The sequence below is a fragment of the Planococcus kocurii genome, from assembly GCF_001465835.2.
GTDB lineage: Bacteria > Bacillota > Bacilli > Bacillales_A > Planococcaceae > Planococcus > Planococcus kocurii.
In genome coordinates this window covers 2,902,822-2,960,492 of record NZ_CP013661.2, presented here as the reverse complement: position 1 = coordinate 2,960,492, position 57,671 = coordinate 2,902,822, and the positions used below count along the sequence as shown (strand labels likewise).

At 40.5% G+C, this 57,671-nt stretch carries 63 protein-coding genes (2 of these 63 only partly in view); 14 read left to right on the top strand and 49 right to left on the bottom strand.

Features of this window, described 5'->3' with window-relative positions; genetic code table 11:
* From ftsA to AUO94_RS14280, 20 genes are all read right to left on the bottom strand, one after another.
* Window positions 1–1,113, bottom strand: the 5' portion of a protein-coding gene (gene ftsA, locus AUO94_RS14375) for a cell division protein FtsA (protein ID WP_058384875.1). 171 nt of this gene lie to the left of the window's left edge; only the first 1,113 of its 1,284 coding nucleotides appear in the window; the start codon lies at window positions 1,111–1,113; its stop codon lies beyond the left edge, outside the window.
* Window positions 1,114–1,215: 102 nt separating this feature from the next.
* Window positions 1,216–1,578, bottom strand: a complete 363-nt coding sequence (locus AUO94_RS14370) for a small basic family protein (RefSeq protein ID WP_058384874.1) — start codon at window positions 1,576–1,578, stop codon at window positions 1,216–1,218.
* 2 nt (window positions 1,579–1,580) lie between these two features.
* Complete coding sequence (locus tag AUO94_RS14365) at window positions 1,581–2,297, bottom strand: DUF881 domain-containing protein (protein ID WP_058384873.1); 717 nt, start codon at window positions 2,295–2,297, stop codon at window positions 1,581–1,583.
* A gap of 16 nt (window positions 2,298–2,313) precedes the next feature.
* On the bottom strand, window positions 2,314–3,039 hold the full coding sequence (locus AUO94_RS14360; protein ID WP_058384872.1) for a DUF881 domain-containing protein: 726 nt from the start codon (window positions 3,037–3,039) through the stop codon (window positions 2,314–2,316).
* Window positions 3,011–3,802 (bottom strand): cell division protein FtsQ/DivIB, encoded by a 792-nt coding sequence (locus AUO94_RS14355; protein ID WP_058384871.1) that lies wholly within the window; start codon window positions 3,800–3,802, stop codon window positions 3,011–3,013. The genes AUO94_RS14360 and AUO94_RS14355 overlap by 29 nt, the downstream gene beginning before the upstream one ends.
* A gap of 19 nt (window positions 3,803–3,821) precedes the next feature.
* Window positions 3,822–5,186: a UDP-N-acetylmuramoyl-L-alanine--D-glutamate ligase gene (gene murD, locus AUO94_RS14350; RefSeq protein WP_058384870.1), complete on the bottom strand. Its 1,365-nt coding sequence runs from the start codon at window positions 5,184–5,186 to the stop codon at window positions 3,822–3,824.
* Entirely contained in the window at window positions 5,187–6,155 is a 969-nt protein-coding gene (gene mraY, locus AUO94_RS14345) for a phospho-N-acetylmuramoyl-pentapeptide-transferase (protein WP_058384869.1), read from the bottom strand.
* 24 nt (window positions 6,156–6,179) lie between these two features.
* Complete coding sequence (locus tag AUO94_RS14340; RefSeq protein WP_058384868.1) at window positions 6,180–8,453, bottom strand: penicillin-binding transpeptidase domain-containing protein; 2,274 nt, start codon at window positions 8,451–8,453, stop codon at window positions 6,180–6,182.
* Window positions 8,450–8,809, bottom strand: a complete 360-nt coding sequence (gene ftsL / locus AUO94_RS14335) for a cell division protein FtsL (RefSeq protein WP_058384867.1) — start codon at window positions 8,807–8,809, stop codon at window positions 8,450–8,452. The genes AUO94_RS14340 and ftsL overlap by 4 nt, the downstream gene beginning before the upstream one ends.
* 12 nt (window positions 8,810–8,821) lie before the next feature.
* Entirely contained in the window at window positions 8,822–9,760 is a 939-nt protein-coding gene (gene rsmH / locus AUO94_RS14330) for a 16S rRNA (cytosine(1402)-N(4))-methyltransferase RsmH (protein ID WP_058384866.1), read from the bottom strand.
* A gap of 21 nt (window positions 9,761–9,781) precedes the next feature.
* Window positions 9,782–10,213, bottom strand: coding sequence for a division/cell wall cluster transcriptional repressor MraZ (gene mraZ / locus AUO94_RS14325; RefSeq protein WP_058384865.1), 432 nt, complete (start codon window positions 10,211–10,213; stop codon window positions 9,782–9,784).
* 146 nt (window positions 10,214–10,359) lie between these two features.
* Window positions 10,360–11,979, bottom strand: coding sequence for a bacillithiol biosynthesis cysteine-adding enzyme BshC (gene bshC, locus AUO94_RS14320; RefSeq protein WP_058384864.1), 1,620 nt, complete (start codon window positions 11,977–11,979; stop codon window positions 10,360–10,362).
* A gap of 77 nt (window positions 11,980–12,056) precedes the next feature.
* Window positions 12,057–12,434 carry a DUF3397 family protein gene (locus AUO94_RS14315; protein WP_058384863.1) on the bottom strand — a complete coding sequence of 126 codons (378 nt, stop codon included), beginning with the start codon at window positions 12,432–12,434 and terminating at the stop codon, window positions 12,057–12,059.
* Complete coding sequence (locus tag AUO94_RS14310) at window positions 12,431–13,294, bottom strand: ketopantoate reductase family protein (protein ID WP_058384862.1); 864 nt, start codon at window positions 13,292–13,294, stop codon at window positions 12,431–12,433. Before AUO94_RS14310 ends, AUO94_RS14315 begins: the two co-directional genes overlap by 4 nt.
* 81 nt (window positions 13,295–13,375) lie before the next feature.
* Entirely contained in the window at window positions 13,376–14,926 is a 1,551-nt protein-coding gene (locus AUO94_RS14305; RefSeq protein ID WP_058384861.1) for an acyl-CoA carboxylase subunit beta, read from the bottom strand.
* A gap of 25 nt (window positions 14,927–14,951) precedes the next feature.
* Window positions 14,952–15,167, bottom strand: coding sequence for a biotin/lipoyl-containing protein (locus tag AUO94_RS14300; RefSeq protein ID WP_058384860.1), 216 nt, complete (start codon window positions 15,165–15,167; stop codon window positions 14,952–14,954).
* Complete coding sequence (locus AUO94_RS14295) at window positions 15,164–16,513, bottom strand: acetyl-CoA carboxylase biotin carboxylase subunit (RefSeq protein ID WP_058384859.1); 1,350 nt, start codon at window positions 16,511–16,513, stop codon at window positions 15,164–15,166. Before AUO94_RS14295 ends, AUO94_RS14300 begins: the two co-directional genes overlap by 4 nt.
* Before the next feature lie 154 nt (window positions 16,514–16,667).
* A complete protein-coding gene (locus AUO94_RS14290) occupies window positions 16,668–17,420 on the bottom strand; it encodes an enoyl-CoA hydratase/isomerase family protein (protein WP_082707554.1) in 753 nt (250 codons plus the stop codon).
* 116 nt (window positions 17,421–17,536) lie between these two features.
* Entirely contained in the window at window positions 17,537–17,713 is a 177-nt protein-coding gene (gene rpmF / locus AUO94_RS14285; RefSeq protein WP_006828847.1) for a 50S ribosomal protein L32, read from the bottom strand.
* A 24-nt stretch (window positions 17,714–17,737) separates the two neighbouring features.
* Window positions 17,738–18,271, bottom strand: a complete 534-nt coding sequence (locus AUO94_RS14280; RefSeq protein WP_058384857.1) for a YceD family protein — start codon at window positions 18,269–18,271, stop codon at window positions 17,738–17,740.
* 126 nt (window positions 18,272–18,397) lie between these two features.
* On the opposite strand from AUO94_RS14280, the gene AUO94_RS14275 reads away from it, so the two are divergent.
* Window positions 18,398–19,597: a nucleotidyltransferase gene (locus AUO94_RS14275; RefSeq protein ID WP_058384856.1), complete on the top strand. Its 1,200-nt coding sequence runs from the start codon at window positions 18,398–18,400 to the stop codon at window positions 19,595–19,597.
* Here AUO94_RS14275 and AUO94_RS14270 read toward each other — a convergent pair.
* The 3 genes from AUO94_RS14270 to rsmD all read right to left on the bottom strand — a co-directional run bounded on the left by AUO94_RS14270 (window position 19,585) and on the right by rsmD (window position 21,731).
* The gene (locus AUO94_RS14270) at window positions 19,585–20,610 is read right to left on the bottom strand and encodes a SepM family pheromone-processing serine protease (protein WP_058384855.1); all 1,026 of its coding nucleotides are present in this window, start codon (window positions 20,608–20,610) and stop codon (window positions 19,585–19,587) included. The two genes, AUO94_RS14275 and AUO94_RS14270, sit on opposite strands and share 13 nt — an antisense overlap.
* Window positions 20,611–20,683: 73 nt before the next feature.
* Window positions 20,684–21,163 carry a pantetheine-phosphate adenylyltransferase gene (gene coaD / locus AUO94_RS14265; RefSeq protein WP_058384854.1) on the bottom strand — a complete coding sequence of 160 codons (480 nt, stop codon included), beginning with the start codon at window positions 21,161–21,163 and terminating at the stop codon, window positions 20,684–20,686.
* Window positions 21,156–21,731: a 16S rRNA (guanine(966)-N(2))-methyltransferase RsmD gene (rsmD, locus tag AUO94_RS14260; protein ID WP_058384853.1), complete on the bottom strand. Its 576-nt coding sequence runs from the start codon at window positions 21,729–21,731 to the stop codon at window positions 21,156–21,158. Before rsmD ends, coaD begins: the two co-directional genes overlap by 8 nt.
* A gap of 84 nt (window positions 21,732–21,815) precedes the next feature.
* Between rsmD and AUO94_RS14255 the strand changes: the two genes are divergently transcribed.
* Window positions 21,816–22,196, top strand: a complete 381-nt coding sequence (locus AUO94_RS14255; protein ID WP_058384852.1) for a DUF7147 family protein — start codon at window positions 21,816–21,818, stop codon at window positions 22,194–22,196.
* On the opposite strand, the gene AUO94_RS14250 is transcribed toward AUO94_RS14255, so the two are convergent.
* Complete coding sequence (locus AUO94_RS14250) at window positions 22,197–22,469, bottom strand: YlbG family protein (protein ID WP_058384851.1); 273 nt, start codon at window positions 22,467–22,469, stop codon at window positions 22,197–22,199.
* Window positions 22,470–22,600: 131 nt separating this feature from the next.
* Here AUO94_RS14250 and AUO94_RS14245 point away from each other — a divergent pair, with 131 nt between their 5' ends.
* Window positions 22,601–23,509 carry a glycerophosphodiester phosphodiesterase family protein gene (locus AUO94_RS14245; protein ID WP_058384850.1) on the top strand — a complete coding sequence of 303 codons (909 nt, stop codon included), beginning with the start codon at window positions 22,601–22,603 and terminating at the stop codon, window positions 23,507–23,509.
* Window positions 23,510–23,574: 65 nt separating this feature from the next.
* Here AUO94_RS14245 and AUO94_RS14240 read toward each other — a convergent pair whose 3' ends face one another.
* Window positions 23,575–24,021, bottom strand: a complete 447-nt coding sequence (locus AUO94_RS14240) for a YlbF/YmcA family competence regulator (RefSeq protein ID WP_058384849.1) — start codon at window positions 24,019–24,021, stop codon at window positions 23,575–23,577.
* 75 nt (window positions 24,022–24,096) lie between these two features.
* On the opposite strand from AUO94_RS14240, the gene AUO94_RS14235 reads away from it, so the two are divergent.
* Window positions 24,097–24,606, top strand: a complete 510-nt coding sequence (locus tag AUO94_RS14235) for a PaaI family thioesterase (protein ID WP_058384848.1) — start codon at window positions 24,097–24,099, stop codon at window positions 24,604–24,606.
* Here AUO94_RS14235 and AUO94_RS14230 read toward each other — a convergent pair.
* Window positions 24,587–25,651: a CAP domain-containing protein gene (locus AUO94_RS14230; RefSeq protein ID WP_058384847.1), complete on the bottom strand. Its 1,065-nt coding sequence runs from the start codon at window positions 25,649–25,651 to the stop codon at window positions 24,587–24,589. The genes AUO94_RS14235 and AUO94_RS14230 overlap by 20 nt on opposite strands.
* Window positions 25,652–25,795: 144 nt before the next feature.
* Between AUO94_RS14230 and AUO94_RS14225 the strand changes: the two genes are divergently transcribed.
* The gene (locus AUO94_RS14225) at window positions 25,796–26,161 is read left to right on the top strand and encodes a YugN family protein (RefSeq protein ID WP_058384846.1); all 366 of its coding nucleotides are present in this window, start codon (window positions 25,796–25,798) and stop codon (window positions 26,159–26,161) included.
* Window positions 26,162–26,242: 81 nt separating this feature from the next.
* On the top strand, window positions 26,243–27,298 hold the full coding sequence (gene ytvI / locus AUO94_RS14220; RefSeq protein ID WP_058384845.1) for a sporulation integral membrane protein YtvI: 1,056 nt from the start codon (window positions 26,243–26,245) through the stop codon (window positions 27,296–27,298).
* Between the two features lie 526 nt (window positions 27,299–27,824).
* On the opposite strand, the gene AUO94_RS14215 is transcribed toward ytvI, so the two are convergent.
* From AUO94_RS14215 to cyoE, 7 genes are all read right to left on the bottom strand, one after another.
* A complete protein-coding gene (locus tag AUO94_RS14215; RefSeq protein ID WP_058384844.1) occupies window positions 27,825–28,286 on the bottom strand; it encodes a DUF420 domain-containing protein in 462 nt (153 codons plus the stop codon).
* Window positions 28,287–28,308: 22 nt separating this feature from the next.
* Window positions 28,309–29,232: a cytochrome c oxidase assembly factor CtaG gene (ctaG, locus tag AUO94_RS14210; RefSeq protein WP_058384843.1), complete on the bottom strand. Its 924-nt coding sequence runs from the start codon at window positions 29,230–29,232 to the stop codon at window positions 28,309–28,311.
* 616 nt (window positions 29,233–29,848) lie between these two features.
* Entirely contained in the window at window positions 29,849–30,181 is a 333-nt protein-coding gene (ctaF, locus tag AUO94_RS14200) for a cytochrome c oxidase subunit IVB (protein ID WP_058384841.1), read from the bottom strand.
* Entirely contained in the window at window positions 30,181–30,807 is a 627-nt protein-coding gene (locus AUO94_RS14195; protein WP_058384840.1) for a cytochrome (ubi)quinol oxidase subunit III, read from the bottom strand. The genes ctaF and AUO94_RS14195 overlap by 1 nt, the downstream gene beginning before the upstream one ends.
* Window positions 30,797–32,680 carry a cytochrome c oxidase subunit I gene (ctaD, locus tag AUO94_RS14190; RefSeq protein ID WP_058384839.1) on the bottom strand — a complete coding sequence of 628 codons (1,884 nt, stop codon included), beginning with the start codon at window positions 32,678–32,680 and terminating at the stop codon, window positions 30,797–30,799. Before ctaD ends, AUO94_RS14195 begins: the two co-directional genes overlap by 11 nt.
* 30 nt (window positions 32,681–32,710) lie before the next feature.
* Complete coding sequence (gene coxB, locus AUO94_RS14185; RefSeq protein ID WP_058384838.1) at window positions 32,711–33,805, bottom strand: cytochrome c oxidase subunit II; 1,095 nt, start codon at window positions 33,803–33,805, stop codon at window positions 32,711–32,713.
* A 52-nt stretch (window positions 33,806–33,857) separates the two neighbouring features.
* Window positions 33,858–34,775, bottom strand: a complete 918-nt coding sequence (cyoE, locus tag AUO94_RS14180) for a heme o synthase (protein ID WP_058384837.1) — start codon at window positions 34,773–34,775, stop codon at window positions 33,858–33,860.
* A gap of 347 nt (window positions 34,776–35,122) precedes the next feature.
* Between cyoE and AUO94_RS14175 the strand changes: the two genes are divergently transcribed.
* On the top strand, window positions 35,123–36,040 hold the full coding sequence (locus AUO94_RS14175) for a COX15/CtaA family protein (protein ID WP_058384836.1): 918 nt from the start codon (window positions 35,123–35,125) through the stop codon (window positions 36,038–36,040).
* Between the two features lie 36 nt (window positions 36,041–36,076).
* Here AUO94_RS14175 and pyc read toward each other — a convergent pair whose 3' ends face one another.
* The 3 genes from pyc to AUO94_RS14160 all read right to left on the bottom strand — a co-directional run bounded on the left by pyc (window position 36,077) and on the right by AUO94_RS14160 (window position 41,222).
* Entirely contained in the window at window positions 36,077–39,517 is a 3,441-nt protein-coding gene (gene pyc, locus AUO94_RS14170; protein ID WP_058384835.1) for a pyruvate carboxylase, read from the bottom strand.
* 15 nt (window positions 39,518–39,532) lie between these two features.
* The gene (locus tag AUO94_RS14165; protein ID WP_058384834.1) at window positions 39,533–40,699 is read right to left on the bottom strand and encodes an FtsW/RodA/SpoVE family cell cycle protein; all 1,167 of its coding nucleotides are present in this window, start codon (window positions 40,697–40,699) and stop codon (window positions 39,533–39,535) included.
* 241 nt (window positions 40,700–40,940) lie between these two features.
* A complete protein-coding gene (locus tag AUO94_RS14160) occupies window positions 40,941–41,222 on the bottom strand; it encodes an Fpa/YlaN family protein (RefSeq protein ID WP_058384833.1) in 282 nt (93 codons plus the stop codon).
* Window positions 41,223–41,392: 170 nt separating this feature from the next.
* On the opposite strand from AUO94_RS14160, the gene AUO94_RS14155 reads away from it, so the two are divergent.
* From AUO94_RS14155 to AUO94_RS14145, 3 genes are read left to right on the top strand one after another with little or no spacing between them, the layout of a single operon-like run.
* Entirely contained in the window at window positions 41,393–41,899 is a 507-nt protein-coding gene (locus AUO94_RS14155) for a hypothetical protein (RefSeq protein ID WP_058384832.1), read from the top strand.
* A gap of 12 nt (window positions 41,900–41,911) precedes the next feature.
* Window positions 41,912–42,115, top strand: coding sequence for a YlaI family protein (locus AUO94_RS14150; protein ID WP_058384831.1), 204 nt, complete (start codon window positions 41,912–41,914; stop codon window positions 42,113–42,115).
* Window positions 42,115–42,564: a hypothetical protein gene (locus AUO94_RS14145; RefSeq protein ID WP_058384830.1), complete on the top strand. Its 450-nt coding sequence runs from the start codon at window positions 42,115–42,117 to the stop codon at window positions 42,562–42,564. The genes AUO94_RS14150 and AUO94_RS14145 overlap by 1 nt, the downstream gene beginning before the upstream one ends.
* Here AUO94_RS14145 and AUO94_RS14140 read toward each other — a convergent pair.
* Both AUO94_RS14140 and typA read right to left on the bottom strand, forming a co-directional pair.
* On the bottom strand, window positions 42,558–42,887 hold the full coding sequence (locus AUO94_RS14140) for a YlaH-like family protein (RefSeq protein ID WP_058384829.1): 330 nt from the start codon (window positions 42,885–42,887) through the stop codon (window positions 42,558–42,560). The two genes, AUO94_RS14145 and AUO94_RS14140, sit on opposite strands and share 7 nt — an antisense overlap.
* 23 nt (window positions 42,888–42,910) lie before the next feature.
* Window positions 42,911–44,758, bottom strand: coding sequence for a translational GTPase TypA (gene typA / locus AUO94_RS14135; protein ID WP_058384828.1), 1,848 nt, complete (start codon window positions 44,756–44,758; stop codon window positions 42,911–42,913).
* 123 nt (window positions 44,759–44,881) lie between these two features.
* Here typA and AUO94_RS14130 point away from each other — a divergent pair, with 123 nt between their 5' ends.
* Window positions 44,882–45,067, top strand: a complete 186-nt coding sequence (locus AUO94_RS14130; RefSeq protein ID WP_058386869.1) for a YlaF family protein — start codon at window positions 44,882–44,884, stop codon at window positions 45,065–45,067.
* Between the two features lie 34 nt (window positions 45,068–45,101).
* Here the strand turns inward: AUO94_RS14130 and AUO94_RS14125 are convergent, their stop codons facing one another.
* Together AUO94_RS14125 and AUO94_RS14120 are read right to left on the bottom strand one after the other, a co-directional pair.
* Window positions 45,102–45,893 carry an inositol monophosphatase family protein gene (locus AUO94_RS14125; protein WP_058384827.1) on the bottom strand — a complete coding sequence of 264 codons (792 nt, stop codon included), beginning with the start codon at window positions 45,891–45,893 and terminating at the stop codon, window positions 45,102–45,104.
* An 86-nt stretch (window positions 45,894–45,979) separates the two neighbouring features.
* Complete coding sequence (locus AUO94_RS14120) at window positions 45,980–46,174, bottom strand: hypothetical protein (RefSeq protein WP_038704363.1); 195 nt, start codon at window positions 46,172–46,174, stop codon at window positions 45,980–45,982.
* Between the two features lie 170 nt (window positions 46,175–46,344).
* On the opposite strand from AUO94_RS14120, the gene AUO94_RS14115 reads away from it, so the two are divergent.
* Window positions 46,345–46,986 (top strand): YktB family protein, encoded by a 642-nt coding sequence (locus tag AUO94_RS14115; protein WP_058384826.1) that lies wholly within the window; start codon window positions 46,345–46,347, stop codon window positions 46,984–46,986.
* A gap of 19 nt (window positions 46,987–47,005) precedes the next feature.
* Here AUO94_RS14115 and AUO94_RS14110 read toward each other — a convergent pair whose 3' ends face one another.
* Window positions 47,006–47,284, bottom strand: coding sequence for a UPF0223 family protein (locus AUO94_RS14110; protein WP_058384825.1), 279 nt, complete (start codon window positions 47,282–47,284; stop codon window positions 47,006–47,008).
* A 15-nt stretch (window positions 47,285–47,299) separates the two neighbouring features.
* The gene (locus tag AUO94_RS14105) at window positions 47,300–48,265 is read right to left on the bottom strand and encodes an NAD(P)H-dependent flavin oxidoreductase (protein WP_058384824.1); all 966 of its coding nucleotides are present in this window, start codon (window positions 48,263–48,265) and stop codon (window positions 47,300–47,302) included.
* Between the two features lie 136 nt (window positions 48,266–48,401).
* Here AUO94_RS14105 and AUO94_RS14100 point away from each other — a divergent pair, with 136 nt between their 5' ends.
* Entirely contained in the window at window positions 48,402–49,871 is a 1,470-nt protein-coding gene (locus AUO94_RS14100) for an aminotransferase class I/II-fold pyridoxal phosphate-dependent enzyme (protein ID WP_058384823.1), read from the top strand.
* A 223-nt stretch (window positions 49,872–50,094) separates the two neighbouring features.
* On the opposite strand, the gene AUO94_RS14095 is transcribed toward AUO94_RS14100, so the two are convergent.
* The 6 genes from AUO94_RS14095 to AUO94_RS14070 form a co-directional block, all read right to left on the bottom strand.
* Window positions 50,095–50,934, bottom strand: coding sequence for a polysaccharide deacetylase family protein (locus AUO94_RS14095; protein ID WP_058384822.1), 840 nt, complete (start codon window positions 50,932–50,934; stop codon window positions 50,095–50,097).
* A gap of 88 nt (window positions 50,935–51,022) precedes the next feature.
* Window positions 51,023–52,432, bottom strand: a complete 1,410-nt coding sequence (gene lpdA / locus AUO94_RS14090; protein WP_058384821.1) for a dihydrolipoyl dehydrogenase — start codon at window positions 52,430–52,432, stop codon at window positions 51,023–51,025.
* 5 nt (window positions 52,433–52,437) lie between these two features.
* Window positions 52,438–53,829, bottom strand: a complete 1,392-nt coding sequence (locus AUO94_RS14085; protein WP_058384820.1) for a dihydrolipoamide acetyltransferase family protein — start codon at window positions 53,827–53,829, stop codon at window positions 52,438–52,440.
* A 28-nt stretch (window positions 53,830–53,857) separates the two neighbouring features.
* Window positions 53,858–54,835: an alpha-ketoacid dehydrogenase subunit beta gene (locus tag AUO94_RS14080; RefSeq protein WP_058384819.1), complete on the bottom strand. Its 978-nt coding sequence runs from the start codon at window positions 54,833–54,835 to the stop codon at window positions 53,858–53,860.
* A gap of 3 nt (window positions 54,836–54,838) precedes the next feature.
* Window positions 54,839–55,951: a pyruvate dehydrogenase (acetyl-transferring) E1 component subunit alpha gene (gene pdhA / locus AUO94_RS14075; RefSeq protein ID WP_058384818.1), complete on the bottom strand. Its 1,113-nt coding sequence runs from the start codon at window positions 55,949–55,951 to the stop codon at window positions 54,839–54,841.
* Window positions 55,952–56,203: 252 nt separating this feature from the next.
* Window positions 56,204–56,848, bottom strand: a complete 645-nt coding sequence (locus AUO94_RS14070) for a YkyA family protein (RefSeq protein WP_058384817.1) — start codon at window positions 56,846–56,848, stop codon at window positions 56,204–56,206.
* Between the two features lie 146 nt (window positions 56,849–56,994).
* Between AUO94_RS14070 and def the strand changes: the two genes are divergently transcribed.
* Window positions 56,995–57,561: a peptide deformylase gene (gene def, locus AUO94_RS14065; protein ID WP_058384816.1), complete on the top strand. Its 567-nt coding sequence runs from the start codon at window positions 56,995–56,997 to the stop codon at window positions 57,559–57,561.
* Between the two features lie 67 nt (window positions 57,562–57,628).
* On the opposite strand, the gene AUO94_RS14060 is transcribed toward def, so the two are convergent.
* Window positions 57,629–57,671: the end of a Cof-type HAD-IIB family hydrolase gene (locus tag AUO94_RS14060; protein ID WP_058384815.1), read on the bottom strand. It continues 728 nt past the right edge of the window; only the last 43 of its 771 coding nucleotides appear in the window; its start codon lies off the right edge, out of view — the gene reads right to left on this strand; the stop codon is at window positions 57,629–57,631.

The following is a 57,671-nucleotide window of genomic DNA, read 5'->3' as shown; positions in this document are numbered from 1 at the left end:
TGCATATTGAATTAGACCAACTGCTGTCGTGTACTGTGGTTCACGTACGCCGATAAATTCTGGTGTGAATAGACGAACTCGAGTTTGCAAAATATTTCGAGCGAGTTCTGGAAGTCCATCCAATTTAGCCATACCACCAGTTAAAACAACTCCTCCTGGCAGGTCTTGAACGCCCAAACGATAAAATTCATCTAAAATCAGTTCGAAAAGCTCTTCCAGGCGAACTCCGATTATTTCAGATATGTATTTTTGGTTATATTGTTCTGTTGAATCCGATCCAATAACAGGAACCTCAAATACTTCGTCTTCTGAAGCATCTTCAAAAAATGCATGGCCATACTCAAGTTTAATTTTTTCAGCTTGATCTGTCGGTGTCTTCAAAATAATGGACAAATCTTTTGTTACGTGGTCGCCTCCAACTGGAATAACAGAAGAAGCGGTCAAGTGGCCGTCTTGGAAGATGGAAATAGAAGTAGATCCTCCACCGATGTCAATACATGCTGTGCCATGATTTTTCTCGTCTTCAGTCAATGCATAATTTCCTGCTGCAAGTGGTTGTACATAAATATCGCGGATTTCAAGTCCCGCTCTTTCTACACAACGAAGTACATTGTGTAAAATTGTTTTTGAAGTTGTCACCATTGTACCATCCATTTCAAGGCGGATACCAATCATGCCTCGAGGATCTTTGATTTCACCCAAATGATCAACGATGTATTGTTCAGGAATGATGTTTACTAGTTCCCGCTCTGGTGGAATCGACATAACTTGAGCCGCTTCCAATACACGATCTAGGTCGTCATCGGTAATTTCCCGATTCTCACTGTTTACTGCCACAATTCCTTTAACAGGCTGTAGCACCGCTTTGTTAGCCGGAATTCCTAATACCACTTCATGGATTGACTTGCCGATCATGCGTTCTGCTTGATCGACCGCTTTTTTAATGGATTGCACCGTTGCATCTATGTCAACAATCGCACCTTTTTTAATTCCATTAGATTTCACATTTCCAACGCCAATAACATTCAGTGAATTGTTGGCCATTTCTCCAATTAAAACTTTAATGGATGACGAACCGATATCTAGACTAACGTATAATTCTGATTGACTCAATTCGTGGCACCTCCTTATTAAACTGCTGTACTTATATTCTATTGCAAATCGTGCACCTTGTCTAAGAAAATCGCGAAACTTAAAAAAATTTCCTTCAATTGCTTAAATTGTTTCTCTAACTGCCTTTTTTTCAGCCCATTTTGCTAAAATAATGCGGCGGATGACCGCAATGTTTTGAAATAGTCGAACACCGAATGCAAAAATAGCAGCCAAGTACAAATCTACACCTAAATGAACACCAAGAAAAGCAAGACCTGCTGCAAGGGCGATATTGAAAAAGAATCCTGAAACAAATACTTTGTCATCGTACACTTGTTGCAAGTGGGCACGAATTCCACCAAATAATGTGTCGAGTGATGCCAGTACGGCAATCGACAAATAGTTAGCATATTCAGGTGGAATATGGATATCTGTCAAAAGCCCGAGCGATATACCAAGTATTAAACCTAAAATGGACAGCCACATCGCTATTCCTCCTCTGTTGACTGTAAATATTTGGTGTCTATCACTTCATCATACGCTTCGATGATTAGATCTTTTTTAGGAGCCGAAACGGTCAATGTTAGATTATCGATATAAAAATCATCTAAAATACGTGAAGACAATAAATGATTATACAGCTTTTCTGAGTCTTCCATAGACTCAGAAATTATTTTTATGGAAAACGGAGGCATTTCTACCGGTTTTGCGTTAACCGTCGTTTGACCATTTATATCTCGTATTGCTGTCGTATTAATAATTCGCTTATCGTCGATTGAAACATACAAACCGTTGTAACGATTAATTTCATTGACCAGCCGGATAAGCAAATCCGGAGAGATCCCTTCTATTTCGAAGCCCAACGCAACCGTTTCCATTGAAGGTTCAACGAGAATTTCTATTCCCGGTCCTGTAGTCTCCGTTAAACCAGCTGCATTTCTCAATTCCCCTGCAGTTTCCCGCAAAGCTTGTTCGGGGCTGGCGTTTGTGTCCACATCATATTTGTTCAACGTCTCATCTAACGTGCTGATTTCTGATAGCAGTTGTGAGTGAAGTTGCTTTTCTCTCGACAGTTCTTGTCTTACTTCCCATACATCTCGCGTATCTCGGGCATCAGGTTCATTGATCGTGTTGTATTGCATAGCAGTCATTAAGCCGATTACAAACATAATCACTGTAAATCGGGTAAGAATTCTTTTTTTCATCTAACTCTCCCCTTATTCACGATTCTGTCAGCAAGGCGGCCATTTTAATAACCTGCCCTTCATCCAATGTGACGATAATGTTGTCACTGAGCAGTTGGTCCATAATTCCGCCAGTCAACTCCATCGATGCTGTTAGTACTTCAGGTTCACCGATAGCTTCAATTACGAAAGGAGCAGGATATTGTGCACCATCTACAGTTATGACTGGTCCCGTACAAACAATGTATGAATTTCCATGAATACGCTGACCATTGATTGAAATAGCCTGTGCTCCTGAAATATACAATTCATTGATTACTTGGAAAACGTGGCTTTCGTGCACAATGTAATCGTTTGGATTAACTGAATTTGAATCATAATCCCCGTCTTGCAATGTCACTTTTAATCCACTTCCCTGTACGGGCACTAAACCGAGATATCTTCGAAGCTCTTTGGCTTCTTCTGCATACTCTGTATAGCGATTTTCGCCATCGGCAAAGGATTTTTCATATTCTTGAACTTCGCTTTGCTTTTCTTGCAATTCATTTTTCAACTCTTTATTGCGCTCTTGCTGATCAATCAACTCTTTTCGGTAGCGTTCTTCCTGTTCGAAAAATGCACCACCTGTAAACTCTGCCGTCTCTCTATTAGCATTTGATAAACTATAGGAATAAGCCATGATAAATCCGAGCACCAAGAAAACCAGGGAAAAAACAACCGATTTGCTAAAACTTTTACGGTTGCTCTTCTTCGGTTTCTTCATCTTCAGGACCCTCCTTTGCAAAACCATAAACATCCGCATAAGAACGGAAGAATATTCCCACTTCCATATCAATTATGCCTTGTTGATCATCTTCTAATTGCGCGATGACAGATGGATAGTAATTCATCTTTTCTGCTAATGTGCTTAAAATACCACGAACTTCATTTCCATCATTCATATATAAGGTCACATAATCCGCGTCTTTTTGCTCAGGATCTAGAATAATTTGGGAAATCAGCTGAAGTACTTCAGGATCAATATCTGTTAGCTGATCAATTAACTTTTCTCGTATTTTCTCATTTTCAAAGTTTGAGTAAATCGGACCATCAACATTTGTCACTGGCTGATCTAAAGCCAAGTTATTCGACAAGACAATCTGATAGCTGTTACCGCGATCTAGATATCCCATTTGAACATATTCCTTTAAATCAATTTCCACACCGGTCAACCAGTTTTTCTTAACCGTCGATTCTTCTACCCACTCCAACTTTTCCAGTTGTTGCGCAACAGTCCCTGCATCAAAAGACCACATCGAATCTCCGATAGCTAGTCCACTTGCAGCTTGGTAGCTTTTTTGGTCAAAGAGAACGGCACCTTTAATAGTGATGGTCTGGATTTCACTGTACTTCGACTGGCTGTATAATAGTACGGCAAGCAAAGTGAGAAAAATGAGCAGCAGCGCCACGAACTTGCGATTGGTTCTTTTTTTTCGCCGCTCGCGAAGCGACGGGATGCGTTCTTCGATATCAATCACTTTGTCCATAATTGCTGCCCCTTATCTATTATTCGTTTGCTTCTGTCATTTGTTGAACTGCTGTAATAAAAGCATCGCCCCGAATTTCAAAACTATCGTATTGGTCCCAGCTTGCACAAGCAGGTGATAGAAGAATTGTATCGCCACTAGCAGATTCTTTAATTGCTTTGTCAACTGCATCGTCCATTTTTCCTGCTTGAACTATCGTTGGCACACCACAATCTTTTGCAAACGCCGTGAACCGCGTTGCTGTTTCACCTAAGGTCACTAATACTTTGACACGATTCATAAATGGACGAATTTCTTCAAGTGAATGGTTTCGCTCTAATCCACCCGCTAATAAGATGATGTTTTTCGGGAAAGCTTCCAATGCGCTCTTAGTCGCTAAAGCATTGGTGGCTTTTGAATCGTTATAGAATTTGCGCCCCTGCCACTCAACAATAAATTGAGAACGGTGCTTTACACCCGTAAATGACGTTAAGACACGTGTAATGGTTTCTTTTGTTCCGCCTTGAATCAAAGTTGCTGCTGTAGCAGCCAAAATGTTTTCCAGATTGTGCTGGCCACCCAACATAATCTTCGAACGTTCAATCAATTTTTCGCCTTGCCAATAAACAAATTGATCGTCTGCACTGATACTTGTAGCGGTGCGTCCTTGCAACGTAAAAGGAATGAGCTGCGCTTTGCAGTTCTTTGCATGCTCGACTAGAATTGGTTGATCTGCATTATAGATAAAGTAATCTTCCGCTGTTTGGTTTTCAGTCAGCTTCATTTTAGAAGTTCGATAATCCTCTATTGATCCATGATAATCCAAATGCGCTTCATACAGATTTGTAATAATTGCGATATCTGGACGGAAATCTACAGTTCCCTTCAACTGAAAAGAAGACAATTCCGTAACAATTATATTTTTTGCTTTTGCTTTTTCTGCGACGCCACTTGCTACTGTTCCAATATTTCCTGCAATTAATGGATTTTTATTGTCTTGGTTGAGCATATGAAACAATAAAGTAGTTGTTGTTGTTTTACCATTAGAGCCCGTAATTCCGATAAAGGGAGCTTCGCTAATTAAATAAGCCAATTCAATTTCAGTCCACACTGGAATTTGCTTTTCTATTGCTGACTCAATCAATACATTGGAATAAGGAATTCCTGGATTTTTGACAACTAATTCAAAGCCCTCTTCTAACAAATCTTCAGGATGTCTGCCACAAATAACGGTAACGCCCATATTCAATAATTCCTGTGCTTCAGGATTTTCTTCAAAAGGCTTAGAATCGTTAACGGTAACAAATGCACCTAGCTTGTGAAGAATACGAGCAGCAGTAAATCCGCTTTTCGCTAACCCTAAAACCAGGACTTTCTTTTGATATAATTGTGGCACTTCTTTCATTTACATTACCTCCAAAAAGACGGCGATTGCCGCACTGATAAGACCGACTGACCAGAAAACAAGGACCACTTTCCATTCTGACCATCCGCTCAACTCGAAATGATGGTGAATAGGGCTCATTTTAAAAATTCGTTTTTGACGCAATTTAAAGCTACCTACTTGTAAAATAACTGAAGCTGTTTCGATAACGAAAACTAATCCGATTAACAACAATAATAATTCTTGTTTTAGTAAAATCGAGACCATTGCAAGTGCCCCACCTAATGCTAGCGAACCTGTATCGCCCATAAAGACTTTTGCAGGATATTTATTGAAGATCAAGAATCCAAGCAGTCCGCCTGTTACAGAAAAAGTGAAAACCGCGATGCCTACTTCGTCTTGATAAATAGCTAATACACCAAATGCAGCAAATGCAATAGACGCTGTTCCAGCTACCAATCCATCTAGACCATCTGTCAAATTAACTGCATTGGAAAATCCAACCAACCAAAAGACGATAAAGAACACGTATAGCCATGATAACTCAAGTGAGATGTCAGTAAAAGGAATAGTGACACCTGTCTCAAAGTCAGTCCCACTCAAAACAAAGAATGAAATGACCGCTATAACGATTTGAGCAATTAATTTTTGTAGCGATGTTAACCCTAGATTGCGCTTTAGTACTACTTTGATAAAGTCATCCAAAAAGCCAATTAAGCCATATCCAAAAAGTACCAACAATAAAATTAGTATTTTAGCAGTTACCAAGTCAGCTAACCAAGCAACTAGCAACACCGTGACAATGATTGAGATTAGGAATACCAGACCGCCCATAGTCGGCGTACCCGTTTTCTTCATATGTGATTCAGGTCCTTCTTCACGTATGCTTTGTCCGAATTTCATTCGTTTCAATAACGGTATAAATACTGGCATTAGTATAACCGTTAACAATAAAGCAATTCCTAAACCCATTACTACATAACTATTCATTTATAGAGCTCCTTTAACACGAGATTACTCGGTTGTTTCGTCTGTTTGTGTTTCTGAAGTTGAATCTACTTCTAGTTCTTCAACTTCAGGGTTAACCGTTTCTTGTAGTTCTTCTTTTGCTTCGGCTTCTGCGCGAGCAGGATAGTATATTTCAGGTGGATGAAGTTCGATGACTACTGGCTCATTTTCCTTCACCAGTTGGCCTTCTTCAACACTTTGCGTTAAACCATATCCTTGCCCAGCAATTTCTAGCGACAATCCGCTTAAGGATTGATATGCGAGTAGCTCGCGTTTAGACCATCCACTGAAATTAGGCAAAGCCGTTTCCCCAGAAGTTTTTAAAATCACCCGTCCACCTTTTAACACTGTACTCCCAACTTTTGGGTACTGAGAGATAACTTCTCCAGTATTTCCGGTAACAATAACTTCTAGTCCTAATTCTTTCAATTCTTCCGTGGCTTCGGTTACGGACTTGCCTGTATATTCTTCAACAGGCATCGTGGTCGCTTTCGCCATATTTTCTGGCTCAATATTTAAATACTTTAAGCTATTTTCCATGACAGATGTAAAAATCTTGGCGACCGGTACAGAACCATATTCATCGGCCGGTACGTTCGGTTGTTGAACACCAATATAGATCAGCAATTCAGGATCTTCAGCAGGTGCCATACCAAGGAAAGAAAACAAATAATTGTTTCGTCCTTTTAAATAGCCACCACCTTCTTTTGGAACTTGGGCAGTCCCTGTTTTGCCTGCTATTGTGTAATCTTGCAATGCAAATCCTCGTGCTGATCCTACTTCAGAAGTGACAGTTGAAGCTAAAACTTCTCTAACTTGATCAGCTGTTTCAGCTGAAATGGGTTGTCCGGCTTCTTGCGGTTCACTTTTAACAGTGACTTTTCCTGTGTCGGCATTTTTAATCTGATCAATAACATATGGTTTCATCATAACGCCGTCATTTGCAATTGCCGATGCTGCTTGAATCATCTGAATCGGAGTCACTGTAGACCCTTGTCCGTATGCGGTCGTCAATTTATTGATCGGATATTGATCCAATATTTTCCCAGTTGCCTCTTTCGGTAAGTCAATGCCTGTTTTTTCACCAAAACCAAAAGCATCCACGTAAGTCATAAAGGTGTCTGCTCCGAGTCGTTCCAGTAAATATGCCATTGATACGTTAGAGGAGCGTTGGAAACCTTCTAGAAACGAGATAGTTCCCCATCCTTCTCCACTGTTATGGTCACCAATCGTACTGTCCAGTAAGGTGTAAGTCCCTGATTTATAAGTTGCGTCAGGGTCCCATTTGCCTTCTTCGATTGCAGCAGCAAGTGTAAACATCTTCATTGGAGAGCCAGGTTCAATGGTCAATTCGATGCTTTCGTTCAGCCAGTTATCAGATAAACCTTCTCGCGTATTGGGATTAAATGTCGGACGCTGAGACATTGCTAAAATTTCACCTGTTTTTGGATCAGCGATTACAGCGATCATACGTGTCGGATCGTATTCCTCTTGCACACTGGTCATTGCGTCTTCTAAAAAATTCTGCAAGGTTTTATCTAATGTCAGTTGGACATCTGCGCCATTAACTGCTGGAGTAATAACAGATTCATTATTCGGCAAGAGGAATCCCCATTTATCGGTATCGAATTCCATTTTCCCGTTTTTACCGGTTAATACTTCGTTGTGTATCGATTCTAGTCCGATTCTACCGGTTGTTTTTGTTTCACCATCTTCTAACTCTTCTTTCATGGCATAGCCGATCAAATGCGAAGCAAAGACACCGTTAGGATATAGTCGTTTTAAATCTCGAACAAATAAAAGACCTGGAATGTCTGCTTCTTTCATTTCTAGCATCTGTGTATGACTGATTTCACGACCAGCAGAACCGAATTCCACTTGATAACGGTCTTTTTCAATCCCTGTTTTCAAAGTTTCTAAAATGCTTTCTTCCGAAGCATCCAAATACCCCGCCAATTTCTCAGCAGTTTCTTCGGCATCCACTACATGCTGCGGGTCGCTCGCTTTTTGAGTAACCGATTCGTCGAGTACTGCAACCAGTTTATATGTCAATGTGTCTTCAGCAATAATTTCTCCATTGCGGTCGATGATACGTCCACGTTCAGCAGTTAACACTTCTTCTTGGCTGTATTTCGCTGCAGCTTTAGCAGCGAGTTCTTGCCCTTCCACTTTACCCGTGGCTTGTATTGTGACAATTCTTGCCAGTAAAAGGAAAAAGAGCCCTGCGAATAACAAAAACAGCAGAAAGGCTCCTCCTTGAAATCGAAACTTTTTTTTCATTGTCCAGGCACTACCTTTACATTTTGCTCATTTAACTTAAGGCCAAGTTCTTTTGCTTTTGACCAAATGCGCTCATAGGAAGATAATTCGCTCACCTGTACCGACAAATCTGTGTTTTGCTTCGTTTTTTCATTGACTGATTGTTCAATTGTTTGAATTTCTTGAGTTGACGCTTGAATCGTTGACTGATTCTGCAAAACCAGCAATGCACACATAATACAAACTGTTATAAAAGTCGAATATAAAATTTTTTCACCTTTAGTAATTAAGCTTTTTTTTCTTGCCGGTTGCTGACTCGGATTTTGAGGAGTGGCCGGCTGTTGGATATAAATTTCAGTTCTTGCATTCAGTGCCATCTGAACACGCCCTTACTCGTTTATTTTTTCTGCAATCCGTAATTTAGCGGACCTTGATCGATTATTATGTGCTAGCTCTTCTTCTGAAGGCAGTATAGGTTTTCTAGTAATAAGTTTTAGGATTGGCTCCATTCCTTCTGGAATTACCGGTAAATTCGGCGGCAATTCAGGAAGTGAAGATGCTTCTTTAAATATGGCTTTACACAGTCGATCTTCAAGTGAATGAAAAGTGATAACACTAATTCTTCCACCGATTGAAAGAACATTGACTGCGTCCTGCAGAGAAGTTTCAGCAGCGCCAAGTTCATCGTTCACTGCGATACGAATGGCTTGAAATACACGTTTTGCAGGATGACCGCCCTTGCGACGAGCAAAAGCAGGAATGCCTTCTTTGATGCATTCGACCAATTGGCCAGTTGTTTCAATGGGTTGCTTTTCTCTTGCAGCTTCGATTTTGCGTACGATTTGTTTAGAAAATTTTTCTTCACCATAGCGATGGAAAATTCTTACTAAATCTTCGAAAGACCATTCATTTACTACATGATAAGCGCTAAGTTCAGCACTTTGATCCATTCGCATATCCAGAGGCGCATCATTATGGTAACTAAAGCCTCGCTCTGGTGTATCCAATTGTGGAGAAGAGACGCCTAAGTCATAAAGTATGCCATCGACTTTTTCCACTCCACGCATTTCCAATTCTTCTTTTAAAAACTTAAAGTTGGCATGGATAAAGGTGATTCTATGTAAATAATCTTGTAGTTTTTCTTTTGCATGAGCTATTGCCGTTGCGTCTTGATCGAAACAATATAAATGACCTTGGTCAGATAATTGCTGAACCAAATATTCGCTGTGTCCTGCTCCGCCCAGCGTACAATCCACATATATGCCATCAGGACGAACGTTCAGACCATCGACAGTTTCATGCAGTAAAACCGTGGTGTGATTGAACAATCCATTCCCCCCGTTCACTTTTTAAAAGTCAAAATCAGTTAAATTTTCCGCGATTTCATTAAAGGAATCTTCGGATTCTGCAAAATAGCTTTCCCATGAATCTTTTGCCCATATTTCAAAACGATTGGAGACACCTAAGATAATGCATTCTTTTTCAAGTTTAGCATGAGAAATTAAGGTTGTCGGTATATTGACGCGTCCTTGCTTATCAAGTTCCACTTCTGTAGCGCCTGAGAAAAAGAACCGTGTAAAAGCACGAGCGTCTTTTTTAGTGACTGGCAACTCTTTAAGCTTTTCTTCAATTTTCTGCCATTCGTCCATCGTGTAGCCAAATAAGCATTGATCCAGGCCGCGGGTGATGACAAAACTGTCACCTAACTGTTCACGAAACTTGGCTGGCACAATTAGCCGTCCCTTTGCATCAACGCTATGTTGATATTCGCCCATGAACATACCCTTCACCCCACTTATTGTAATAAATGTACCACAATCCCCCACTTGTCACCACTTGTTTTTGAAATATTTCAAGTTTGTTACAGGAAAATATCTCAACAAGTTATTTTGACATAAAAAAAGCCTACATATGCAGGCTTTTTCAGTCAAATATAAATAATCTTATGATTTTTGTCATAACAGAGCGGAAGTGCTAAAAGATCTTTCACAAGCCCAGTTCCATACTGATTCATGTAAACAAATGGACTGTACACGCGTTCTTGAAATCCATCGTTAGGTAATAGTTCGTTTTCAATAGCGGTGTAATGACCAAATTCAATACTGTTTTGAAGTATCACTTCATCTTGCAGTTTATGCTTCAAGAAATTTATTTGTTTACTGTGCAACTGTAAATTCTTTTCAACGATTGGGGTCAATCCTTTACTGATTGAAGAAAACTGTTGATTGATTTTATTGTACATTTCGTCAATCTGTTGTTGAAGTTCGTCAATTAACGCTTCTGCTTTTTGCTCACGAATCGATCCCATCAAATTATTTCTCATCACAGTAATTTGACGATCGCTGACGACAGCATCAAAGTCCAATTCGTATTTCTCCAGCAAACGCTGTGTTTGACGATTTATCAAGGTTAAACTCAAGCGCGGCATAATGACTGGTAGTTCCATACTAAACAATGCAAAAGCGTCTTTTAAGGCCGCCCAATAAGCGATTTCACCAGGTCCTCCGACAAAAGCCAAAACCGGAAAGACCATTTCCTGCATCAACGGGCGCGTTACGACGTTATTGCTTAAAAGTTCTGGATTGTGTTGAGCAATTTCCAAAAGCTGCTGTTGAGTATAGCGGATGGCGCCATTATTTGCGACAAACTCTTGATTTTGACGTTCTAGTAATAGACGCTCTCCTTTTACCGTAATAAACAGATTGGCTGCCGTTTTTTCTGTTCCAATTACTGCACTGTAACCGTCTTGTACCAATGATTGTTCTGCTGCTGTAACCGATTCCGTAATTTCAGCTGCCTGTTCAATCATTTTTATAAAGTAAGGAGATTCGTATTTGCGTAGTTCTTCATTTGCAGCATCAATATAAAGCAATCCTTCTTCTTGGAAGAAATAGCGAAGAAGCGACGCAAAAAAGTCGGTAAAGGAAATAGACTGCTCCAATAACCCAAAAGCCAAATCATGAATTTCTTTAGAATGCTCAGTTTCGGGCATGCTGCGAAAATATTCTTCTAAAAAAGAAGCAGTTTTAGATTTATTAAGCTTTGCAGCAGACGCTGAGCTTTTGCCATATTCAGCGTGTGGGATATTCAATTTGTCCACTCGCCCACTGACTTCCCGGTACAGATGACTAATTTCAGCCAAATCATGATCTTCACCAGCAATCCAAAATAACGGCACTACAGGTGTCTCTAATTGGTGTGAAGCTTGCTTTGCTAACATGATGACCGATATCGCTTTATGTATCGTATATAAAGGTCCTGTTAAAATACCTGCTTGTTGTCCTGTGACCACTACTGGTGCACCGGCTTCAAAATACTCTACGTTGTGTTCTGCTGCTTTAGACATTTCACTGCGTCCCATATAAGCTCGCATAATGCCTGCTAGTTTCTGGCGATCAACAGAATGGTTTTGCAGTTTTTTCAATCTTTCAGGAAATGATGCCATTTGCGGATCGTATGAAAAATAATGGCGGATTGACGATTGCCCATTTATATAATCACTCATTAGTTTACTCGTTGGCTCTACGTATTGTTCCTCTACCTTCATAAAAAAAAGTCCCCTTTTCCCTTTACATTCAAATCTACTATAGCAAACGCATCACTTAAAGAAAAAAAATACGCTTGCTAAATTGATTTAACAATAACTGTCACTAGGCCAATCAGCCATACGACCGCGTAAAGAGAAGCTAGCAGCAAAAAGTACGTTCTCCATAGCTTTCGAAAAAACGGAATGATTTCAATTTCCTTAGCAGTTCTCCATTCAATGATTAAAAGAATAATGGCCAATACTAGCGCCACAAAATAAATATACGCAGAGATAGAATATCCCCATAAAATTTCTACACAAGCCGGCACGGAAAAAAACAAGACAAATGTTGTTATATCCGATGCTAAGCCTAACGCTTTTCTTTTTCTTCTTTTCAGTGAAAGAAAATAAATAACAGCGAAAAGGAGAAAAGGAATATAAAGAAAAACAGTTCCAATTGTAGATATTATCGTCATTTTGCTACCTCAACTGTTTTCAAAAGATGATATAAAGATTTAAAGAGTGGCAATTCCAACTTCGTCCGATTTAACACATACAACATCAATCCCTCAACCTCCATTGGATCACCCGCTAGACGGTCTGCCAGCATTCGTGATATAGCATTAGGCTCTGCCGCACACGACGCTGCTACAAGTTCAATAGGTTGTAACGATTCAATTTCTGGAAATGCGAGATAAAGTTCGTTATATAGATTTCTAAACAACTCATAAGCATGGGGATTAGTAACCAGCTCACCGTTTTGAATTTTCATCATAGCTGTTAGTGGATCGATTAAACTGGCAAGCAACACATTTTCAAATAGCTGCGCTTCCACACTTTCTACCCAAATAGCTTTCCAACTCGCCGCCTTTAGAAGACTTTGGAATTCCTCCACGTGACCTTTGACTAATCCGAATGTCACTTGTGGAGTTTTGTCAAAGTGAATTTCAGTGTCACTCAATTTGACACAATCCGTTTCCAGAATTGCTGCTGCAATATGGCGATGTGATAAAGTTTTCGCTTTTTCTAAAAACAGCATTCCTTGTTGCAGAAAAATAATTTTATTGCTTGCACACCGAATTTTCAACAATCTTACTATCGGTGACAGCTCTTCGTAAGTGCTTGTCAACACAACAAAAGCATCCGAATCAATGTGCTCGAGATCCGTATAAGCGGTCAGTTGCTGACGATTTTCACCATGTATAATTCCGTTCTCATTAATCAACGCCACTTGTTCTTGCTGTTGCGAAATCACTTGCACTTCATGACCGGCTTTTTTTAATAGATAAGCCGTCAACAATCCGGTGACTCCAGCTCCAATAATTGCAAATTTCATAAAATCACTCCTTACAGTGCCAAAAATTTTCTTAAAAAAGAAGCCTGCCCATATTAGGCAGACTTCCAATAATAGTTTTTATTATACAGGATAAATCGGATGTTTTCGATATGGCAACGGCAAATCTTTTGTTTCGTAAAAAGATAGACGCTGTGAAAGGACTGAACGCAATTGATAAGGTGCCACAATTTCGTCGATAATCATTTCAGATGCCAAGCGATAAATATCGATTTCTTCTTTGTATTCTTGGTGTTTTTCTTGAACGTACTTAAGTCGTTCTTTTGGATCTTCAATGGCTTCAATTTTATTTGAATAAACAGCGTTTACAGCCGCTTCCGGACCCATTACTGCAATTTGCGCTGTTGGCAATGCGATACAAACGTCCGGCTCGAATGCAGGACCTGCCATCGCGTAAAGACCAGCTCCGTATGCTTTTCGCACAATAACTGAAATTTTCGGTACAGTTGCAGAACTCATCGCAGCGATAAACTTCGCGCCGTGGCGAATAATACCGGCACGTTCTACTTTCGTTCCAATCATAAAGCCAGGAACATCAGCGAGGAACAGTAATGGAATCGAGAACGCGTCGCAAAGATTGATAAATTTAGCGCCTTTATCAGCAGAATCACCGAATAATACGCCACCTTTTACTTTTGGCTGGTTGGCCAGAATACCGACAACTTGTCCGTCAATACGCGCGATACCAGTAATCAATTCACCGGCAAATAATTTTTTAATATCAAAAAAGCTACCTTCATCGACTACTTGATCAATCAGTTCATACATATCAAACGGCGCATTTTGGTTTTCTGGGATGATTGCTTCTAGCGATCGCCCTGCTTTCGCTGCTTTAGCCGCAATTTTTTCAGGCTTGATGGCAAAGTTTGATGGGAAGTTCGTCAAGTAGCGGCGTGCTTCTGAAATGGCTTCTTCTTCAGTTGTCACTAAAACATCGCCCACACCACTAACCGTACAGTGCATACGGGCGCCACCCATTTCTTCAAGCGACACTTTTTCACCGATAACTTTTTCCGCCATGCGCGGTGATCCTAAGTACATAGAGGCGTTGCCTTCAACCATAATGACGATGTCACAGAAAGCTGGAATATAGGCACCACCCGCAGCAGATGGACCAAATAGTAGACATATTTGTGGAACCATGCCGGACATTCTTACTTGGTTGTGGAATATTTTACCTGCACCGCGGCGATTTGGGAACATGTCCAGTTGATCTGTAATACGCGCACCCGCAGAATCCACTAAGTACAGCATCGGTACTTGCATTTTTTCTGCTGTTTCTTGAATGCGAATAATTTTTTCAACAGTACGTGAACCCCAAGAACCTGCCTTAACAGTAGAATCATTCGCCATCACACAAACTGTTTCGCCGTTTACTTTACCGATAGCTGTGACAACGCCATCAGCTGGCAAGTCAGCCGCCTCTACATTAGCAAAACGCCCATCTTCCGCGTAGTTTTCATCATCAAATAATAATTTCAACCGATCACGGACAAAGAGTTTATTGCTTTCTTTCATTTTGTCGTGATATTTTTGCTGCCCCCCAGCAAAAATCTTTGAAAGTTTTTGTTCTAGACGTTCGTTATATCCTGTTGTTTCAGTCGTTTTTGTCATTTCGTTGTCCCCTTTGCTTAACCGATTATTCTCCGACAGTCATCAGTACGTCGCCCTCATTAACAAAGCTGCCGACTTCCACATGAATTTTCTCCACTTTGCCGCCAACTTCAGCTTCTACTGGAATTTCCATTTTCATCGATTCGATTGTTAAAACCGCCTGCCCTGCTGTTACTGCCTGTCCTTCAGCTGCTAATATGTTTAATACCGTTCCTGCCATTGACGCTTTTAGTTCTTTCATAATGTGTGTTCCTCCTTTGTTTTTTCCATCCATTCCGGTAATACTGCCGTTGCATAATTGCCTGAGACAAATTGTTCTGATCCAATAAATTCCTTAAATAAAGGAATATTGGTTTTTACGCCATTAATTGTAACACGATTAAAAAAAGTTTGTGATTTTGATAATGCATCTGCACGATCACTACCGTGAATGATGATTTTCGAAATCATCGGGTCGTAAAAAGGAGTTACTTGATTGCCTTCTTCATAGCCAGTCTCAATTCGTGCGCCTTCCCCCCACTGGAGTTTTTCAAGCTTTCCAGGAGACGGGAAAAAAGTTTTAGGATCTTCTGCGTAAACCCGGTACTCAATAGCGTGTCCCTTCGTTTGGATCTTGTCTTGAGAAGGTAGTTTGCCCCCGTCAGCTACAGTCAGTTGCCACTCAACTAAATCTAGCCCCGTAACTTCTTCAGTAACCGGATGTTCTACTTGAAGACGCGTGTTCATTTCAAGAAAATAAAATTCATTATTAGAATCGACGATAAATTCGACGGTTCCAGCATTCGTATAATTCACGGCTTTTCCTGCTTGTAATGCAGCGGCGCAAAGCCGTTCACGAACATCCTGCGGCAAATTGGGCGAAGGCGATTCTTCAATCACTTTCTGGTTGCGGCGCTGAACTGAACAATTTCGTTCATATAAATGAACGAGATTGCCGTGATGATCCCCAAAAATTTGTACTTCGATGTGACGCGCATCCGCGATAAACTTCTCCAGATACACAACGTCATCTCCAAAATAAGCTTTGGCGCGATTTTTTACCGAGTCGAATTGTTGAGTGAGCGCTTGCTCATTTTCACAGCGAACCATACCAATACCACCACCACCTGCACTTGCTTTTAACATTAATGGATAACCAATCTCCACCGCTTGTTGCAAAGCTTCTTCAAGCGTCGTCACGCCTTCTTCAGTTCCTGGAACAACCGGTACTCCTGCTTGAATCATCGTTCTACGAGATTCGATCTTATCACCCATTTTTTCGATGATATCGCTTGAAGGGCCGATAAAAATCATTCCGGCTCGCGCCACTTTGCGTGCAAAATCGGCATTTTCCGACAGCAGACCATATCCCGGATGGATAGCATCAACTCCACGTTTTTTAGCTTCTTCAATAATTTTGTCGATTTGTAAATAAGACTGTACGACCGGATTTGGACCGATCAGTACAGCTTCAGTCGCTTCACTGACGTAAGGCAGATCCCCATCTGCTTCAGAGTGAATAGCGACTGTCTCGATTCCAAGGCGATTGCATGTCCGAATAATTCGACGTGCGATTTCTGCCCGGTTCGCGATTAGGATTTTCTTCATATTTGAAATACCCCCTATGTTTTCTCCCTTCTATAGCATATACGAATTTTGTAAGCGATTTCAACTATTCGTTGAAATATTTCTTTTATTTTGTTTAAAACCGCTTTACTCATTTGGTAGTTGAATAAAAAAAGAAACCCTCTCAAAAAGGATTTCATTTTTTTGTTTTATTGAGAAAGCGGTCGACTGCTTCGTGATGTGCATCTCGTTCCCACAACACAGCACATCTTCTAACCTCTTGTTCGACCCGTTCAGCTAAATCTGTTTTTTGCCATTTGCGAATGGCTATTTCTTTATAAGCCCGGTGCACGTCCGGATGAATTTTTTTCATCTGACTAAAAAATACCTCAACATCTTGCTCGTCATCAACAATCACCGATGCCCAGCCACATTCTTTCAGTTCACTAGCCGTGTATACGTTTGCTTCACTGAGCATTTTTAATGCTTGATCGTGCTGCAAGGTTTCCAATAGATAAGTTCCGCCACCCCAACCACTCGTAATAGCGAGCGTGCCTTGTATGAAGCCACATTTCGCATGACTCCACACAAGCCTATAATCGCATGCTGTGGCAATTTCACAGCCACCCCCAACAGCAGTGCCATTAACGACCGCAACTACCGGCACAGGCAACGTTTTGATTGAATACAGCACATCACTCATCCGCTTTAACATGCGATAGGATTGCTCTTCAGTTCGCAAAGTATGAAACACCGACAAATCACCACCTGAACAAAAAGCCTGTTTACCAGAAGCTGTAATAACGACCATCTGGACACTTGCTTGTTGCGCTTTAACGACTAATTCTTCAAGTCCTGCTGTCACTTCATTGTTCACTGCATTGCGTATATGGGGCCGATCAATGGTAAACGTCATGATGCCATCTGTCAGGTCGATCGTATAAGACACAAAAATCCCTCTCTTCATCCCGTTTTCATGTAGGCGTTTCGCACTTATTTATGTATAGAGAAAAAGGCTATCGAGAGCCATGGCCTCTCAATAACCTTTCAGCAACAAATACTGTTTTATTTGCTTGCTACTACTTCTTTCCCTTTGTATGATCCACATGCTTTGCAGACGTGGTGAGCCAATTTACTTTCGCCACAGCTTGGGCAAATTACCATGCCCGGCACTGACAATTTAAAATGTGTACGGCGCTTTCTTTTAGCGGTTTTGGACGTTCTTCTAGCTGGTACAGCCATTGGTGACACCTCCTTACACTAATTCTATTCATCTGACTGATCAAAATACTTTGCTAAATCAGCAAGTCTTGGATCCGGTTTTGGTGGTGCCGCTTCTTTCTCTGCTTCGTACTCTTCGTCTGTTGAATACGACCAATCATTTCCGCCTTTTATAACAGACTGATCAGCGTCTTCCTTAAACACTTGAATCGGAATCTCCAGCAAAACAAGTTCCTCTAGTAGTGGCTGAAGGTTTATAACTTCAGTTTCTACAAAGTGAACATCACTAAGCTTGTCTTCTTGACCTTTTCCAGACCAATCAAAGACTTCAACCGTATCAACGTTTATCGGAAACTCAACATCCTCCCAAGTTCTAGCACAAGGTAGCGTAAGCATACCTTCGAGATGGAGTTGGCACGTTAATTGTTGCGAACCAATTGTGCAATGTCCTGTAACATGTACAGGTGAAATTTCCCGAATATCGCTATTCCGTAATTTCACTGCATCCAAATGAACCATTTGGTCAATTGGCAGTCCGTCTTTGCGATGCTTTTGAAGCTGTTGAATCGCTATTTTCATAAGTAATCACCTCAAGACAACAAAGTTGATTATATAATGCACAGAAAAAGATGTCAAGAAAAAATCTTGTCACTCTATTTCAAACATCGGTATACTGGAGTTAATTCTACCAAAGAGGTGAACAAATTGAAAGCTGTAGGAATTATTGTTGAATACAACCCTTTCCACAACGGACATCGCCACCATGCTGAACAAGCACGCATATCGTCTGGTGCCGACCTCGTCATTGCGGTCATGAGTGGCCAGTTTTTGCAACGCGGCGAACCCGCATTTACGGATAAATGGAAACGGACACAAATGGCGTTAGATGCGGGTATCGATTTGGTAATTGAACTTCCTTACGTTTATGCTACGGCACAAGCTGCCGATTTCGCGAAAGGCGGAATTGCATTACTTGATGCAATCGGCTGTGACTCTTTTTGTTTTGGCAGCGAACAAGGAACGATTGACCCTTTTTTGAATTCTTTGCAGTTGTTGACTGAGCAGTCTGACAACTATCAACAACTTATCCATGACGCTATTCAAACTGGCATTAGCTATCCAAAAGCCTTGAACAATTCCTACTTAACTTTGACAGGCAAGCAACCGAATTTTGCGGATTTAACGCAACCGAATAATATTTTAGGGTTTCATTACTTAGAAGCTGCTCAAAATTTGGGTTCCTCTATGAAACCGTTGACCATTCAACGGATTGGTGCAAATTATCACGACTCAATAGAAACAGGTCTGCCGATTGCCAGTGCTACTGGAATTCGTGAAGCTTTTTTTAAGGGAGATTCGGTTGATGAACTATCCACTTACATGCCAGAATCTTCAATTGCCTTATTAAAAAAAGCGCAAGACGAATATAGCTGCTTTGGCAGCTGGGAGCAATTCTACCCTTTGCTGCGGTTTACTATTTTGCGTGCAGGCCCTGAACAAATAAAACACTACGCTGAAGTAACAGAAGGTATTGAAAATCTAATTTACCAGTCGGCAAAAACAGCCGACAACTTTGAATCCTTTATTTCACTAGTCAAATCAAAACGTTTTACGCGAACTCGGATTCAACGTATGTTAACGCACATCTATACAGGCTTCACGTGGTCTATGCTAAGGTCTTTTGACTCTCCCACTTATGTTAGGCTTCTCGGTATGTCTAACAGCGGAAAACACTATTTAAACCACAAAAAAAAGAACATCACGCTTCCCCTCATAAGTCGCGCAGCTGATCTGGGCGACCCAATGGGAAAACTTGATATTCACGCCACCACCATGTATTTACAAGGCATGGGCTCAGTTCATCTAAAAAAAGAGTTTACGACTCCCCCAATTTACCGGGGCTGAAGCTCCTCTAAATAAGCTAACGCATCTTCAACTGTTTCGACTGGAACAATCTTCATTGGTGTTCCAATTTTCTCAGCGGTTTCAACAGCCGTTTGGTAATTGCTGTCACCACCACCCTCAACTGGTTCACTCGGCGCAAAGAAAATGTCAATGTCTGCAGAGTCGGCTGCCATAATTTTTTGGTCGATGCCACCGATTCTACCGACTGAACCATCACTTTCCATTGTACCGGTACCAGCAATGTTAAAGCCTTTCGTAATGTCTTCATCCACCAATTGGTTGAGGATTTCAAGCGTAAACATTAGTCCCGCTGACGGTCCGCCTATTGTATCGGAATCAATTTCTACTTCAGGCGTCGTTTCAATGCTTTTATCTTCAACAAAAGAAATGCCTAAACCCACTCGTTTCGTGTCTGAAGGCAATGGAGCTAACTGGATGTCTGTACTAATTTCGCGGTCTTTGCGTTTGTAGAGAACTTCCACGCTGTCCCCAACCCTCTTGTCGCTTAAGTAATCGATAAATTGCTGCATTTCGATAAATTTATTGCCATCCACCTCAAGTACACGATCACCTGGTGATAAGACGCCGTCTGCAGCCCCTCCCATCAAGACACTTAAGACAAAGACACCATTATTGCTAATTTCGTAAGGAAGTTTTGCTTGCTCAAATGCAATTTGCAGCGCATTCACTTGTGAATCGGACATTAGTTTTAACTGGCGTACATTGTATTCTTCGTCGCTCTCATGAGGGCTTCTTACTTGTTCAGGCTGTAAAACTTTATAACCATCTCGAACTTTCGCCCATACGTAAAGCGCCGGTGTAGCCGTCAGCATTGAGACCGTCATTAAGCTGAGGCTGCCCTCATCGTCTTCATCTCCTCCAGCAACTTCGACTAGCGGTGACAACTCGTAGGCCCCGCCTGGTCTCGTTACATAAGCATCTAGTTGATAGGAAGAAAGAAAAATCACCAGTGCTATGACGATAACAAAAATGAATAATCGTTTATTTTTCATCAAATTCTTCCCTTCTTTAACCAGCATCTTGCGCTTTGTCAAATCTACAAAAAAAAGTCACGAGATTCGTGACTTATTGGAATTTCAACTGAAGTGCTTTTTCAACTACGTCAGGAACTAGGCCGTTAATATTGCCTTGATATTTCGCCACTTCTTTTACAATGCTTGAACTAAGGAATGAGTATTGGTTATTCGATATCATGAATAGGGTTTCAATATTTTCGTTTAAAAACCGGTTCATCGAAGTGATTTGCATTTCGTATTCAAAATCACTGACAGCACGTAAACCACGGATAATGGCATTGGCCTGCACTTCAACTGAATAATCGATTAGAAGACCTGAAAATGAATCCACTTTGACGTTAGGCATAGACTCTGTAACTTTCGCAATCATTTCCATTCGCTCTTCAACATTAAACAATGGATTTTTGGAAGAATTATTCATCACTACTACTTTTACTTCATCAAAAATAGTAGATGCTCGTTTAATGATGTCCAAGTGACCCATGGTAATCGGATCAAAACTCCCTGGAACTACAGCAATTTTAGTCAACTTGCTCTCCTTCTTCCCCCTGATAGCGGTAAATTGAAATCATCGTACTGCCATAAAGTTCTTTTTTATAGCGTTCAAAATACGTCGTTCGATCTGGAAGTTCTACTCCACGATCATGTTCACAAACTACAATCGCATCTTCTGTCACAATTCCTAATTCTCCCGCTTGGTCCATCAAATCATAAGATTTTTTCATGTGATAAGGTGGATCGAGAAACAACAGCCTGGCCTGCACACCATTTTTCTTAATCGCTTTTAATGCACGTTCTGCATCTGCCCGGTGAACTTCAGCACGGTCGGCTAAACGGACTTTTTCCAAGTTTGCGTGAATTGTTTCAACAGCCCGCTTGTCTTTATCCGTAAAGATGACGTGATCAATACCACGGCTTAGGGCTTCAATTCCCAATCCACCACTTCCTGCAAATAAATCCAACGCGTATCCCCCGTCAAAAAATGGACCAATCATATTGAAAATAGATTCTTTTACTTTATCTGTCGTCGGTCTGGTCGAATTGCCCGGAACCGCTCTCAATGGAATTCCTTTAACAGAACCTGCTACAACACGCATACTTATCGCCTCTAACTTAAATGATTTTCTTGATGCATTTTAACTGCCTAATGGTAAAATGAAGACTGGAAAGGACGTGAAATGATGATACAACGTTTTATTGAACTCGGAGAAGGGTACGGAGATATCTATGAGCTCCGTGAACTAATCACAAGCAACAAACAACGCTTTATGCACGGATTTGTATTTGTTTCAACAAATCCGCAGGGACACAATGTATTGTCAATTGCAGCAGTATTTAAACCGGCTTCGGAAGGAAACTTTATGCCAATCTATCTTTGCCGTGAAGGAATTCCAGTCGACTCTAAGCGTTTAGCCGTTTTTGAGCAAGTCGTTTCAGAACTCGGACATAGTCCCATCAAGATGGAAGTCAAGCACTCATCCGTATATGCAGATAAAAAAATCTATCATAGCCATCTAATTTCAGTTTTAAGATTAAATCACTATATTCCGCCTATGCAATAATCAAAGACCGATTTTGTAATCATATTCCTTTGCTTTATCCGGCTTGGCGTTTTCATATTCTGTTTTAAGAAATGGCCGTTGGGATTCAAGTACTTGTTTCACATAAGGTAATTTGTTCAGCTTTGTTTTGGTTGCTTCGATGACTTCTTGGTCCATATAAAGGACTACATATTTCAATTTACGTGAAATATAATGAACGTGCCCGAATTTCCGTAGCGATTTGGCTTGTTTCAAATGATGCACATAGACAATGAGGCCTTGGCGATCATGCATAACTATCCCTCTTTTCTTAGAGTCTAGAATACCATAGGAAAGAAAAAAGCCGCAACCGAATAAACTGACAGTACGGCAATCTATTCGCTATACTGTTTTTATTATAGAAATCCAGGGAGGTAATTTACAGTATGGGAAAAAAGACTACTATCGGTTTAGCAGCTGTAGCCGTTGGAGCCGCAGCTTGGGCAGGCTCAAAGGCTTTAGCTAATCCAAATCAACGTCCTGCTAAAGAAGTACTAAATTACGAACAGCCGATTGTGCTGGCACATCGTGGCGGTGCCAAACTGGCACCTGAAAACACGATGGCTGCCTTTAATCGCTCAGCCGAACTTGGCGTCCACGGCTTTGAAATTGATATTCGCATGACAAATGATGAAGAAATCCTCGTTTTTCATGATGAATTTATTGACCGGACAACAGACGGAGCCGGTAGAGTTGCCGATATGTCACTCGAGCAATTAAAAGCTTTTGATCTTGGGTATCATTTTATCGATTTAGACGGACAACATTCCTACCGTGGCAAAAATGAAAAAGTGGTCTTGTTGCGCGAATTGATTGAACAATTTCCGCAGCTATATATCAATATCGATATTAAGGATGCACCAGAAACTTATGAGGGCAGTTTAGTGCCTTCAAAACTGTGGCGACTGATTGATTCGCTTGGAGCCCAAGATCGCGTGGCTGTTACTTCTTTCTACGATGAACAAATCGATCGTTTTAATTTGTATGCTCAAAATCGTGTAGCAATAGGTGCCGGAGAAAATGAAGTCCGGAAAGCGTTTACGTCTTTTAATAGTCAATTCGGGCATTTGTATCAGCCACGAGCAGATGTTTTTCAGATTCCTCTAAAGTCTTCTCTGTTCCGGTTAGATTCTTCTCGCTTTATCGCATTTCTAGAGAATTTGAATATTCCGGTACATTATTGGGTTATCGATGAACCAGACACGATGCGTGCATTAATTCATGCAGGTGCAAAAGGCATCATAACGGATCGCCCTGATCTTGCTGTCGCTGCTATTTCAGAAACTGCAGAATAATAGGCATAAAAAAAGTGCAACGCAATCGTTGCACTTTTTTTATGAAAATTTTCGACGTCGAGTCGTTATGCCGAACACGAACAACCGCCACCAGTGCCACAGCTGCTTCCACAGGAAGAGTCTGAAGAGAAAAACGGATTAGAGGACGGGATTTTCACTGCCTCTGATACTGATCGGCCGATGATAAAGCTTACTTGATCCATTAGATCCTGAAGCTCGTTCTCCATTAAACGCAGATTGGCTACTTTTTCATTTAAATCTAAGCGACGCTTATCCACCCGGATTTGCTTCATCACACGCGAGTATTCTGGATGATATTTGCCAAAGCGTTGAACTTCTTCATATTGTTCTTTTAACCTAGCAAAGGCATGGATTTCATTTGCCAGATTTTTATCGTTATAGACAGAGTCATAAGCTTCTCGGTAAAGATCGGCTTGCTCTGATTGTAGAATCATTTGGCTCAACTCATCTGCAAAGTCAGTTATTTCAGCCCATTCATAGGTCATAATCATAGCATTTTCCTCCTTTACGCTTTAATCATAGCAGATATTTTTGCATTTCACTATAGACTTGAAAGGAATGTCCTTATGTGTACAATAACTGAGCAATTTGCTCGCATTATAGAAAATAGTAACAAGGAAGATTTAGCTATTTTAACTGATTACTTAAGTAATTTCGAGAAAAAACAACAAGGCGAATTTTCTACTTATTTGAGTGCTAGTCTAAACATGACACGCATTACAGACGAGCAATCTTCTGTCGTCGCTATACCGAATACGCCATTTATTCATAACAATGTAGCCATTCCACACGGCGGTATTCTTGCAGTTTTGCTCGACACGGCAATGGGTACTTTGGCAAACAGTAAATGTCCAAACGGCACTACAGCTGTCACAACAAATCTGACCATTCATTATTTGACGGTCGCTACCGAAGAAACCATAAGTGCACGTGCCCATATTATTCGTAGCGGGAGACATACGATGGTACTTGAAGGAAATATCTTTCAAGCAGATGGAAAACACATTGCGACTGCAACCGGTTCTTTTTTCATTATTCCTGAAAAAAAAGAGTCGATTACTGCTTTACAGCAGTAACCGACTCTTTTTCAAGAAAAATCTGTGTATAATATTTTCCGAACGCTCCGACTCCGGTTTCAGTGTATTGGTCATTCAGTAAGGTTTTACGGTGAATGTCTGAATTGATCCATCCGTGTGCAGTTTCTGCTGCATCATAATAACGTGCAGCTGTATTGACAGCTGCCTCTTTGAATAAGATATTGCCCTCTTGCAAACGCGCATGTAAATCTTTAAATTCTATTTCTTCAGAAGAAAAATTCTGTCTGGCCATATCTTCACTATTGGCTTCAGCAACAATGCTTGCTTGCGGATCAATACTTAGTGTTTTTGATTGATGACGCAGACGATAAATATTGACTAAGTCGGCGATTTGCTTAGCATTTGCCTGATCAATCGATTGTTGCATAGTGGAAGAAGGAGCTTGGATTGGCAGCAATTCACCAGAGAACATCATGTCGTATGGATGATGACGAATTAAAGTCTCAGCGTCCATAAAGCGAACAGCTTCTAATACACGATCAGTAGAGTCAATATAGAGCTGTGCGTAAACGCCATCGAATTTAACCAGGATGCGCTTATCCATATCTTCAGCAGTGACATTGAATGTATAAACATTAGCGCCATATTTAACCGTCACTTCATTTTCTAATATGGTAAACCGATATATTTCATCTAGACTTTGCCCAATCTGATAAGGAGTGGCGTCTGTTGCAGCACCTGCTGCATAAACTTGAACTACTTTGTCGTCTTTTATCCCTACCATTGTAAAGTGAACATAGCTGGCATTGTAGATCCACCATTCGTAGCCGTAAGCAGAAGGTTCTTTCCGTTCAGGTTCTCCGTACTGCTCAATCCAATGATCGCTAGATTTACCTATATAACTTGAAATTCCTTTTAGAGGACGATCAATATCCAAAGACTCATCTGTAATATGTTCGCTCGGCAATGGATCTGCCGTGCGCGGAGCTTCAAGAACATCATTCTCGTTTATTGAAGGATCCAAGTAAAATAACCCGATCAGAACTATCGATAGAAAAATCATAATACGCAACAAGTCTTTCAACCGAACAGCCCCTTTGCTATTGTATCTTCCTCATTATAACAGTCGTCTCTACACTGACACAATCTAGCCATTGCAACAACTTAAATTATGATCTATTATTAAAGGAGCATGTAGTCTTTTTTGTTAAAGAGGAGGAGAGATCCTATGTATTTTGAAAATACAGGACTTGAAAACATTCACGTTGATGGCGCATTACTTGAAAGCATTATGAACAAACAGAGCTTGACCAAAGAAGGTCAGTGGGATTATGAGCGTGTCACTTATGACCGTAAATTCATCGTGCGTGAAGGCACTTATTATTTACGCGTATTTGCTTATGCTACTTCTGGAGACGTCGATTCAAACGATGCCACAATGCGCGTCTTAAAACCCGTACTTGGTAAGCATTATTATCCACACGGCGTTGAATACGGTGAAGATGAAAATTTCCCAGAACACTTGGTTAAAACTTGTATCGGAATATTAGACGCTATTAAAAAAGACGTCGAAGCTTTCGAAATCAGCGTATAAAAATCCCGCAGTTCATCAATTGAACTGCGGTTTTTTTAACCAATCCATGAACATTTTAACTTCATAAGGAGGATTTAATACGTGAAGTGGTTGACGAAAAGAACAGTAACAATCGCTATTGTAATAGCGGCTTTGATTTTAATTTCAGTTTACATATTACCTGTTTCTATCCCTCTGATCATCGCTTTGATCACTGCTATTTTTTTAGAACCGCTCGTAAACTTTATACATAAAAAATTCAAATGGCATAGAAAGTCTGCCGTCATCTCTGTATTTATCTTATTTCTATTAGTAGTTTCTCTGCTGCTTTATTGGATTGTTACTCAATTAATCGGACAAATTATCCAATTTTCTAAGATGGTTCCAGAGTACACGAATTCCCTGTCCGTCATGTGGGATGAGTTTCAAAGTTTTTTCTTCCGCTCAACACGAGATATGCCAGTTGAAGTCGTTTCTTCATTTGAAACTGAACTGGCGGGCTTTATGGAAGGAATTCGCAATTGGGTACTGACCATTGTCAATTACGATACAGTAACAAATTTATTGACTGGTATTCCTTCTTTTCTTGTTAGCTTTATTGTCTTTTTAATTGCCTTGTTTTTGTTTATGTTGGATTTACCCGATTTGAAAATCTTGCTTTTCAAACGGCTAAAAGAATCGACAGCTGAAAAAGTTCGTTTCATGTTTGCACGTTTAAATAAAGTGATTTTTGGATTTCTAAAGGCTCAATTTCTCGTAAGTTGTATCATCTTCATCGTGTCACTCATTTCTTTAGCTTTCATTACCCCGGAATATGCTATCGTTATGTCTTTAATCATTTGGCTAATTGATTTCATTCCAATTTTGGGATCTATTATCGTTTTAACTCCTTGGTTCGCTTATGAATTTATAACGGGTGACGTTGTCCAAGGAACTCAATTAGCAGTTCTAGCATTAGTTTTATTGATTATTAGAAGAACGGTAGAGCCAAAGGTTATGGGTACACAAATTGGCCTGTCTCCATTAGCTACGCTAATCGCGATGTTTATCGGATTGCAGCTGATTGGTTTTCTCGGATTTTTTATTGGACCATTGATTGTTATTCTCTTTACATCAGCACGCGAAGCTGGAATGATTAAAATGGATTTTAGAGTATAAAAAAAGGGGCTGTCCCAAGAGGTCATAAACAATGACTTTTTTGGGGTACAGCTCCTTTTGCATGTGTCAAAACAGGCTACTTTCCTTTCCAGCGCTCGCTTTCCGCAGGCACGGCCTCAGCCGGCTACACCCTCTCCATTCCCATCAGTCGTTCTGGAACGAAAAATGAGACAAAAAATCGTCCATTTCTGTAAAATGGGAGTCATCACACCACCAGTAGAAAAAAAGATTTTTATGTGAAATCTGAAGTTGACTTCTCCGAAGGATAGCACGGAAAAGTGATGATGGACGTCCTCTTTAAACAGATAACGCAAAATTGACGGAGAGAGTGTGTTCGGTCTATCAAGGGCAATCCGTCATTCCGGTGATTTCTCCTCTAGGGTCTCGATAAAGTGCACACGGCGCTCGGGATTGTGGCATTGCCACTTCTACATTTTAGGCGATAATTCCAAAAAAACAGACGAAGAAAAAGGAATTCTTTTTCTTCGTCTGTTTTATGTTAGAGATTGATTGGACAACCTCTTTTTTATCCACCTAAAATAGCTTTGAATACTGAGGTTGTATGGCCGCCTTCATAAAATACATAAAGGAGTAAGTAAACCATGACACCAGTGATTGCTGTAGAAAACCAGACAATACTAGTAATCGGACCAATTTTGCGATGTTTCGTCAATTGATTTTTCCAGCCCCAGTAAATAGTGAAAAGGCCCATAATTCCACCGGTTGTAGCCAAGGTAATATGAAAAATCAAAAATACGGTATAAAAGATTTTCAAATCATCTGGCCCGCCAAAAGCGGTATTGCCGATAAAAATAGTGCGAGACATGTAGATGATGAAGAAAGTGAGTGCCGAAGCCCCTGCTCCCACCATCACTTTCTTGTGAGCTTCAATTTTGCGGCGAAGGACTAGATTCCAGCCAATCGCTACTAAAATTGCGCTTAATACGATAAAAAATGTACTGATAGTCGGCAATAGCGGCAAATTCATTTAAGTTATTCTCCTTTATGATTCAAGCGTTGTGTCTGTGGTAAGCCATATCTTTACGGTCTTGCAAAGATTTTGCTGTAATTGCATCCGCATTTTCTGTTTCATTACGCAACCACTCGTAGAATACTAGCCATAAGAAACCTGTAAAAACAAGCTCCTGAAGCACTTTCATTGTAATTCCACCAGTTCGTTGATCTTCAATCGCTGACATCGTAGAGAACAGCTCAGGGCCTGATAGGTTAAGCTGCGATAGCGTTCCAGCAGGCACACATAACGCCATTGCTTGCAGCCAAGCTTCCCCATCCGTATAGGTTGCGTAAAAAGGAGTTCCACTAAAGATGATCAATGCACATGCAGGGGTCATTAACACGCTAAGTCCAAATAAATACCCCAATTTCTTTAAACCATGAAATTTATGCATGCCTTCCATTTTATTCACTACCGGCCACCAGTAAAATATAGCAGAGGTAAACAATATAACGTTAGTCACTCCGTGAATGAGCATATCTTGTTTAACAAAATCAAAAACCATTGGAATGTGGTAGAGAGAAAAGACCATTCCGAACAAAATCAGAGCAAGCATTGGATTAGTGAAAAAATTAAACAATGGCTTGACGACTGGCAGATTGATAAACGCTCTCCAAAGATAAGTTGGTATCCCCATAATCAACAATGGCGGAATCAACAGGAGCAATAACGCCATCTGGATCATATGCATAGTAAAAAGAATATGTCCATATAAATCTACAGGCGAACCTTTAATAATATAGAGCAGAATTATACCAGTTACAAAAAGTCCAGCTTCTTTTATGTTAAGCGGCTGATGGCCTTTAAACTTTCCGCGCCATTTTACAGTGATTAAAAAATAGAGAATCGTCACTAAAACGAGGACGGCTAAGTAAACGGGACTCCATAAAGCTTGGAATCCGAAGATACTGATTGGCATGGAACGGACCTCCTTTTCCTCAAGTACCCTAATTATATAGTGGTCTATGAACTATATCAATGAACGAACTATGAACAATACAAAACACATACAGATTCATGTCGAATCTGACATGAATCAAGCGAACGCATTATTTCCATAGCTCGATGCCTCATGACTCTTTGTCGCTTTGTGTACACAACAAATCAATTGCAGAAAAGAAACTGTCATGTAAGTCTTTAACATAAAACAGACAGAGAAAAAGAATTCTTTTTTCTCCGTCTGTTTTTTGAATTGCGGTCCAGAATCCCGAAATCGGTGTGCACTTTTTCGAGTTCTCCGAGATGACTTTTACAAAACGACCGATTGTCCTTGGTAGTAACGAAAACACTTGCCACGCCAATTTGCATCTGCTGTAGATTTCTGTCATCGATTTATTAGCAAAAGCTGATTTGACCTTTGCTTTCATTTTAAAGAAATGGTCTTTTAAAAGATCCAAACTGGCTAATGGCAGCCAAGACGCTGAGGAAACAGTCCCTCTCAATAGACATCCGTTCATTCTGTCGCACGCAAAAAGGAGCTGCACTCAAAAAGTCATTGATCATGACCTTTTGGCACAGCCCCTTTCTAAGAGATTCTACCACCAAATAATTGTTACAAATGTGAGAACCGTGATGAAAGCTACAAACATTCCACAGAACATAAAGAACGCAACCATGCCGTGTCCTTTACCGCTCATGTGCATGAAGTAATACAGTTGAAGAATTACTTGAATGCCTGCTAACAATAAAATAATAGGAACAATCAAGTAAACCGAAAATCCAGCCGCAACCATGGTAAAAGCAATTAATGTTAAGAAAATCATAATTGCGAAAGTGGCTAGATGGCCTCTCATTTCATCTGCTCTTTTTTTCTTAACGTACTCGAATTCTGCCTGCGATCTAACATGAATATGTGTATCGTGTGCCATTATCCGATCACTCCCATCAAATAGACGACAGTAAAGATGAATACCCATACGACGTCAATAAAATGCCAGTATAACGAAGCTAAATAGAATTTTGGTGCATTGTACATGTTCAAGCCACGTTTTGCGTTACGAAGCATCAAGGCGATAAACCAGCTAAGACCGAATAGTACGTGCGCACCATGCGTTCCAACGAGTGTAAAGAACGCCGAACTGAACGCACTATTGGTATAGCCAAATCCTAAATGGACGTAATGATTAAACTCATAAATCTCCAATCCAAGGAAAGTTAGACCAAGCAAAACGGTAATCCCAAGCCAAGCCTGCATGGCTTTAAAATTGTAGTTTTTCATGTGATACATAGCGTAAACACTTGTTAATGAAGATGTTAAAAGAATCATCGTCATAGCAAAAACTAACGGCAGTTCAAAAAGTTCAGCGGCAGAAAATTCCATGCCGCTTGGCCCTTTGTCTTTTAATGCAAGATATGTTGCGAAAAGAGTCGCAAATGTTACTGTCTCAGCTGCAAGAAGCAACCAGAAGCCAATAAACTTATTTTTTCCTTCCATCGTAGCCGTCTCAGGGTGTTCGGGCCATGATTGAGGAGTATATCGTTGATTAATGTCCATCAGTGTTGCCTCCTTTCGCATCTTTCAGTAATTCTGCTTTTGTAATGTGGAAGCCTAAATCATCTTTCAACGAGCGAAGCAACATTGAACCGAAAGTAATGACTAGTCCAAGAATCAAGACCGCTAATGCCCAAGGCTTGTCGCCATCAAGGAAGTACAATGCACCAAATGATGCGACGAACATTCCTAGTGAAATTACGAAAGGAATGATTGAGCCATTCGGCATATGGATGTCACCAAGAGGTTCTGCGAAAATCATGCCTTTTTTATTGCCTTCCATTTTTTCGATCCAGTACGTATCAAGACCACGAACTAATGGTGTTTGTGCAAAGTTATAAAATGGCGGTGGAGATGGAATAGCCCATTCCAATGTACGACCGTCGCCCCATGGGTCATTGCCGACACGCTCATTTTTAACCGTTGTAATCACGACGTTGACAAGAAGAATGATGACACCAATCGCCATCAAAACAGCTCCAACTGAACTAATTGCGTTAAACAAATCCCAGCCTTGATCTGCGCTGAACGTGTAAACACGACGTGGCATACCCATTAACCCTAGGAAATGCTGAATGAAGAATGTTAAATGGAATCCAATAAAGAAGAACCAGAATGTCCATTTCCCTAATTTTTCGCTAAGCATCGTTCCAAACATTTTTGGCCAGTATAGATGTGTACCTGCAAGAATACCTAGTACAACACCACCGACAATAACATAGTGGAAGTGAGCTACGATAAAGTACGAATCATGCAATTGGTAATCCAAAGGTGCGATTGCTTGCATGACTCCTGTAACTCCACCAGCTACGAACGTAGGGATGAACGCTACAGCGTAAATCATTGGAACAGTGAAGGAAATATTGCCTCCCCAAATTGTCAGTAACCAGTTAAAGATTTTAATTCCGGTTGGAACAGCAATGATCATTGTCGCTAAAGCGAAAACAGCATTAGCTGTTGGTCCTAAACCAACTGTGAACATATGGTGAGCCCAAACCATGAATCCGTAAAAACCAATTAGGATTGTAGCAAAAACGAGTGCCGTGTATCCGAAAAGACGCTTACGTGAGAAGATTGCAAAGATTTCGGAGAAAATACCGAAAGCCGGCAAAATCAAAATGTAAACTTCAGGGTGACCGAAGATCCAGAATAAATGCTCCCAAATAATCGTGTTTCCGCCCATTTCAACTGCAAAGAAGCTAGCATCGAACATACGATCAAAGATCATAAAGAATAGTCCGACTGTAAGTGGTGGGAAGGCCAATAAGATTAGAGCAGAAGCAACAAAAGTTGTCCACGTAAACAATGGCATTCTCATGTACGTCATACCTGGTGCGCGCATATTGATAATCGTTACTAGGAAGTTAATCCCTGCTATCAATGTACCAAAACCAGATATCGTTAATCCCAGTGAATAAAAGTCGATTCCGTGACCTTCAGATGCAAGTGCGAGCGAAGCATAGTTCGTCCAACCTGCGTCTGGTGCGCCTCCCATAAACCAAGAAAGGTTTAAGAAAATACCACCAAAGAAGAATAACCAGAAACCAAGTGAATTTAAGAATGGGAAAGCCACATCACGCGCACCAATTTGCAAAGGCATAATGGCGTTCATGAAAGCCAGTAAAATTGGCATGGCTGCCAAGAAAATCATGGTCGTACCGTGCATGGTAATAACTTCGTTATATGTTCCAGCACTTAGGAAATCATTTCCTGCTTTAGCTAACTGGATACGGATCAACATCGCTTCAACGCCACCAACAAGGAAGAAGAAACCACCTGAGATGAGATAAAGGATCGCGATCTTTTTATGATCGACAGTTGTCATGAAGTCCCATATTGTAGCGCCGAAGCCCTTTTTTTGAGCAATAGAACTCACAGTGAATACCTCCCTTTTTTAAGCTTTTTTCTACTCTTCAACTGATAGGCCCATTAGATAAGCCGCAAGAGCATCAAGTTCTTGATCTGACAGTGCTTTTCCATTATTTAATGAAGCCGCTTCTGGCATTAAGTTACCAGGTTTGTATTCTTGTGGATCTTGAATCCAATTTTTAAGATTTTCTTCGTCGTGTTCTAAGTATCCAGCAACACGGTTACGATCGCCAAATGTTGCTAAGTTAGGACCAACGCCACCAGTTCCGCCAGCACCAGAAGTTGCGTGGCAAGAAATACATGCTAAACCATCAGCTCCAAACAATTCTTCGCCTTGTTGAGCAAGATCTCCTTCAACTGCAGCTGGTTCTTCGGCTTGCATAGCAGTTACCCATTGGTCAAACTCTTCGCGATCCACAGATTTCACTTTGAAATCCATCAATGCGTGAGAAGGTCCACAAAGCTCAGCACATTTACCATAGAATACACCGTCTTCAAGTTCTGCTGACTCCTGGTCAAACTCTAAATAGAACGTGTTGACGTTTTCAGGGTTTACATCCAATTTACCGCCAATAGATGGAATCCAAAACGAGTGTTTAATGTCTGCTGAAATCAAGTTAAAGTAAACGCGTTCATCAGTCGGTACGACCAATTCTTGAGCAGTTACAATTCCTTGTTCCGGATATTCAAATTCCCACCAGTAAAGTTTTCCAGTTACGTTGACCGTTAAGTTAGATGACTTACCATCTTTTGCTTCAACGTCCATCGTAGAAACGTCAGCCAAATCAAATGTTGAATAAACTGTTGGAACAGCAAGAATTAAAAGTAAGACAATCGGAACCGCTGTCCATAAAAATTCTAATTTCGCGCTTCCTTCAACTTGTTCCGGAATCATGTCTTCCCCCATTTTCGAACGGCGGAATTTAACGATTGCTAAAACGAAAATAATTGTTACAACGATGATGACAAATAGCATAACAACTGATGATAAAATCAACAGATTAAATTGATCTTGAGCAACTTTGCCCGCTGGTATCAAGGTCGAAATCTCTTCGCGCCCACATCCCGCAAGAAAAACCAATAATGTGGTCATCAATGCGAAAAGCCGCCATTTTTTAATCCCTTTCATCATAGCTTTTCATACCCCTCTCTTGTATAAGTAGTTTCTCTGTAGAAATGGTGTTTTAGATGAAGACAGCAAAAATAATCATTGAAACAAAAAGAATGGTCATATAGTTCAATGAATAAATAAACATCGTCTTCGCCCATTTCAAGTCATCAGTCACCTTAAAGCCACGAATAGCTAATACAAGCCAACCGATGTTTAAAAGTGTCGCTAAGATGATGAAGCCTGTCCCAAGTTCCATTAATAGGAATGGCAACGGGAAAAGCATTACAACCCATGCAAGCATAGATTTCTTGGTTCTGTGAAAACCTTTAACTACCGGTAGCATAGGAATATTCGCTGCCCGATATTCTTCTGTTCGTTTCATAGCTAACGCATAAAAATGCGGTGGCTGCCAAATGAACATGATCAAAAACAATGCCCAAGCACCCGTCCCGAGTGTTGGTTCGACAGCAGCCCATCCGATTAGTGGAGGAATGGCACCAGAGATGCTTCCCACTATCGTGTTGCTGACATAACGTCTTTTTGACCACATAGAATACAAAACGACATAAGCTAAAATTCCGGCAATCCCAAATAAACCAGCTGATACAGAAGCGGAAAACAAAAATAATTCGCCTATAACGATGAAAGAAATCGCAAGTGCCAATACAGCTGATGGCTTGAATCTTCCTGTTACTGTCGGACGTGATTTTTTACTTTCCATCAAAGGGTCTATATCTGTATCAATATAGTTGTTCATAGCTGCTGAACCCGCAATGATTAATGCTGAACCGACAATCGTATACACAAGGATATCCAGCTCATTCAGAAAATGTCGGTCGGAAAACTGAAATGCAAGCCACAATCCTGTAAAGACTGTAATCAAATTAGAATTTACGATTCCAATCTTTATAAGTGCCAAAAAGTCTTTCAGAAATGTAGTTGCTTCCGGTGTTTCGTTTGTCTCTGCAGACATTGCCCGGCCGTTTGACATATAAGTCCCTCCTTTCAAAGTTGTAAGCATACTCCGCTAATCATAACTATATCTAAATTCCAGTTGTTTTTCTACATATAACTGAAATTTCCTGATAAAAGAGATGATTTTCACGTAATTGGTCTCACAAATATACATCTCTTATCATACCCTAACGGCTACACTATTTTAAGATAGAAAAATAATAGTTTTTGAACAGTTTGTGAAGCCCCCTTTATTATGTCCAAATCTTGAAAGTTTCCACTATTGTTGATTTCTCGTTGTATTTTGAAGTAACATTCGCTATTATCGAGTATGCAGGTAAATAGGAGTTTAAAATTTTTTCTATAGAAAAAGTAGGTGGTAACTTGCAGCAAAATAAATACATTAAATGGTTTGCCGTAGCGGCTACTATAGGCATGTTATTGATTCTTTTAGGCGGCGCTCTTGTCACAAAGACCGACAGCGGCTTAGGCTGTGGACGAAATTGGCCAGATTGTAATGGCAAGTTGATTCCAGATAATATTACAGCTGAAGTATTAATCGAGTTTTCACATCGTCTCGTCACAGGAGTAGTTGGTATACTAATTGTCATTTTGGCAGTATGGGCATGGAGAAAGTTCGGACACATTCGTGAAACTAAATTCTTAGCAGTCATGGCCGTTTTCTTTTTAGTCTTGCAAGCATTGATCGGCGCAGCGCAAGTTCTCTGGGGACAAGGTGATTTTATTCTAGCTCTTCACTTTGGAATCTCTTTGCTATCGTTTGCTTCTATATTGCTTCTGACTTTATTAATTTTTGAAGTAGATCGGAAGTTTGATGCAGATCGCTTACAAATTGGTAAGAAATTACGTCTTCACACAATCGGCGTTACTTTGTATTCTTATCTCGTCGTTTATACTGGTGCTTTGGTTCGTCACACAGATTCCAGTCTCGTTTGTGCAGATTGGCCGTTGTGTCGAAATGACAGTTTCGCATTGCCGAGCAATATGTATGAATGGGTACAGATGGGGCATCGTGCCGCTGCCGGCTTGATTGTCATTTGGTTAGGCTATATCGCTTGGCATGCAATCAAGCAGTATAAAGATCAGCGCGTCATTTACTGGGGATGGAGCATCGCTTTCATCATCGTTTTACTTCAAGCAACGACCGGTATGCTTGTTGTGCTAACAAAACTAAACTTAGTTGTTGCATTGCTTCACTCTTTACTAATTTCTATGCTGTTTGGTTTACTGTGCTACATGGTGCTGCTTGTTTCACGCAGCCGAATCAAAAAATCTTCATAAAAAATAGGGCTTGCGCTTTTGCGCCAGCCCTATTTTTTATTTTCTTTCCATTTCAATTAGCAAATCTCCTGTAGAAATACCGTCATTAGCAACTACATGGATTGCTTGAATCGTTCCAGCAAAAGGAGCTTGAACAGTTGTTTCCATTTTCATCGCTTCTGTCACGAGTAAATGGTCACCGCGTTTTACTTTAGCGCCTGTTTCTGCAAGTACTTTTAATACTGTTCCAGGCATTGTCGCAGCAATATGGTTTTCATTTGTTGGATCTGCTTTTGGTTTAGCCGTATTATCGGTTTCCACCATCATATCCTGAATACTCACTTCACGCGGTTGGCCGTTCAATTCAAAATAGATAATGCGTGTCCCGTCTTTTTGTGGTTCACCAATTGATACCATTTTCACCATAAGTGTCTTGCCTTTTTCAATTTCTACTTCAATTTCTTCGCCCAGTCTCATTCCGTATAAGAATGTTAATGTATCAAGAACAGATACGTTGCCGAATTGGGTATTCGTCGTTGTGTATTCATCAAATACTTTTGGATAAAGTGCATAAGCCAAAACTTCATGACTTGTTACTGGACGTTCCAATTTATCATACAAAGTTCTCTTAATGGCATCAAAATCTGCAGGTTCTAGCAGTTCACCTGGACGAACCGTAATTGGTTCACGCTCTTTTAAAATGACTTTCTGAAGTTCTTCTGGGAATCCGCCATGTGGTTGTCCAATATACCCTTCAAAAAATTCAATAACTGATTCGGGGAAGTCGATTGTCTTCCCGCGTGTGATTACTGTTTTTTCATCTAACTCATTTTGAACCATAAACAATGCCATATCCCCTACTACTTTAGAAGAAGGAGTTACTTTTACGACATCTCCAAATAATAAGTTGACGCGTGAATACATTGCTTTTACTTCTTCCCAGCGCAACCCAAGCCCTACAGCTTTAGCTTGTTGCTGAAGATTGCTGTACTGACCACCTGGCATTTCGTGGACGTAGATTTCTGAATGCGGGCTATTCATGCCACTTTCAAAATCTACATAGTATTTGCGAACGTCTTCCCAATAATGGGACATTTTTTCGAGATTTTTCACATCTGATCGAATTTCACGTTTGCCACCGCTCATAGCATAATGTAGAGAACTTGCACTTGGTTGTGATGTAAGACCTGCCATCGACCCTAGAGCTGTATCAACGATATCAACACCTGCTTCAATCGCTTTCGAGTACATATAAATTCCGTTACCACTCGTATCATGCGTATGAAGGTGAATTGGCAATGACACAGTATCTTTAAGTTCAGATACTAAACGATATGCCGCTTCTGGCTTTAACAGTCCCGCCATATCTTTAATCGCTAAAATATGTGCGCCTGCTGCTTCTAATTCTTTAGCCATATCTTTATAATATTGAACCGTATATTTGTCTCGACTCGGATCCAAAATATCTCCAGTGTAACAAATTGCCGCTTCAGCGACTTTGCCCGATTGGCGGACTTCATCAATCGCCACTTCCATACCTTTGATCCAGTTTAAGCTATCGAAAATACGGAATACATCGATTCCTGCATCTCCAGATTTGCGAACAAATTCACGAATCACATTATCCGGGTAATTCTTATAGCCGACCGCATTTGCTCCTCGGAACAACATTTGGAACAAGACATTCGGAATATCTTTACGAAGTTTGATCAAACGTTCCCAAGGGTCTTCTTTTAAAAATCTGTAAGAGACATCGAACGTGGCGCCTCCCCACATTTCCAAAGAAAATAGATCACTCTGCAAACGAGCAGTTTCTTTCGCAATTTCAAACAAATCATGTGATCGAACGCGTGTCGCAAGCAACGATTGGTGCGCATCACGGAATGTCGTGTCCGTGATCAAAACATCTTTTTGTTCATGAATCCATTTGGTTAATCCTTCCGCTCCTTGCAAATCAAAAATTTGCTTTGTGCCATTTGGCGCTGGAGACAAGAGATCGATTTCCGGTTTTCTTGGAGCCGTATGAATTGGTTTCTTTTTCTTCTCAATTCCAGGAAAGCCGTTAACTGTCACATTACCAATATAACTTAATAATTTAGTACCGCGGTCTTGTCGGACTGGGAAGATAAACAACTCTGGAGTCGTATCAATAAAGCTCGTATCAAAATCGCCTGTAATAAAGTTTTTATGTTTTACAACATTTTCTAAGAAAGGAATATTTGTTTTGATTCCACGGATACGGAATTCCTGAAGATTGCGATCCATTTTAGCAGCTGCTTCTTTGAATGTTAATGCCCAAGTCGATACTTTCACTAAAAGAGAATCGTAATAAGGTGAAATAACAGCCCCTTGGAAGCCATTCCCTGCATCAAGTCTTACGCCAAATCCACCACCCGAGCGGTAAACCATCAATTTTCCGGCATCTGGCATGAAATCATTCAATGGATCTTCTGTCGTTACACGCGATTGAATGGCAAAACCGAATAATGGAATGTCACTTTGTTGCGGAATTCCTACTTCTTCGCTGTGAATCATATGTCCTCTGGCAATATGAATTTGCGCATGAACAATGTCGATTCCTGTAATCATTTCTGTAATCGTATGTTCAACTTGAATACGCGGATTTACTTCAATAAAGTAAAATTCATCATTTGCTACGAGAAATTCGACAGTACCGGCGTTTATGTAGTCGATATTTTTCATTAACTTGACTGCAGCATCACAAATTTCATTGCGTAATTCATTGCTGATTGAATTGGAAGGTGCAATTTCCACAACCTTTTGGTGACGGCGCTGGATCGAACAATCTCTTTCGTACAAATGGATAACATTGCCCTCAGAGTCCCCCAAAATTTGAACTTCAATGTGTTTTGGTTTATCAACAAATTTTTCCACATACATTTCATCGGATCCAAATGCAGCTTTCGCTTCAGACTTCGCACGTTCATAAGAAGATGCTAATTCTTCGTGAGATCTAACAATTCGCATTCCACGGCCACCACCGCCAAGAGACGCTTTGATCATTAACGGGAATCCGGCTGTTTTGCTGAACTCTTCAACTTCCTCAAGTGACTCAACAGGACCATCTGTCCCTGGAATCACAGGAATACCAGCCGCAATTGCTTGAGTGCGCGCTTTTACTTTGTCTCCAAACATGTCTAAATGCCGCGAAGTTGGACCAATAAAAACAATTCCTTCTTCTTCACAACGTCTAGCAAAATGAACATTTTCAGATAAGAAGCCATAGCCTGGATGGATTGCATCCACATTGGAATCTTTAGCGATACGAATGATGTCTTCGATATCCAAATAAGCGTCAATTGGTTTTTTTCCTTTACCAACCAAATAGGATTCATCCGCTTTGTACCGATGAAACGAACCACTGTCTTCTTGAGAATAAATCGCAACTGTTTGAATTTTCAGTTCTGTACAAGCGCGGAAAACCCGAATAGCGATTTCTCCGCGGTTGGCCACCAAGATTTTGTCAATCTCCTTCACACCGCAGCACACCCTTTACTTTTTGGTTTTTTCGTATTTATTGAACATGGAAACATTCATTAATACTCCCATAGCTAAAGATAACAAAATTACGGACGTTCCGCCATAGCTGATAAAAGGAAGTGTAACACCCGTCAACGGAATGATGCCCGTTAACCCCCCTAAATTCACAAATGACTGGATTCCAATCATGCTGGCAATACCTGCTGCAAGCATTCTCGCTAACGGATCATGCGTTGTCATCGCAATCCAAAGTCCACGAAGTACAATAAAACCTAAACCACCTAAAACAAACACTACACCCAACACACCCAGTTCTTCAGCAATGACTGACATAATGAAATCGGTATGGGGTTCCGGTAGATAGCCCAATTTCTGAATAGATTGACCGAGTCCTAAACCACTCAATCCCCCAGAGCCAATAGCTAGATAGCCGTTAACAATCTGAAAACCAAATCCTAATTCATCCGAAAACGGATTAAAAAAAGCATCCAGACGTCCAAGACGTTTTTCAGTAAAAATCATATCTCCTGCAAAAATCATGAAAGGCACAATAATAATAGATGCTGCCGCAATAAAAATACCTGCAAGACGGATAAATGGTTTTAAGCGAACACCACTCGCTGACATAACTGATAAACCGACCGCTCCAATAATTAGCATAGAACCAAGATCGGGCTCAAGAAATACAGAAAACAGGACAAGCGTCAAAATAATAACAGGTGGTATAATCGCATCATTCAATTTGTTGATGGTGCCATTGTGGTATTTGTTTGAAAACACTCCTGATAAATAGAGAATGATGCCGACTTTTGCTACTTCTGAAGGCTGTATATTAGCAAATCCAAGGCTGATCCAACTTTTAGCACCACCCGCTGCAAAACCGACAAAATGCACAGCAACCAAACCAGTAAAAACCACTGCTAGAATGATCATCATCATCCATCTCTTTTTAAAATGTTTGTATGGGAAAACTGCTGCAATCGCGAAAACTGGAAACGCAATTGCTAAATTTATTAATTGTTGTATGTAAAATCGGTCCGGCTCAGAGCCATAATAATTGACTGACCAGGCCATACTTGAACTGTAGATCATAATCAAGCCAAATATTATTAAAGCCAGATAAGTAAAAAACAAAGGATAATCAAAGAACTTTGCGTATTTCTTGATGTAAGATTTCATTTTAATACCTCTTTTAAATTTGATGGATTAGGAAGAAAATGCAGATCGCTGTATAAATTTGATAGGTAACAACAATTTTAAATGAAATGCCAGTCTGCCTGATATATGAAAAAAAGGCTACCTTAAAGGCTGACTTTTCACTGGTGCCTAGCACCAACGAACCTCTAATTGGTGAAGAGTCTAACTAGAATATGTCCTTAAATTTTAAAAAAACTCAAACAAATTTCGTTTGAGTTTTAGATCATTTATTTGTATACGCTTCGTGAAGAATGGAAAGTTTCTTTTCCAGCGTATCCATTAAATTTTTTCCAGCCTCACGTTCGATTAGCCCCAGCTTAACCGCAAAATCGATTTCACGCGATAGGCCGAACATTTGGGTGTCAAGCACCTCTTCATATAAAGGACAAGATGGCAATGTCAAATGATCCATTTGCACCTTAATCAATTGCTCAATTTTTTCTGCATCAGCTTTGAGGAGTTCCAAGGCCTTCAGATGGTATGTTTGTTCTTCTGTATGTTCCATGAGGAATCCCCCCATATTATGAGTTTTCTTCTCTGTTTTCCTGTTTAAAGTGTATCTTTTAAAAAGAGAAAATGCAAGCCTCTATAATGAAAGAGATGAATCCCTTTAGGAACTTGACACAAAAAGGTATACTATTAAGAGAGCAACTATTTAAGATGGAGGGTTTACCCATGGAATTTATTGTACCTTTTAAAGGTGAAGTGAAATTTAAACTCATATTGGATCCTACTGTATGGATTTTTGACGACCGTAAGTTGAATTTGGAAACGTATTTTCAAGAAGAGCGAATCGAAAAAGACGAACTTGAAGACTATAAGCGCGGAATGGGTGAACATTGGTCTCGTGAAATCATGGAAGGCAGTACCGTGCCGCCGACTTTGAATTCAGAAAAAACCTATAAGAGTAAAGAAAAAAAAGAAATGCTAACAGGAACTTTCGGCATTCTTTTTAAGCCATTCCTTTTGAATGCAGAACCTTTTGAACATGCAAAACGTGTGGTTTTTGAAACCTTAAACGGTGAATTCGAATTTCCAATTGAGCATGCTGCACAACTAATTTTCAAATTCAGTGATCACGGTAAACCTTTAAAAGAAGATGGTCCTGTCCACGTACTTCTTCCAGACGGTTCTAATCAGGAAAATCCAATTACCGATATCCAAGCCATCCGAGTCGAATAGGAGTGATTCATCATGCGTGTAAAATGTGTAATCTGCGATAAGATTGAAGAGTTAGTCGATGATACACTCCAGGCAAAGCGCCTGCGCAATAGACCAATCCATACACATATGTGTAACGAATGCCACGACCGAATCACAGATAGAACAAAAGAACGGATTGCCACAGGTTCTTTCCGATTCTATCGCAGTTCCCGTAGCATTGAGGATGATTTCTGATGAAGCTCTTAAAAGGTCTCTGGATTGGCTTTTGGAGTGGGTTGATTTTAGGACTTTTAATGAAGTGGATTCAATCAGTCACTGGCGTTCAAATATATACACTATTACTGAATGTTGATTTTGTTCCAGTGATCGGGACAATACAATGGTCAGAAGTTACGGAATTTATTTTTCATATGACGATTTCACTGATTATCGGTGTTGTCTTTGTTTATTTAGCCAAACGACGCAATTATTCATTTGGTCAATTGGTGCTCATCAGTTTACTGATGTCAGTTCCTTTCCCGTTTCTTTACTTTTTATTGTCTTATCTTGCAATTGAAGCTAATGTTCCAGCTGTTACAGATTGGGGAGCGTTTCTGTATTGGGTTTTTTCTCACCTCACATACTCCTTGTTGCTGCCTATTCTCTATAAAACTTTTGAACGCAAAAACGCTGTATCTCAATGAGATACAGCGTTTTCGCGTTTTTCGCGCCATAAGCGGATTTTATAAAGAATCAGTATGAGCGCTGCAATGACTAACCCTTCAACAATCGGTAGGAAAAAAGCAAGAAACGTAAGCCCTAAACCGCCAATTGCCAAAAACAAGCCAATCGCTACATTTTTTCCAAGTGATAACTTTTTAGCAAACCCCAATTTATAAACAAACGCCGAGAGCAGGAAAATTATCGCAAACAATGCGTATCCTGCCATTTCAAAACTCGGCAAATTTTGATACAAAATTCGAGCCACCGGATACATATTGTCATAGACAAAAGCTTGTTCGTCCACGGTTATACATCCTTCCTATTCACTTATTCTTCGATGGCAACTTTCTTTTTCTTAGCCATACGTTCACGTTCGTTTTTGTCAAGAATCTTTTTACGCAGACGAATCGTTTGCGGTGTAATTTCGCAATACTCATCATCGTTCAAGTATTCAAGCGCTTCTTCAAGACTCATTAAGCGTGCTTTTTTCATTGTTGTTGTTTGGTCTTTGTTAGCTGAACGAATGTTAGTTGCAGCTTTAATTTTTACGATATTTACTGTAAGGTCGCTGTCGCGGTTATGTTGTCCAACTATCATACCTTCGTAAATTTCAGCGCCAACTTCAACGAATGAAGTTCCGCGGTCTTCGATCCCCATCAAGCCGTAAGTCGAAACTTTACCGCGCTCCATAGATACCAATACGCCTTCACGACGTCCGCCAACACGACCAGAAGCAACTGGCTGGTAGCTGTCGAATGTGTGGTTAATAATTCCGTAGCCACGAGTTTGCGTTAAGAATTCAGTTGTATAACCGATCAAACCACGTGCCGGTACGTTAAATACCATACGAACTTGTCCACTACCATTGTTTACCATATCCAACATTTCGCCTTTACGTTCACCTAATGACTCAATGATGTTACCTGTATATTCTTCAGGAACGTCTACTTGAACACGTTCTACTGGTTCGCAGCGAACTCCGTCAACCATACGAACGATAACTTCAGGTTTAGAAACTTGAATTTCGAATCCTTCACGGCGCATGTTTTCGATCAAAATCGACAAATGCAATTCTCCGCGACCAGAAACTACCCAAGCGTCAGGTGAATCTGTATTGTCTACACGTAGAGATACGTCTGTTTGCAATTGAGCATCCAAACGTTCTTGGATTTTTCTTGAAGTGATCCATTTACCTTCTTTACCTGCAAATGGGCTATTGTTAACTAAGAAAGTCATTTGTAGAGTTGGCTCATCAATGCGTAAGACTGGCAATGCTTCGCGATGTTCTGCAGGACAAACCGTTTCCCCTACGTTGATGTCTTCCATACCCGAAACGGCAATCAAGTCGCCAGCTTCTGCTTTTTCGATTTCCACCCGTTTTAGGCCCATGAAACCGTGCATTTTCGTCACACGGAAGTTTTTGAATGAACCGTCTAGTTTCATCAATGAAACCGATTGTCCAACTTCGATCGTCCCGCGGAATACGCGGCCGATTCCGATACGTCCAACATAATCACTATAATCAAGAAGAGCTACCTGGAACTGAAGTGGCTCATCTCTGTTATCGATTGGCGCTGGGACGTGTTCCAGGATCGCATCATAAACAACCTGCATGTTTTCTTCTTGATCAGCAGGATCTGAAGAAAGACTTGCTGTACCGTTCATACCTGATGCAAAAATAACCGGGAATTCCAATTGATCGTCATTCGCTTCAAGTTCAATGAACAATTCGATGACTTCGTCAACCACTTCTTCAGGACGTGCAAAGTCACGGTCAATTTTGTTTACAACTACGATTGGCTTCAGGTTTTGTTCTAATGCTTTTTTCAGTACGAAGCGCGTTTGTGGCATACAGCCTTCATAAGCGTCTACTACCAATAGAACACCATCAACCATTTTCATGATACGTTCAACTTCTCCACCAAAATCCGCGTGTCCAGGCGTATCTAGGATGTTGATTTTAGCGTCTTTGTATTGAATTGCAGTATTTTTCGCAAGAATTGTAATTCCGCGTTCTCTTTCGATGTCGCCAGAATCCATTGCGCGTTCGTCAACGTGTTCGTTCGAACGGAAAGTTCCGGATTGTTGTAGAAGCTGATCCACTAGCGTTGTTTTACCATGGTCAACGTGGGCAATAATTGCAATGTTTCTTAAGTCGTTACGTAATTTAGTCATAATTTCACTCCAATATTCTTTTTTCATGCCTATAACTGTGCTAGTATAGCACATATAGGTGTAAAACCCTAAGATTTTATTTCAGTTTGTAAGCTACAGGAGGCAAATCAAGTGAAAAAATCAATAAAAAACATTAAATGGATCTTCGTATTGTACTCTTTGGCAGCGTTACTAGCGATGGCAGGAATCGGCTTGGCTGTTGGCTTGCGCAGTGTACTGGGCATATTCGCAGCAATCTTAGTCCTGTGTTTAATCATGGGCATGGGATTCAAGAAGAAAAAAGAAATGCGGGAAGCCGGATTACTATAATTATAAAAAAAGATGCGGAATTCCGCATCTTTTTTTACTTGAATTTTATATATTTTTCTAACAGTTCTTGATGAATTGCGGGATTAGCTGCTATAAAAGTGTCTTGTTTTAAAAGATTTGCTGGGTCTCCTTTAAAATTCGTCGTTATTGCACCTACTTCTTGAGCAATAACCATACCCCCAGCAATATCCCACGGAGATAACCTCATTGAAATGTAAGCATCAAAACGCCCAGATGCCACATAAGCAAGTTCAAGTGCTGCCGAACCATAAGAGCGTGTACCACGTACATCGCGAATCAATTGAATGATAGCTTCGTGATCTAAATAACGATTTGGGATTGACCATGTCGCATTCATTGCCACGATGGATTCGGATATGTCTGTTTCCATAAGCGGTCTTAGCTTTTCATTGTTGTAATATGCTCCACCGTCTTTAACTCCGTGGTATAAATCATCGTTGACAACATCATATATATAGCCCAGTTTACCGATCCCATCTTCGTATATTCCTAGAGATATAGCAAAGTTGCGTTTCTGATGAACAAAATTCATCGTGCCATCAATTGGATCGAGCAACCAAATAATTCCGTTCGTGTTTTGGATATCATCTCCAAAGCCTTCTTCTCCAAAAATTCGATGCCCTGAGAAATCTCTGCGAATCCGCTCGATAAAAAATTGTTCAATTTCTTTATCCATATTGGTTACCAAATCATTGGCATTCGATTTTGATTCAATCGTAATATCCGTTAAAAAAGAATTACGAATCTGATGCCCTGCTTCTTTAATGAGTGATTTTATGTATCTATCCATAGCATGCAAGTCCATCTGTGCATCCCTCCTTGTTTGTTTCAGTATAACGAAAAAGGCATCTGCTGTCTTACTCTAGCAGATGCCTTTAATGTATAGATGAATTAGAGCGCATGGAGGGCCTCCAGTTCTAGGTGAATTTCCTGAAGTCGCTGTTTACTTTTAGACACTTCATGGTCGTCCTTTTGCTGCATTGCATCAAACAGTGAAGCAAGTTCATAATCGAGTTCTAACTTTAATACATGTACATATTCCTTCTCTACATCCGCTTTGCGGATTATCTGAACCATCTGTTTCATAATGAGCACCCCTTTCTCATCAAAGTCGGAAGATTCCGACTAATCTTGTTACAACTTTATAATAACATTTTTTTCTAACGAAATCCATTGGCAGAAACGTATTTATATTCTTTTTTCCCAAACTTCGTTAAAATGAAACCTGATTGCTTAAATTAGAGGAGGATATTTATTTGAAACCTTACTGGAACGAACAAGATTTTGAAGTTTTTAACACTCCTGGCTTAGATGCTAGAATGTCTGCACTGACTGATATTGTCCGGCCAAAATTCGAAGAACTTGGCATTGAATTTTCATCATTTTTCTCTGGAAAAACCGGAAATGAATTTTTCCCTCACGTAGCTAAACATATGCGAAGAACTGTAAATCCGCCAAATGATAGTTGGGTAGCCTTTGCACCTTTTAAAAGAGGCTATAAAGCCGTTCCTCATTTTCAAATTGGCATGTGGGAAAGTCACGTATTCATTATTTTAGCGGTTATTTATGAGGCTCCCAATAAAACTGCAATGGCGCAAAACTTATTGCATTCTGATGTATTGCAACAGTTGCCAACCGATTTCACCGCTTCAGGAGATCATATGAAACCGCAGTCCGATACGTTATATGAATTAGGTGACGCAGGTATTGAAAAACTGCTAATTCGGTTGCGTGATGTAAAAAAAGGCGAATTTGTAATTGGCCGCCATTTAACTAGAGAACAGGCCGCTTCTTTAAATAAGGAACAATTTTTTCAATTCACAGAAGAAACTTTCCAAGCTTTACTGCCTGTTTATACATCTTTGCTCCAACCAGCAAAAGAACCTGTCAGCCGCTAAGGCTACAGGTTCTTTTTTATTACTTGTTTTTTAGTTTGATGGTTTCATCGCCTGTTCCAGCTTTCATTTCTTTAATAACCGGAAAGGCTACATACCCACTTTCTTCTTCAAATTCACGAAAATAGGTTTTTTCTTCTGATATCGAAGGAACTACTTGCTTGAACTTACGATAGCGCGTCAATAAGTCTTGTCGGGTAATGCCTTTTTCATAAGCCATTTCAATTGCTTCAAAAAAACCGACAACATCAATAATTTCTTCTGTTGACCATTCAATTGAAAATGGATAAGAATAATCCATTGTTCATCCCTCATTTCATCTAGTAACTGACCATTTGCCTCGGATTTCTTCAGCCTGTTTGACCATTGAGTCAATCAGTTCCTGAACTGTCGGCTCATCTTTGATCAATCCAGTCACTTGTCCCGCCCAACCAAAGCCTTGGTCTGTTTCTCCATTATAGATGAAACGCTTGTTGGCTTCACCACTAATGTATTCTTTTAAAGCCTCATAAGTGGGCGCGTGACTTTCAATCTCTAAAATTTTGTCGGTCCAACTATTCCGTAACGTTCGCGCAGGCGCACCAATGCTGCGTTTGATAATAACTGTATCGTTCTCTGAACTATTGATTAGCTGCTGTTTATATGCTGCTGAGGCATGGACGCATTCTTTTGTGGCAATAAAGCGTGTGCCCATTTCAATTCCTTCAGCACCTAATGCAAGAGCGGCCATCCAGCCCCGTCCGTCACCAATTCCTCCTGAAGCGATAACCGGAATCTTTACAGCATCTACCACTTGTGGAATTAGCACCATTGTCCCAATATCGTCACGCCCCAAATGCCCACCACCTTCTTGACCCACGACCATAACAGCATCAGCACCGAGACTTTCTGCTTTTTGAGCTTGCCTTTTTGCAGCAACCAATACCAACTTTTTAATGTTGGTCTCTTTTAGTTGCTCGAATATTGGCGTCGGATTGCCACCAGTCATCGAAACAACCGGCACTCCTTCTTCAATCGCTACATTCAACATATGAGAAAACGAACGACCGTGATCGCCAATTGCAAAATTAACACCAAAAGGCTTGTCCGTCAATTGTCTTACTTTTTGAATCTCTGTTCTCAATTCTTCAGGCGTTGACAAACTCATTGCTGTAATTTGACCAAGTCCTCCTGCATTTGACACTGCCGCAGCTAGTTCCGCATAGGCTAAGTAAGCCAACCCCCCTTGAATAATCGGATAACGAATTCCTAATAGTTCCGTCACTTTTGTTTTGAACTCCATCGAATCACTCCTTTTCTCTCTATCTGTTCATGTATTCGCTTTCACGATGTAAAATCCTTTTAATTTGTACTATAGGTGAGTACATCATGCTATAATTCATTTTGTTTTCATTTTATTTAGCGAGGTGGGCTTATCATTGTCTCAATTAGAAACTCCGTTATTTGATGCGCTTCTCAAGCATCGAAACCGGCACCCAATCCAGTTTCACATTCCTGGCCACAAAAAAGGGCAAGGTGTAGATCCAGCTTTTAGAGAATTTGTCGGCGACAACATTCTTTCTATCGATTTAATTAACATCGCTCCTTTGGATGATTTACATTCTCCAAAAGGTGCCATCAAAAAAGCGCAAGAGCTAGCTGCTGAAGCTTTTGGAGCAGATTATACATTCTTTTCTGTACAAGGTACAAGTGGCGCAATTATGACAATGATTCTTAGTGTCGTTGGTCCCAATGATAAAATTCTAGTGCCAAGAAATGTCCATAAATCTATCATGTCGGCTATTGTTTTCGCTGGTGCTATCCCGATTTTCATTCATCCTGAAGTAGATCCTGAGCTTGGTATCTCTCATGGAATTTCGGCGGAAGCAGTAGAAAAAGCATTAGTTGAATACCCAGATACTAAAGCCGTACTAGTCATTAATCCGACTTATTTCGGTGTAGCCGCTGACTTAAAACGGATTGTCGATATTGCACATTCGCGAAATGTCCCTGTTCTGGTCGATGAGGCACATGGGGTTCATATTCATTTCCATAAGTCATTGCCGATTTCCGCAATGTCGGCAGGAGCGGATATGGCAGCAACTTCCGTCCATAAATTAGGTGGATCTATGACACAAAGTTCGGTGCTAAATGTACGAGAAGGTTTAGTATCGCCAAAGCGCGTACAATCGACGCTTTCTATGCTAACGACGACGTCGACGTCCTATCCAATCTTAGCGTCTCTTGATACTGCGCGCCGTCAATTGGCAATCAATGGCTATGATTTGATTGATCGGACGATTCGGTTAGCTCAAGATGCGCGCAAACGCATCAACAAAATCCCTCATTTACACTGTGTGGGTAAAGAATTACTAAATTCGTCCGCCACTTTTGATATGGACCCGACGAAACTATTAATCAGTGTAAAGAATTTAGGTATTACTGGACATCAGGCCGAGGAATGGCTGAGAGAAAATGCTAATATTGAAATCGAACTTTCCGATTTGTATAATATTTTATGCCTCATCACAATTGGCGATAGCCGCAAAGAAGTAAATCTATTGATCAATGCACTTCAACGTATGACTGAGACCTTAGAAAGTGATGCCGTAGTCATCGAACCTGTCGTATTGATGCCAGACATTCCAAGACTCGCAATGACACCACGTGACGCTTTCTATGCAACAACAGAAGTTATCTCAATCAATGAAGCAGTCGGACGCATTTCTGCTGAATTTATCATGGTCTACCCACCCGGTATCCCTATTTTCATTCCTGGTGAAATCATCACCCAAGAAAATATCAACTATATCCATATGAACGTAGCTGCCGGGTTACCCGTACAAGGACCAGAAGACGACACACTGCAAATGCTACGGGTTATAAAAGAACAACAAGCGATTAGGTAACACCGAAAAGCGTAAGCAGCCATGTAGATTCGACAGGCATAAGATGCACTGGCGAAGTGGCGTGTTTTCAGCCACACAGCCAGAGTGGCTTATGTCCCGAGAATCTGGCTGCTGGAGTCTAGACAACGAAAAGCGTAAGCAGTCATGTAGATTCGACAGGCATAAGTTTACGTAATGAACCCTAAAAAAACGATCCACAGAAAAATACCTGTGGATCGTTTTTTTACATACCTTCGATTGTTTTCGGGTCCACAAAGCCATATCCTTTATCTTGTAGTCCTCGGATAATTCCGGGTAATGCCTCTGCAGTCCAATCTCGATCGTGCATCAATAAATTAGCACCATTATTTAAATACTCCGTATTAACCATAATTTCTGTTAATGCCGCAGCGTCTTGATAGTCTTTTTCCCAGTCGTAGCCGTAGGTCCAGTTCATGAGAACCATCTGTTGGTCTTCGACAAGTTGTTTGCTAAAGTCAGTATTAGAGCCAAAAGGAGCACGGAAAAACTTTGGTTTTTCTCCAGTAATTTCTTCAACAACTTTATTAATCTCCAAAATTTCTTGTTGCTGCTGCTGCTCAGAAAGAGTTTTTAAATTTTCGTGGCTATATGTATGATTCCCAATTACAAAGCCCATATCGTAGATTTCTTTTAACTGTTGCTTTTCCTCATCTGTATCTAAAAAATGACCATTGACGAAGAAAATTGCTGGAATTTCTTTACTTTTCAATGTTTCTGCCATTTCTATTGAATGTTTATCCGGCGCATCATCAATAGTTACTAATACTACTTTTTCAGCAGCATCTGCTATAGGTTGTACTGACCAATTAGCAGGATTGATGCGATATTGTGGTTCCGACGTTACTTCTTCTTTTGGTTCTTCTTCAACTGCTTCTTCTTTTGTTTCAATTACTTCTTCATCTTTTTCGGCTTTTTTTCCTTCAGTTGCAACTTGTTCTTTAACTGTCTTTTCTTCCTTATTTGTAACTGCTTCATCGTCATTTCCACATGCCGCTAGTAATAACAGGGCGGTTACCAAAACCATTGCTTTTCTATTTATCAATCCAAACACTCCTTTGTCAAACAAATCTTACCATGAAAAATAGCTTTTCTTCAAAAAAAAGAAGCCGCAAAAGCGACTTCTCTACTATTTATTTAATAATGTGAATTGGTGTTCCAAGAGCTACTTCAGCAGCTTCCATAGTGATTTCAGCAAGTGTTGGATGAGCATGAATCGTCATCGCGATATCTTCTACTGTCATTCCAGCTTCGATAGCAAGACCAAGCTCAGCGATCATGTCTGATGCGCCAGCTCCAACAATTTGTGCACCTAACAGCAAACCGTCAGATTTACGCGAAACCAGCTTCACGAATCCTTCAGTTGCGTTTAATGAAAGAGCACGGCCGTTTGCAGCGAATGGGAATTTCGCAGCCGCAGCTTCGAATCCTTCTTCTTTTGCCTGTTCTTCAGACAAACCAACGCTTGCAAGTTCCGGATCTGTAAAGCAGACCGCTGGAATAGCCATGTAATCAACTTCAGACTTTTCTCCTGCAATTGCTTCTGCGGCTACTTTACCTTCGTATGAAGCTTTGTGCGCTAACTGAAGGCCAGCTACTACATCACCGATTGCATAAATGTTGGAGATGTTTGTACGACATTGTTTGTCGACTTCGATCAAGCCACGGTCAGACATATTCAAGTTCAATTCTTCAAGACCCATTTCGTCTGTATTTGGACGACGGCCAACAGTTACAAGAACATAATCTGCTTCAAGCGTTTTTTCTTCTCCGCCCGCTTCATACGATACCGTAACGCCAGAATCAGTTTCTTTTACACCTTTAGCAGATGCTTTAGTGATAACTTCAACGCCTTTTTTCTTCAATCCTTTTTTGACGATTGCTGTCATTTGTTTTTCAAACCCAGCAAGGATATCCGGTGTGCCTTCAAGGATCGTTACTTCAGAACCCATGTTTGCAAATGCAGTACCAAGCTCTGTACCGATATATCCGCCGCCAATAACGATAAGTTTTTTCGGAAGCTCAGTAAGTGCCAAAGCGCCAGTTGAATTAATTACGCGTTTTGTAAATTTGAAAGTCGGGATTTCGACTGGACGAGATCCAGTTGCGATAATAGCATTTTTAAATTTATACGTTTGTGCTGAATTGTCATCCATAATGCGGACAGTGTTTTCATCAACAAAATAAGCTTCACCGCGTAAAATTTCAACTTTATTGCCTTTCAGAAGAGACTCAACGCCGCCAGTCAATTTCTTAACGACGCCATCTTTAAACGCTTGCGCTTTTTCAAAGTTAAGTGAAACTTCCTTTGCGATAATTCCCATGTCTTCTGAATGCTGAGCTTCCTCAAAACGGTGCCCAACAGAAATCATTGCTTTTGAAGGGATACAGCCGACGTTCAAGCAAACGCCACCAATATATTCTTTCTCTACGATTGTTACTTTTTGGCCAGTTTGCGCTGCCCGGATTGCTGCAACATAACCGCCAGGGCCTGAGCCAATTACGAGCGTGTCTGTTTCGATTGGGAAATCTCCTACTACCATAATTTTTACGCCTCCATTAATAGTAATTCAGGTTCACTTAATAAACGTTTAATATGATTTAATGCGTGCTGTGCTGTTGCACCATCGATCATTCTATGATCAAAGCTCAATGACAATGCTAACACAGGTGCCGCTACAATTTCACCATTTTTAATTACAGGTTTCTCTGCGATTCGGCCAATTCCAAGAATCGCTACTTCCGGATGATTAATAACAGGTGTAAACCATTGTCCACCAGCAGAACCGATATTCGTGATTGAGCATGATGCACCTTTCATTTCAGCAGCTGATAATTTACCATCACGCGCTTTTGTAGCTAAGCCATTGATTTCATCAGAAATAGCGAATACTGATTTACGGTCTGCATTTTTAATAACCGGAACCATTAACCCTTTTTCTGTATCTGCAGCAATTCCGATATTGAAATAATGCTTCTGAATCACTTCGCTTGTTTCATCATCAAACGATGTGTTTAAAGCTGGGAATTCACGCAATGTGCTGACTAACGCTTTTACTACATATGGTAAATACGTTAACTTGATTTCTTTTTCTGCTGCAATGTCTTTGAACTTTTTGCGATGTGCTACAAGTTCTGTCACATCTACTTCGTCCATTAAGGTTACGTGCGGAGCAGTGTGTTTTGAATGAACCATCGCTTTAGCGATTGCTTTACGAATTCCTGACATTTTCTCACGCGTTTCAGGGAATTCACCTTCAGGAGCTACTGCCGCTTTCGGAGCTGCTGCTTTATCAGTGCTTTCTTCTGTTACTTCTTGTGATACTTCTTCAGAAACTGCAGGTGTTGCTGCTTTTTGATCGCCGTTCTTAAACGCTTCCACGTCTTCTTTTAACACTCGTCCATTATTACCAGATCCTGTTACTTGCTTAATATCGACATCGTTGTCGCGTGCAAATTTACGAACAGACGGCATTGAAATTACGCGTGCAGTCGGATCAGACTCCTCTGTTGAGTCAGCCTGTGGTTGAGATCCAGCACCTGTTTGTTTTTTCGGTTCTTCTTCTTTAGCAGATGCTTTATCCACATCTCCACCAGATTCAGCTGTACCGGCTTGGACTTGTTCTTCTGTTTCTTCTTTTACTTCAGGAGCGACTTCTTTTTTGTCACCGTGACTCCCTTTAAAACTCATTTCTTCAGCGTCCGGTGCATCGATGCGAACTAAAATATCGCCTACTACTGCAACCGTTCCTTCTGCCACCAATACTTCTTCAACTGTTCCTGAAACGGGTGAAGGAATTTCGACAACGGCCTTGTCATTTTGTACTTCGACAAGAATATCGTCTTCTTCGATTGTGTCCCCCGCTTTTACGAACCATTTTACGATTTCACCTTCATGGATACCTTCTCCGATATCCGGCAAACGAAATTCAAAAGCCATGTATATCACCCTTTCGGTTCTGTCTAATTTAAAAAGTTAAAACTTTCTTCGCTGTTTCGATAATATCCTTCGCATTTGGCAACCAAACTTCTTCCGCTTGTGAGAATGGGAATATTGAATCTGGTGCTGTTACACGAAGAACAGGTGCTTCTAAAGTAAGAATGGCACGGTCTGTAATTTCAGCTACAACACTCGCTGCAATTCCAGCTTGTTTTTGAGCTTCTTGAACGACCATAGCACGACCTGTTTTTTCAACTGATGCGATGATTGTTTCAATATCAAGCGGTTGGATCGTACGAAGATCGACCACTTCAACCGAATAATTTTCTTTTTCCAGTTCTTCTGCAGCTTTGATACTTTCTTGTACCATTGCACCATAAGCGATAATCGTTAAGTCTTTCCCTTCACGTTTCACATCAGCTTTACCTAAAGGAATTGTGTATTCTTCTTCAGGTACTTCTTGACGGAATGAACGGTATAGTTTCATGTGCTCTAAGAAAATAACAGGATCGTTATCACGAATTGCTGAAATCAACAATCCTTTAGCATCATAAGGTGTAGACGGAATAACCACTTTCAGACCTGGTTGAGCTGCCATCAATCCTTCTAATGAATCAGCATGCATTTCAGGTGTGTGGACACCGCCACCAAATGGTGAGCGGATTGTTACAGGAGAAGTTAAGCTTCCACCACTGCGGAAACGCATACGTGCCATTTGCCCGCTAATTGAATCCATTACTTCAAAAACAAATCCAAAAAACTGAATTTCTGGAACTGGACGATATCCTTGCAAAGCTAAACCAATAGCCAAACCGCCAATACCTGATTCAGCTAAAGGAGTATCAAAAACACGGTCTTCGCCGAATTCTTTTTGTAGACCTTCAGTCGCGCGGAATACACCGCCGTTATTTCCTACATCTTCACCGAAAACAAGAACGTTTTCATCATTCTTCATCTCTGTTTTCAGAGCGTCGGTAATTGCTTGGATCATTGTTAATTGTGCCATGGCTTACTTCGACTCCTTTGCTTTATAAATATCCAACTGTTCCTGAACATTAAACGGCACGTCTTCATACATAAGCTCTAAAAGATCTGATACTTTCTGTTTTGGAGCACCGTCAGCTTTTTTGATTGCTGCTTTAATTTCTTCTTTAGCTTTATCGATTACTTCATTTTCTTTTGCTTCATCCCAAATGCCTTTTGCTTCCAAATATTTACGGAAACGAATAAGAGGGTCTTTCTTTTCCCATTCGCTATCAATGTCTGATGTACGGTAACGTGTAGGGTCATCGCCCGCCATCGTATGTGGTCCATAACGGTAGCAAAGTGTTTCGATTAATGTTGGTCCATCGCCTTTAACTGCGCGTTCACGAGCATCACGCGTTACAGCATATACTGCAAGTGGATCCATACCATCTACAAGAACACCAGGAATTCCAGCTGCAACTGCTTTTTGAGCAATCGTTTTCGCTGAAGTTTGAAGTTCGCGAGGAGTCGAAATCGCATACTGGTTATTTTGCACAATGAAAATAGCCGGTGCGCGGAACGCGCCTGCAAAGTTGATTCCTTCGTAGAAATCTCCCTGAGAAGAACCGCCATCACCTGTGTAAGTAACTGCAACAGCTTCTTTTTTACGTTTTTGCATACCTAGAGCAACACCAGTAGCTTGAATAAATTGAGCACCAATGATGATTTGCGGAGGCAAGATATTCAAACCTTCAGCCATTTGGTTCCCCATGAAATGTCCACGTGAAAACAAGAATGCCTGATGAAGTGGCCATCCATGCCAAATCAATTGTGGAACGTCACGGTAACCTGGCAAAATGAAATCTTCTTTTGACAAGGCAAAATGAGAAGCTAGTTGTGAAGCTTCTTGTCCTGCTGTCGGAGCATAAAATCCAAGACGTCCTTGACGGTTCAAAGAAATTGAACGCTGATCAAGAATTCGTGTATATACCATCCGGCTCATCAATTCCTGTAGGTCTTCGTCCGAAAGTTTCGGGTCAGCCTCTTTGTTAACGATTTCGCCTTCTTCATTTAAAATCTGAACCATTTCAAACTTTTCTTCGATTGCATTCAGCGTCTCTACTGGATCGAACTGCTGTGATTTTTTCGCAGCCATAAAAGCAACTCTCCTTTTTATCTGTATTAAAATAATTACATACAAGTTATGATACAATTTCGCATTCCTACTTAGTATACGTTACGACAAAACGTGGGTCAATCATAGAGAACCTGACATTTTTAAGTAATAATAATTGCATGACAATTTTGTTTTCTTGAACTGTATCAGTTCGTTTAATGCCCTGTATTATAATACAGAGTCGTTTTTACACATCTTTTATAGGACAGAAAAAGCGACCATAAAGGCCGCTTATTCCTCACTTTCATCTATTTTTTTCATTGTGGCATCTTTTAATTCATTGACCTGTTTGGTTACTTCGTTAAATGCTGTAACAGCCAGTTGAACTTGTTCGTTTTGTTCATTTACTTCCGCAGCTTTTTCTTGAAGCAGTTGCAACGTAGTTTCTTCCTTCTTCAACATCTCATACAATTCTTTTTGTCTTTCTATCAACTTTTCATAAGCTTTCGTAAACTCCGAATGAGCTGTGAAGCGTTCTTTCATTTTTGCCTTCAGCGCTTCCACGTCTGCTTTTACAGCTACTTCTTCGGCAGCTTTGATCACTTTATCAATGTCAGTGAAATTTTCTTCTGCAGACTGCATTGATTCTTTTTCAGTTTTTAAGAACTCTAGACGTTCGTCTGCCGAATCAAGCGCAGTTTGTGCTTGTTTAGCTACTTGGTCTTGCTCTTCTTGTGTCAATGCCATAATTTCTTCAAACAATTGTTGTTCTGTTTTCTCCCGCTTTTCCAAATCGTCTTGCACTGCACGGTACTCCTCTTCCGCATCGAAAGTATCGTTAAGTACTTGATCTAAATCTCCGCGAATTCCTGAACCTGAACAAGCAGTTAACAAAAAAATTACGAAAAAACTTAACGCTACGGCTGTTTTTTTCATCTAGTTCACTCCTTAATTCCCATGAATTAACTATAGTATGCACATACGGAAAATACAACTACGCTTTGCAGCTTTTTCTTTTTTCAAAATAGAAAAATTGCGTTATAATAAAATACATAGCAAGACATTTGAAAGGATGAAATCAGTTGATACGAATGAAAGATATAATACGCGAAGGTCATCCTACACTCAGAAAACGTTCTGAAGAAGTGAAATTTCCACTGTCTCAGGAAGATCGTCAATTGAGTAAAGACCTTATGGAATATGTAGTTGACAGCCAAGACGATGAACTGGCTGAAAAATATGATTTGCGTCCCGGTGTTGGTATTGCAGCCCCTCAAATAAATGAAGCAAAACGAATGTTCGCTTTGCATTTTGACGAGAGTACAGGAGAAGATCTTAGTCTCGTTGCCATTAATCCTAAAATAGTCAGTCACTCTATAGAAAAAGCTTATTTAGCTGCTGGAGAAGGTTGTTTGTCCGTTGATCGTGCAGTTCCTGGATATGTTCCAAGATATGCGCGAATTACCGTTAAAGCTTTTAATCCAGATGGTGAAGAATTCAAAATTCGTTTGACAGGGTTACCTGCTATTGCATTCCAGCATGAACTTGATCATTTGAATGGAGTCATGTTCTTCGATCACATCAATCCAACAAATCCTTTCGCTGAAATTGAAAATGCGATTGTAATCGGAAGAGACGCGGCTGAATAAGCCGCGTCTCTTTTTTATTCTATATGCTCAAGCACCTAGCTCGAACAGGCGCTTTCGCTTTTCTTTGTCAAATTAATTTTAAATGCTTGAACGCTTTTGCTAGACCGTCG

Excerpts from the sequence above, each read along its gene's own strand:
- AUO94_RS14370 (WP_058384874.1), bottom strand. The coding sequence starts at position 1,578 with ATGTGGCTGTCCATTTTAGGTTTAATACTTGGTATATCGCTCGGGCTT.
- AUO94_RS14365 (WP_058384873.1), bottom strand. The coding sequence starts at position 2,297 with ATGAAAAAAAGAATTCTTACCCGATTTACAGTGATTATGTTTGTAATC.
- AUO94_RS14360 (WP_058384872.1), bottom strand. The coding sequence starts at position 3,039 with ATGAAGAAACCGAAGAAGAGCAACCGTAAAAGTTTTAGCAAATCGGTT.
- AUO94_RS14355 (WP_058384871.1), bottom strand. The coding sequence starts at position 3,802 with ATGGACAAAGTGATTGATATCGAAGAACGCATCCCGTCGCTTCGCGAG.
- murD (WP_058384870.1), bottom strand. The coding sequence starts at position 5,186 with ATGAAAGAAGTGCCACAATTATATCAAAAGAAAGTCCTGGTTTTAGGG.
- mraY (WP_058384869.1), bottom strand. The coding sequence starts at position 6,155 with ATGAATAGTTATGTAGTAATGGGTTTAGGAATTGCTTTATTGTTAACG.
- AUO94_RS14340 (WP_058384868.1), bottom strand. The coding sequence starts at position 8,453 with ATGAAAAAAAAGTTTCGATTTCAAGGAGGAGCCTTTCTGCTGTTTTTG.
- ftsL (WP_058384867.1), bottom strand. The coding sequence starts at position 8,809 with ATGGCACTGAATGCAAGAACTGAAATTTATATCCAACAGCCGGCCACT.
- mraZ (WP_058384865.1), bottom strand. The coding sequence starts at position 10,213 with ATGTTCATGGGCGAATATCAACATAGCGTTGATGCAAAGGGACGGCTA.
- bshC (WP_058384864.1), bottom strand. The coding sequence starts at position 11,979 with ATGAAGGTAGAGGAACAATACGTAGAGCCAACGAGTAAACTAATGAGT.
- AUO94_RS14315 (WP_058384863.1), bottom strand. The coding sequence starts at position 12,434 with ATGACGATAATATCTACAATTGGAACTGTTTTTCTTTATATTCCTTTT.
- AUO94_RS14310 (WP_058384862.1), bottom strand. The coding sequence starts at position 13,294 with ATGAAATTTGCAATTATTGGAGCTGGAGTCACCGGATTGTTGACGGCT.
- AUO94_RS14305 (WP_058384861.1), bottom strand. The coding sequence starts at position 14,926 with ATGACAAAAACGACTGAAACAACAGGATATAACGAACGTCTAGAACAA.
- AUO94_RS14300 (WP_058384860.1), bottom strand. The coding sequence starts at position 15,167 with ATGAAAGAACTAAAAGCGTCAATGGCAGGAACGGTATTAAACATATTA.
- AUO94_RS14295 (WP_058384859.1), bottom strand. The coding sequence starts at position 16,513 with ATGAAGAAAATCCTAATCGCGAACCGGGCAGAAATCGCACGTCGAATT.
- rpmF (WP_006828847.1), bottom strand. The coding sequence starts at position 17,713 with ATGGCTGTACCAGCTAGAAGAACGTCCAAAACCGCTAAAAGAAAGCGC.
- AUO94_RS14280 (WP_058384857.1), bottom strand. The coding sequence starts at position 18,271 with ATGAAAATAGCGATTCAACAGCTTCAAAAGCATCGCAAAGACGGACTG.
- AUO94_RS14270 (WP_058384855.1), bottom strand. The coding sequence starts at position 20,610 with ATGAAAAATAAACGATTATTCATTTTTGTTATCGTCATAGCACTGGTG.
- rsmD (WP_058384853.1), bottom strand. The coding sequence starts at position 21,731 with ATGCGTGTTGTAGCAGGTTCTGTTAAAGGAATTCCATTGAGAGCGGTT.
- AUO94_RS14255 (WP_058384852.1), top strand. The coding sequence starts at position 21,816 with ATGATACAACGTTTTATTGAACTCGGAGAAGGGTACGGAGATATCTAT.
- AUO94_RS14250 (WP_058384851.1), bottom strand. The coding sequence starts at position 22,469 with ATGCATGATCGCCAAGGCCTCATTGTCTATGTGCATCATTTGAAACAA.
- AUO94_RS14245 (WP_058384850.1), top strand. The coding sequence starts at position 22,601 with ATGGGAAAAAAGACTACTATCGGTTTAGCAGCTGTAGCCGTTGGAGCC.
- AUO94_RS14240 (WP_058384849.1), bottom strand. The coding sequence starts at position 24,021 with ATGATTATGACCTATGAATGGGCTGAAATAACTGACTTTGCAGATGAG.
- AUO94_RS14235 (WP_058384848.1), top strand. The coding sequence starts at position 24,097 with ATGTGTACAATAACTGAGCAATTTGCTCGCATTATAGAAAATAGTAAC.
- AUO94_RS14225 (WP_058384846.1), top strand. The coding sequence starts at position 25,796 with ATGTATTTTGAAAATACAGGACTTGAAAACATTCACGTTGATGGCGCA.
- AUO94_RS14215 (WP_058384844.1), bottom strand. The coding sequence starts at position 28,286 with ATGAATTTGCCGCTATTGCCGACTATCAGTACATTTTTTATCGTATTA.
- ctaG (WP_058384843.1), bottom strand. The coding sequence starts at position 29,232 with ATGCCAATCAGTATCTTCGGATTCCAAGCTTTATGGAGTCCCGTTTAC.
- ctaF (WP_058384841.1), bottom strand. The coding sequence starts at position 30,181 with ATGGCACACGATACACATATTCATGTTAGATCGCAGGCAGAATTCGAG.
- AUO94_RS14195 (WP_058384840.1), bottom strand. The coding sequence starts at position 30,807 with ATGGACATTAATCAACGATATACTCCTCAATCATGGCCCGAACACCCT.
- coxB (WP_058384838.1), bottom strand. The coding sequence starts at position 33,805 with ATGATGAAAGGGATTAAAAAATGGCGGCTTTTCGCATTGATGACCACA.
- cyoE (WP_058384837.1), bottom strand. The coding sequence starts at position 34,775 with ATGTCAAACGGCCGGGCAATGTCTGCAGAGACAAACGAAACACCGGAA.
- AUO94_RS14165 (WP_058384834.1), bottom strand. The coding sequence starts at position 40,699 with ATGAAATCTTACATCAAGAAATACGCAAAGTTCTTTGATTATCCTTTG.
- AUO94_RS14160 (WP_058384833.1), bottom strand. The coding sequence starts at position 41,222 with ATGGAACATACAGAAGAACAAACATACCATCTGAAGGCCTTGGAACTC.
- AUO94_RS14155 (WP_058384832.1), top strand. The coding sequence starts at position 41,393 with ATGGAATTTATTGTACCTTTTAAAGGTGAAGTGAAATTTAAACTCATA.
- AUO94_RS14150 (WP_058384831.1), top strand. The coding sequence starts at position 41,912 with ATGCGTGTAAAATGTGTAATCTGCGATAAGATTGAAGAGTTAGTCGAT.
- AUO94_RS14145 (WP_058384830.1), top strand. The coding sequence starts at position 42,115 with ATGAAGCTCTTAAAAGGTCTCTGGATTGGCTTTTGGAGTGGGTTGATT.
- typA (WP_058384828.1), bottom strand. The coding sequence starts at position 44,758 with ATGACTAAATTACGTAACGACTTAAGAAACATTGCAATTATTGCCCAC.
- AUO94_RS14125 (WP_058384827.1), bottom strand. The coding sequence starts at position 45,893 with ATGGACTTGCATGCTATGGATAGATACATAAAATCACTCATTAAAGAA.
- AUO94_RS14120 (WP_038704363.1), bottom strand. The coding sequence starts at position 46,174 with ATGAAACAGATGGTTCAGATAATCCGCAAAGCGGATGTAGAGAAGGAA.
- AUO94_RS14110 (WP_058384825.1), bottom strand. The coding sequence starts at position 47,284 with ATGGATTATTCTTATCCATTTTCAATTGAATGGTCAACAGAAGAAATT.
- AUO94_RS14105 (WP_058384824.1), bottom strand. The coding sequence starts at position 48,265 with ATGGAGTTCAAAACAAAAGTGACGGAACTATTAGGAATTCGTTATCCG.
- lpdA (WP_058384821.1), bottom strand. The coding sequence starts at position 52,432 with ATGGTAGTAGGAGATTTCCCAATCGAAACAGACACGCTCGTAATTGGC.
- AUO94_RS14085 (WP_058384820.1), bottom strand. The coding sequence starts at position 53,829 with ATGGCTTTTGAATTTCGTTTGCCGGATATCGGAGAAGGTATCCATGAA.
- AUO94_RS14080 (WP_058384819.1), bottom strand. The coding sequence starts at position 54,835 with ATGGCACAATTAACAATGATCCAAGCAATTACCGACGCTCTGAAAACA.
- pdhA (WP_058384818.1), bottom strand. The coding sequence starts at position 55,951 with ATGGCTGCGAAAAAATCACAGCAGTTCGATCCAGTAGAGACGCTGAAT.
- AUO94_RS14070 (WP_058384817.1), bottom strand. The coding sequence starts at position 56,848 with ATGAAAAAAACAGCCGTAGCGTTAAGTTTTTTCGTAATTTTTTTGTTA.